The sequence below is a fragment of the Calothrix sp. FACHB-168 genome (assembly GCF_963889195.1).
Taxonomy (GTDB): Bacteria; Cyanobacteriota; Cyanobacteriia; order Cyanobacteriales; family Nostocaceae; genus Aulosira; species Aulosira anomala_A.
This window is the reverse complement of record NZ_CAWPNJ010000038.1, coordinates 1-57,671: the sequence shown is the minus strand read 5'-3', so window position 1 is coordinate 57,671 and position 57,671 is coordinate 1. Positions and strand designations below refer to the sequence as shown.

Sequence of the window (57,671 nt, the reverse complement as noted above, 5' to 3'; positions counted from 1 at the left end):
GTAAATGGCTGATATCTGCGACAACTGGGTGGATTCAGTACCAATTTAATAATAGCCAAGTAGTTCAGGGCTACTCACTCACTTCAGCCAATGATGTACCAACAAGAGATCCCCGAGATTGGAAATTACAGGCATCGAATGATGGAGTCAAATTTACCGATCTAGATTCCCAATCAGGAGTAACTTTTGCTAATCGTGGTGAAACCAAAACATTTCGATTCAATAACACTCAAGCTTATAGTTATTACCGTTTAAATATTACCAGCAATGCTGGTGCAAATGAATTACAACTAGCTGATTTAGATTTTGTAACTTTTACTCAAGGGATTAAAACAGAAATCAAAATTGACGATAGCGGACTATTCAACAATCAAGTTTTTATCCTCGATCAAAATAACCAATTAGTGACTACAAATAATCCCTTAGTAGTCAGAAATGGAAAAGCAGAGTTTAAAGTCAAATTGGGTAGTCAACCCACCGGAGAAGTTACTATCCAATTCAATAATCCCACCTCTGGAACTTTAAATACTAATCAGATTAAACTGTCAGCAGAACAATGGGATAAATGGCAAACAATAACACTCAATGGTGTTAATTCCAACTTGAATCTGACAGCAAGAGTTAGCAGTACAGATGGAAATTATGCTAACTTAGGTATTTCTGTTCCTGTTACTACTCAGATACCTTTCCAAAACCAAGTCACAGAAGGAGCGCAACCTCAAGACTTAGGTACACCTAAATTGAGTTTGTTTGTAGATGGAAGTATTAATGAAAATAGCGATCAACCTGGTCAATTTAGACTACAACTAAGTCATCCTGCCAAAGAAGATTTGACAGTTACCTATACTGTGAGTGGGACTGCAATTTTAGGGAGTGACTATACAGGGAATTTAAGTACACTTAATACCAGATCAGCTAATGGACAAATTTCCGCTTCAATTCTGAATTCTCCAGTAAATGAACAAAAGGAAAAAGCTTTTGATAATGATAGCAATACCAAATGGCTAATTTTTGCTAAATCTGGTTGGATTCAATATCAACTACCAAATAATGCAGCTGTTTTTAATACCTACACCATTACCTCAGCTAACGATCTTGAAAATAGAGATCCACAAAATTGGGAACTATTAGCTTCAAACGATGGTATCACCTTTGAAAAAATAGACCAACAATCAGGGATTAAATTTACTAACCGCTTTGAAACTAAGACTTTTGCAATCAATAACACCAAGGCTTATAAATACTATCGCCTGAACATTACCAGCAATAATGGAGCAAACGAACTACAATTAGCGGAATTTAATCTTTATCACAGAATTATCATTCCCAAAGGTGAAACTGTTGCTATCTTACCTATTTTTCCAATTAGGGACTCTATTAAAGAAGAAAAGGAAAATATTACTATTTCCTTAAATACTGGTAACGGCTACACAATTGATAGCACTAACCAAACCAAAACCCTGGAACTTATTGATAGTAATATTGCTGGATTAAAAATAGCCAATGTTAGCTTTGATTCACAGAACTTAAACGCACAAGGTCAACCTACCCCCATTATTGCCTCTAGCTTCCGTCCTTTGCAAACATCTGAAAACGGAGACGGAGAAAGTTTTGCCATTCGTTTGCAAAGTAAACCCAGTAGCAATGTAACTGTTAGTTTTACAGGTTTAAATGCAGCCGAAGGTGAATTAAAGCTTTATCAAGGTGGAACTATATCTCAAATTGTTTTCACACCTGATAATTGGGATCAATATCAAATAATTACCGTTGTTGGTAAGGCTGATGCTTTAGTTGATAGTAATATCACTTATCAGATCCAAGCAACACCCAGCAGCGTAGATTTTAACTACAACAACACTAACTTACAACAAAATATTACTGTTAGCAATCAAAACATTGACAGTAATACTGGTATTAATTCATCAGATATAACTCGTCCCGATCCAACTTTACCAGTAGCAAAACTCTTAGGAAACAATGCTACCATTGCTGAAGAAGGCGGTTCACAAAAAGTACAAATCATACTCGATAGACCAGCACCTCAAGGTGGTTTGACAGTCTCCTTCTCTGTAGATGGTAGCACTGCAACCTTGAACCAAGATTTCACAGTTAATACTAATATCTTCCAGTCACAAACTGGCGCTGCAAATCCCTTCGATCAGATTGATATTGGCAACTTTAGCACTCCCAGCTTTGCCGACTTGGATAAAGATGGCGATTTGGATCTTGCCTTGGGTAATGCTGATGGTACTGTGAAGTTTTATGAGAATATTGGTTCTCCTGGACTTCCTTCCTTCATTGAACAAACAGGAAGCAAAAACCCCTTCAACAGCATTAATATCGGCAATAACAGCACTCCAACCTTTGCTGATTTGGATACAGATGGGGATTTGGATATCATTATTGGTAATAGTGCAGGTACGATATCCTACTACGAAAATATTACTGATAGTACAGGCATCAAATTTGGATTACGCATCAATACAAATAATCCCTTTAATGGTATTGATGTAGGTGATAATAGCACTCCCAACTTTGCTGATTTAGATAAAGATGGTGACTTAGATGCAGTTATTGGTGCAGCCGATGGCACAATCAAATACTACAAAAACACGGGTACACCAAAACAACCCACTTTCTCAGCCCAAACAGGCACTAGCAACCCCTTCAATAATATTGATATTGGTGACAACAGCACTCCTAATATCATAGATGCCGATAACGATGGCGACCTTGACCTATTTGTAGGACGCAAAGATGGTACTATATCTTTCTATCGCAACACAGGTAATGCCATCACACCTGCTTTTACCTTAGATAATGCCAACTCGCCCAGCAATGGTTGGAAAGTACAAGCTAACAGTGCGCCTGTTTTTGCCGATGTTAATAGTGATGGTGATTTAGATGCGGTAATTGGTGCAGCAAATGGCAAACTACAATATCAAGAACAAGTCATTATCATTCCTGAAGGACAAACCACCGCCGAAATTACCATTAACTCTGTTGGCGATCAAATCAAAGAAAGCAACGAAACTATCAACATCAGATTAAATCAAAGACAAGGTTATCGAGTTGATACCGAGCAACCAGAGAATGTCCAGAAAACTATTACTATTCAAGATAATGAAAAAGCTGGTATTTTGTTTAAAAATGCCCAAGGGCAACCTATCAGCAGTTTACAATTCTCAACCCAGGAAAACAGTAATACTTCTCTTACTTTTAGCGCAGAACTGACCAGCAAACCGACAGATAAGGTTGAATTATACTTTTTTAGCAGTAACCCGCGTGAGGGAATATTAACAACAGAAACCAATAAAACTACCCTCACCGACTCAGAAACAGAAACCAATACAACTACCATCCCCGGCTCAGAAATTGTTCTCACCTTCACACCAGATAACTGGAATAAACCTCAAAGTTTTTCAGTCGTTCCTCAAAATGATAGCGTTGCTGATGGGCAAGTTCGTTATGCAATTACTAATCGTGTCAAAAGCCTAGATCCTACTTACAATGATACCAATGATTATCAAGTTAGTTTAGGAATTACTGACAGATTAATTGAACTAGGGAAAGCGAACAATCAACTTTCTGTTTCCGATCCCAATTCTCCAACAAATGAACAAAAAGAGAAAGCTTTTGACAACAATTCTGCTACTAAATGGTTAATTTTCAACAAGCAAGGTTGGCTGCAAGCTAAATTTTTAGATAGTGCAGCAGTTGTTAATAGTTACTCCCTAACTTCAGCTAACGATTTTCCACAGCGAGATCCCATGAATTGGGAGTTGCTTGGCTCGAACAATGGCGAAAACTTTGAAGTTCTAGATAGGCGGTCTGGGGTTAAATTTAATAATCGTTTTGAAACTAAAAATTTTACCTTTGATAACGGTAAATCCTACAGTTACTATCGGCTAAATATTCTAGATAATGGCGGTGCAAATGAACTTCAATTATCGGAATTTAATCTTTACGTTAAAGATCAACTAGTCATCGCCAACAATGATGATAACGACACAGCAGGATTTACAGTTACGCCACTATCGAGTACAACAGAAGGCGCAGGAGACGCTTTTACTATTAAGCTGAATAGTCAACCTGTAGGTCAAGTTGTAGTCACAATGACTCCTGGTAATGAAGAATTTTACTTCTTAGGTAAAAACCTAGGGGATACTCACAGCATCACCTTCGATCCACAAAACTGGAATACACCACAAACCATTCAAATTACTGCGGTTGACGATAACAAAGTAGAATATCTGCAAAAGAGTGATATCAAATTCCAAGTAAGTGGTGAAGACGCAAAATATAATAATCTCACCATCCAACCCTTAGAAGTTATCATCAAAGATAACGATATTCCCACTGCTAGGATTATTCCTGGTAAAGCCGCAGCCGAAATTTACTCTACACCGGGCTATTTCATCATTGAATTAGATCGCGATCCCAATAACCTGCCTCCAGATAATACAGGTATTGAAGTTAACTATCAGATAGTTGGTGGTACTGCAACCTTAAATGCAGATTACCAATCCATTAATACCACCAATAACACTGGCAAAGTGCGGGTATTTAGTAATCAAGTTCTATTACCAATTGTCCCCATTGATGATAAGAGAATTGAAGACCTCACCTTTAGCATTAACAAAGTTACTACCGGCGCTACTAACGGTGGTAAAACGACCTTAACCTTAGATGTCTCAGCAAGAGCCATAGCAGATTCTGATATTGTCATTACTGCTTCCGATGTCATTGCTCCCAAAGCCATTACTGTTTCCCAAGCGAATTCTCCCATTGGGGAAGAAAAGGAAAAAGCTGCTGATGAAAACTTTAACACGAAATGGTTAATTGCTCAGAATTCTGGTTGGATTCAGTACGAGTTTGCTAATGAATCTACTGTAAATAAATACTTTATTACCTCAGGTAATGACTTTTCGGAGCGAGATCCGCGTAGTTGGGTGTTAAAAGGATCAAATAATGGTACTGACTGGTTTGATCTAGATAAACAATCAAATATTACATTTGCCAATCGCTTGGAACAGCAAGCGTTTAAAATCAGTGAACCAAAGTCATATCGTTATTATCGTCTCGATATTCAAGGTAACAACGGAGGAAAAGAACTTCAGTTAGCTGATTTTACCTTATCAACGTTATCTATTTCTCCCAATGGCGAAGGCAAGGACAATGTTGCTGATAAAAACTCCCAAACCAAATGGTTGATTTTTGCTAATAAAGGTTGGCTTCAGTACGAATTTGTTAATAATCCTACCCTAGTAAGCAAATACTACATTACCTCAGCTAATGATTTCTCGGAGCGAGATCCGCGTGATTGGGTGCTACAAGGGTCAAATGATGGTCGGAATTGGACTTCACTAGATCAACGATCGGGTATTACATTTGCAACTCGGTTTGAACAAAAATCCTTTACCATCAGTAATCCAAAATCCTATAGTTATTATCGTCTCAACATTACAGGAAACAATGGAGGAAAAGAACTTCAGTTAGCTGATTTTAATTTAGATACAGGTGGAGTTGATGTACCAACCAACAGTATTGTTGAATTTGCTGGTCAAAAAACAGGTTTAGTTAAAACCCCAGCCATACTTGAGCAATTTGGACAAGGGTGGTTTAGCTTTGATGGTAATGATGACTATGTTTCTCTACCTAGTCTGACAATGGGTGGTGACTTTACCGTTGAAGCTTGGGTGAGAGTTAATCAACATCCTCAAAGTAACACTGGTAATGTTCGCCCCCGCATTATTGACTTTGGTAATGGCGAAGGTAAAAATAACATCATTTTGAACTTTGACGGTGCTACAGGTAGATTGCGCCTAGAAACTTATACTGATACAAATAAAAGCTTTACATCAGCAACGGTAGAAAATCTGCTACCAACTGGAGAGTGGATTCACGTTGCTGCTGTTAATGATGGTCAGGGCAATGCTTATATCTATACCAACGGTGAGTTAGCAACAAGGCTGATTGAACGACAGGATATAAATGATAAAACGCAGGCCGAACAAGTAGTTGAACTTAGCGTAGATAATCAAGGCAAGATCAGCAAAAAAGTTGTACAAACATTATCTGGTTCGAGTATACCAATTAAGCATAACTCTGCTGACCAGATATCACGAACAAATAATTACATTGCCAAAAGTAATTGGGACAAAGAAAAGTATTTCAACGGCGATATTGCTGAATTAAGGGTTTGGGATACTGCACGTAGTCAACAACAAATCAAGGAAAATATCGAGCGTTTTATTACAGATAAAGAAACTGATTTGAAAGTTTACTTGAGTGCTAATACCAGTAATTCTAACCAACAAGGAACAACAACACAAATTCAGGGTATTAATGGCATTAATGGCACTTTACAGAATGGGGCGAGATGGACAGTTACCACTGTAAATAATCCTATTGACAATAACGTTCTTAATTACAAGGGACAAATTACAGTAGAAGTTGATCAGGCTCTAGCTGCTCAAATAAAAGCTGGTTCTATTGCCCGTTTCCCATCAGAAACTGTTACCGTTAAGTTACTACCTGGTGATGGCTATAAATTAGGTGATTCTAGTTCATCTAGCCTGAATATTATTGACAATGATGTCCCTGGCATTAGAATTGTCACTGGTGGTAATCGTGCAGTAGCCATTGAAGATGATCCCTTTAAAACCAATGACAAAGACGAAATTCGCTATTCCCAGTATGAAGTTTCCTTACTGAGTGAACCTACAGCACCAGTCACCTTAACCTTAACAAGCAACACAATCAAAGGAGAGAAAAAACAGCTAAGGTTTATTGATGCTAGCGATCCTAAAAATCCTAAACCAATTGAGTCCATTACTTTAACGTTCCAACCAAACAACTGGTATCAGCTGCAAACTGTCAATATCCAAGCCATTGATGATGGGATTGTTGAAGATGATACCAATCCCAGTCAGCCCCATGAAGCCAGCATTCAATATCAAATTACCAGTCGTGACCCCAATTACAACAATCTGCCAGTAGTAGATCAAATCGTGGGTTTAGTTGACCGGGTATTAGATAAAACCCAAACCAATGAAGGGATAAAAGCAGGTTTTGATACCCTGCAATCCACAATTAACAATTTGGAATTGCCCATCATCGGCTCATTAGAAGGTCGTTCTCCTACCTTAATGGCAGATTTAGGTAATCTTGTCAGTAAGCAAATAAATCAACTAGAACGAGATCAACTCACTTCCAGGAATCTAGAGAAGATTCTGAGAAATGCTTTAGCAGATTTAGGTGCGACAGGGATAAATGTCACTGCCAAAATGACAGATACTGATGTCTACTTTGCCGTTGACTTGCGTAAAGAGTACAACCTGTTTAAATTGGATTTATCCAGTGATTTAGGTGTGCCAGCATTAGGTATTGGTTTTGATACCCAAGGACAACTCACAGGTGACTTTAAATATGATGTTAGCTTGGGTTTTGGTATCAATAAACTACTGGGTTTTTATCTCGATCCAGAGAAAACAAAATTTAATGCAGATGTTAGCCTCGATTTAGACGATTTCAAAGGTAAGGGTAATCTTGGCTTCTTGCAAGTAGACTTTGCTGATGATCCCAAAAATCCGACTAAATTAGGGATTTCCTTTAACATCAAACTCAAAGATCCACAAGCAGGTAAGAATAACCTCCAAGAAACAAGCCCACCAGTCACAACAATTAATGTAGCTGCATCTCCAGTTGAAACTACTCCCGCCGATCAGATAACAATTCCCCAAACCCAAAGTTTACCCTCTGTACCAACGGAAAAAGAGGCTATCCAAGCTCTGACCGATTCCCAACCTACATTACCTGAAGCACCTAGCGCCACAGTCCCCGGTCAGGATATTAAACAAATTCCTGTAGCTGACAAAACCCTAACAGAAACAGTAGGAGAAAAGACTGTACAGTATAACCAGAATTTACAAACAATTCTAGCCACTGCACCGTTAACTTCTACCTTTAGCAACATCTCTGCACAAACCATCAGAACTTGGTTAGGTAAGCCAGATACAGATGTCTCTGCAATCAATCAACAGCTAATTGCGGTTCTGAAAAATGCTTCCCCAGAAGTGAAAGTTGCATTGCAAACCCTCCTCAAAGATGCAACGCAGATTGACATTGGCTTGAATGATAAACAACTGCAAATTACTTATCTAGGAACAATAGATGTTGCCAAACTGAGAACTGTAGTTCCAGGTGTGAAAGATTTACCACTGGATGAATTGAAATTACCTGTTACTAACCCCAGATTAACAATTACCAATCCTGGTTTAGAAAATGCTGATTATAGCTTTGCTGCTGACAGTTTACCCAAAGCATATTTATCTAATTGGTTAGTAAATAAAGGTAAAACTTTATTACCCACAGAAGTACAAACTGTTCTCAATGAACTGCTAAAATTCGGTCAAAATTTGGATGTGGTCTTAGCTTCAAACCAAATCCAAGTTACCTATCAAGGTAGTTTAGATATAGCTCAGTTAAGAGGAGTAATTCCAGGTATTAAAGATTTACCTTTGAATGGGTTAACTTTACCTGTGGAAAAACCCAGCATTACTATTACCAATCCTGGTAGTAAGAGTGCGAACTATAGCTTTACAGCCGCAAGTTTACCCAAAGCGCAGTTAGTAAGTTGGTTATCTAACCAAGCCAAAACATTGCTACCTACTCAAGTGCAAGATATTTTCAATAAATTCTTGGCACTGACAGAAAATGTTGATTTGGTATTAGGTAAAGAACAAATCCAAATTACTGCTAAAGGCGATTTAGATATTGCTACAGTCATTAAAGAAATTCCCGGTATTAACGAATTACCTTTAGATGATTTGAGCTTACCTGTAAAAAATCCCAGCATTACCATTACCAATCCTCAAAGTAAGAGTGCAAGTTACGCTTTTGTAGCGGAAAGTTTGCCTAAACAACAACTGGCAGATTGGGTAACTAAGCAAGGTACAGACCTATTACCAGGCGTGCAAAATGTTTTAAATAAACTCTTAGCACTGACAGACAAAGTTGATTTGGTATTGGGGGAAAACCAAATTGAGGTTGCTTATCAAGGTAATTTAGATTTAGCAACTATCATCAAAGAAATTCCAGGTATCAACAGTTTACCGTTGACAGGATTAATTTTAAATGTCACCGATCCCCGTTTAACAATTACTAATCCTAAATCTGCCAATCCTGATTATGCCTTTGCTGCGGATAGTTTACCAAAACGTCAAATTCTTGATTGGTTAGGAAATCAGGCGAAATCTTTATTACCGCTAGAAGCTCAAACGATTTTAACTCAGTTGTTGAATTCAGAATTAGATCGGGTGGATTTGGTTCTGGGTAAAAAACAAATGCAAATTACTTATAAAGGTGATTTGCAATTAGATAGCTTTATTAAATTCATTCCTGGTTTGAGTGATTTACCCTTAGATGGGTTGAATTTACCTGTTACCAATCCCAGCTTGACATTGATAAATTTGGATCAAGGTGTGAAAAACCTTGACTATGCCTTCAATGTTGATAGATTACCCAAAGATGAATTAACTAAATGGCTGAAGGAAAAAGCTGTATCACTGCTACCTCAAGAAGTAAGGAACGTTTTAGATGGTTTATTGCAAGTAGCAGCAAATGTTGACTTAAAACTGGGTAAAAATCAAATTCAAGTTGCCTATTTGGGTGATTTAGAATTAGGGGCAATTCTCAAACAGATACCAGGAATTAAAGATTTACCACTGGATAATCTCAAGTTACCAGTTACTAATCCCAAACTGACAATTATTAACCCCAATAGCAATAATGCAGATTTTAGTATTGATGCAGATCAGTTACCTAAGCAACAATTGATCGATTGGTTGGTGCAGCAGTTACCGGATAATGTGAAATCCATCTTAAATACGGTTTCTGATGCGAGTCAACAGGTAGATGTATTATTTAGTGATCGCCAATTACAACTAGGTTATAAAGGCAATATTGATTTAGCTAAAATTGCTAAGGTAATTCCCGGTATTCAAGAATTACCAAACCTAGATAGTTTAGCTTTACCTGTGGCTAATCCCCGCTTGACCTTAAGCAATTTAGGTACTAAGAATCTCAAAAATATTGACTACACATTTAGCAGTGATAGTTTACCCCAAGCTCAATTAGTCAACTGGGTAAAAACTACCCTTCTCCAACAATTACCAGCCGATGTTCAATCATTTGTGCAAAAAGCACTGGATATAGTGCAAAATCTTGACCTGAAATTTGGCAATAACCAAATTCAAATAGGTTATTTGGGTGATTTAAACATCAAAACTATCATCGATCAAATCAGCACTCAACTAGGAGATTTCTTATCACCCCTCAAAGGCTTAAATTTCACTCTCACTAACCCTAGCATTACCATCACCAATCCCAAACAAACACCCAGTTTAAGTTTTGGGGTAGATAATCTCCCTATGAAGGAGGTGAAAACATGGTTAACCGAACAGGTAAAAACCTATGTCTCTGATGCTAGTGTTCAGAATTTCTTAACTGGACTGCTCAATGAAATTGCCCAAATTGATTTAGTAGTAGGAGATGCACAAACCCAAATTACCTATTTGGGAACAGTGGATTTAGCTAAAGCACTAAAAACAATTCCAGGGTTAGAAAGTTTCACCCCCAACAATCTCACATTACCTATTCTCAACCCCAGTTTTACAGTTACACGCACCGGCAAAACTCGCACCTTTAGCTTATCTGCGGAAAGTTTACCCAAACAAGAATTAACTGAATGGTTAGGAACAGAAATTAAAAACCAATTACCTGCGGAAGTACGGAGTATTGTTGATTCACTCCTAGCTGTAGCAGATAAGATGGATGTGCAGTTGGGTAGTAATCAAGTACAGTTCAAATATCAAGGCGCACTGGATTTAGCGACGATTATCAAAGAAATTCCCGGATTAAAAGAACTACCTGTCAATAATCTGCAATTACCGGTTCTTAACCCCAGTTTGGCAATTACTAATCCTGGCAAAAATGCCAGCTACAGTTTCGCCGCAGACGAGTTACCAAAAACACAACTCGTTACTTGGATTAAACAGCAATTACCCACTGATGTACAATCAATTCTCGATACCATCACAGCCCAAGCACAACAATTAGATGTGGTTGTAGGTAATAACCAAATTCAACTTACCTATAATGGTGCTGTTGATTTGGTAAAAGTGCTTGGGTTGATTCCAGGAGTCAAAGAATTACTACCTGGGACTACCCAACCACTGAATATTATTAATCCCAGTCTCACCATTCTTAACCCTGGGAAAAATGCCAGCTTTAGCTTTGCATCTGACAAGTTACCAAAACAGGAATTACTCGATTTAATCAGCAGTCAAATACCGGAACAAGTTAAGTCAGTCTTTAATAATCTGTCAGAAAACCTAGATGTGATCTTTGGTCAGGGTATTATCCAAGTTAACTATCTAGGTGATGTGGATTTAATGAAGATAGCGAGTTTGATCCCAGGAGTGAAAGAATTACCTCTGAATGGATTAAAACTCAATGTTACTAATCCCAGCTTTACTTTGATTAATAAAGGTAAAGCCACAGATGCAACTAAGCCCACATTTGATTATGTATTTGCGGCTGATAAACTACCTACCCAAGATTTAATTAACTGGGCGAAGAATACCGCCGCCGATATCTTACCTGCTGAGGTGAAAGGTGTTCTGGATAAATTGCTGAACATAGCCAAGGATGTCAACTTGACTTTGGGTAATGGACAAATGCAAATTGCCTATAACGGTAATTTGGATATTGCCCAAGTAATTGGTTTAATTCCTGGATTGCAAGATGTTAGTGTCTTCAAAGGATTGAACTTACCTGTCACCAATCCCAGCATTACCATTATTAATCCCAAACCAGGTACAGGACTCAAGACACAGTATCTATTAAAGAGCGATCGCTTACCCAAAGAAGAGTTAGCGAAGTGGGCGCAGGAAAAAGCTACAGAATTACTGCCCGCAGATGTAGCAAAAATTCTCAGTAGCTTAAGTGCGATCGCTCAAGGCATTGACTTAGAAATTGGTACAAATCAAATTCAACTTTCCTTCCAAGGAACAGTGAATTTAAGTAATGTCCTCAAGGAAATTCCTGGAGTTAATGAACTACCAATTCAAAGTTTAGATTTACCAGTTCTTAACCCTAGTCTCACCATCACCAACCCAGGTAAAAATGCCAGCTATAGCTTTGCTGCTGCTCAATTACCCAAAGAACAATTAATTACCTGGTTAAAAGACCAAGCAAAATCTCTCATTCCTAGCGAACTGCTATCGATATTTAACACCTTAGCTAACATCGGACAAAACCTGGATGTGCGCTTTGGTGACAGTCAGTTGCAGATCATGTATCAGGGGAATTTGAACCTGATGGATATTATTAAGGGTATCAGTGGTGACTTAGATAGCTTCAATGTCTCCGGTTTAACCCTAAATGTTCAAAATCCCAGTATCACCATTCTTAATCCTGGTAGAAATGCCGACTTTAGCTTTAAAGCAGATAAGCTACCTGTTGACCAGTTAACAGATTGGTTAACTAAGAAAGTGGTAAATTCCCTACCAGAAGTTGCCACAAAGATCATCGAAGGTATCACTGGTGTACTTGATGATGTGAATGTCTTAATTGATAAAAATGACATTCAAATTTTGTATAACGGCAACCTGGATTTATTAGACATTCTGAACAAGATTCCAGGGGTAAAAGATATTACTTTACCTCCATCTGGCACACTATTAGTTACTAATCCAGCCATCACCCTCACAAAAGTTACAGGACAACCTATAGACTTTAGCTTTACTGCTGAAAAACTGAATAAAGATGGCTTGAAGAAATGGTTAATAGATGCGGCTAAAGATGTCTTACCTACATCCATCAAAGATTTAGTTACTGCCCTGATAGATACTGCGGCTGATTTTGATGTTCTGTTTAAAAACAACAAACTACAAATTAGTTATGCAGGTACATTAGACGCTGCTAAAATCATTCAAAAAATTCCTGGTTTATCTGAATTACAAACCACTGGTTTAGCCCTACCAATTACTAATCCAATCCTTACCATCTATGACTTAGATAAAAAAAATGGAAATATCAATTACACCTTTGCAGCAGATCATTTACCGAAGGAAGAATTAATAAATTGGCTAACCAAACAAGCTACTTCCCAACTGCCTCAAAGTCTCCTCAATGTAGTTGATGATTTACTAGAATTAGCACGACGCATTGACTTGCAACTAGGTAAAAACACAGTTCAAATTACCTATCAAGGGGTTTTAGATTTAGCTGATGTTTTAGAGAAAATACCTGGCATCAATGAGCTATCCTTTAATGGCTTAGACTTACCCATTACTAACCCTACAGTCACCATTACCAAACCAGAAGTAACAGCTAGTGGTACTCCTGGAACTTGGAGAGATGCCAAATTTAGCTTTAAAGCCGATCAATTACCCACCCAACAATTAGCAAATTGGTTAACTAATCAAGCTGGATCAATTCTACCCAGTACCATTTCTCAACCAGTTAAGGATATATTGACTGATTTTGGTCCAGTTAACCTATCCCTAGCCAACGACAAATTACAATTTAGCGCCAATACAATCAAATTGGATCAAGTAATCAAGGCTACAGGACTTAAGGACATCTTTACCACGATTCCTGATTTAACCTTAAATAACACCAGTTTAACTTTAAGTAACTTTGGTAAAGGCACTACTCAATATCAATTTGCTACCAGTGGGGTTAACTTAGGCACATTAGCTACAGCTTTGGGATTACCCAGCGAGATCAGCACATATTTACCGACCGTTAACTTATATGTAGGTAGCGATCGCATCCTGTTTACTGCACCGCAAAGTCTCGATCTGAAAACCATAGTTCCTATCAACAGTCTTGGGTTACCAGAGGTAATTACCAAATATATTCCTGATATCAAACTTGATAACGCCCAACTCAGCATTATCAAGGGTACATCTGGTAAAGAAATTAACCTCTCTGGAACAGTTAGCGGTTTAGGATTAGGTTTAACTTATAGTGGTGGTAAGTGGACATCTAAAGGTATTGATGATGGTGGAAGGTTAAGCGCCTTAGATTTAGTTGATCTGCTGAAAAAAGGTAAAGAAACCAAACAAAGTTTCTTGGATTTAGTGCAATATCAATTAACTGGTGAAGCTAATCTCGGACTCACAGCCAAAACCAGTATTGAAGGTAATCCTGTGTTTCCTTCATTTAGTTTCGATGTAGCAGCTAAATTCCCTCTGTTCAACTATGGGAATCAACAGGAAGCGTCAAAAACTGGGGCAAATATTAAACTGAATAATATCGCTATTGACTTAGGATCATTTATCAGTAACTTAATTGGTCCAGTTATCAAACAAGTCAACGACATCATTCAGCCCCTTAAACCAGTTATCCAACTGCTCAATAGCGACACTAAACTCCTGTCACAACTAGGATTAGGTGGGGTATTTGATGATAACAGAGATGGCAAAGTTACCCTATTAGAAATCGCTAAAGTCTTAGCTCCACCTGAGCAAAGAGCCAAAATAGAAAAATCCCAAAAATTTATCAAAGCAGTTGGCGATATTGTCGAATTGATTGTTGAATTAAGTAAGGTTCCTGCCAATCAACCTATTATTATTGATTTGGGTAGCTATGCCTTAAATGAATTCAAAGCTGCTAGTAAAGATGCTAAAGATGCAGCTAATCAAGTGGAAACAGGTAATGGTAAAAACTCACCATTACAAACAACCAATAGCACCACAGACCCACTCAAACAATCAGAACAAAAGAGTAGCGATAAAGCTGCTAGTGGTTTCCTCAGCAAGTTAAAAAATATTGAGGGTTTACAGTTTCCCATCCTTACCAACCCGATGAAAGCAATTGATTTGCTTTTGGGTAAAACCACAGATTTGGTATTTTATGATGTTCCCGATCTCGACTTTAACTTTGCTATTTCCAAAAATTTCCCTGTCTGGGGTCCAATAGCAGGACAACTCAGTGGTGAGTTTAGTGCTAAAACCAATTTAGCAGTTGGCTTTGATACCTATGGTGTCAATCAATGGAAAGACCAAAACTTTGCTTTGGAGGATATCTATAAAATCTTTGATGGTTTTTATGTAGCTGACAGAAACAGTCAAGGACAAGATATTGATGAGTTAGTTTTAAATGCCACCATTGCTGCTGGTGCTGGTGTAGATATTGGTATCGCTGATGGTTTTGTCAGAGGTGGAATTGAGGGTAAGGTCAGTTTAGACCTGAATGATGTCGGCGAAAATAACGGTACTAGCGACGGCAAGATTCGCGGTTCTGAGATTATTTCTCGCATCAGCAAACCATCAGAATTATTTAACCTTAATGGTAGTATTGATGCTTTTTTGAATGCTGAAGTTCGTGTACTTGCATTAGTTAGTTATAAAACAGTCTGGAAACAAGAATTTGCCCGCTTTAATTTAGCGAAATTCTCTCTGGGTGCAAATGGATTTAGTTTCAGTGGCGCACTGTCCCAAAGCTATATTGCAGGTGCAACAATCTTCCTTGATACCAACTTTAATAACCAGTGGGATGAAGGCGAAGCTAAAACAATTTCCGATGAATACGGTGAATTTAACCTTGATGTTCCCCAAGAAGTAGATGTCAATGGCGATGGTGAGATTGGTGTTAAGGAAGCACAATTAGTAGGATTAGGTGGCTTTGATACTTCTAGTGGTTTGTCTTCTGGTGCTTTGATTGCCTTACCGGGTTCGGCGATCATCACGCCTTTAACTAGCTTAGAAGCACGACTAGTACAATCGGGCTTGAGTCGAGAAGCAGCCGATGACATCATTAAACAGCAATTGGGTTTGGATCTGACATCAAATATCGAAAGTTTCGATCCTCTCAAAGCTGTGGGACAACAAGATCAAGCAGGCTTAAATGTCTATGTAGCACATATTCAAGTACAATCTCTGCTCAATCAAACTCGTGCTTTATTAGATGGTTTACAAGCTGCTCAAGGTGTTATCAATCCTAATAATTTACTAGAAGCGATTAATGCCCTAGCGGTATATCTGCAAACTAGCACCAATTCTCGCTTTGAACTGACTAATACAGAGATTCTGCGATCGTTCTTTGAGTCGGTTGTAAATGGCACTCAATTAACTGTATCGCCTGAACAACTAACTGCTTTAGCTTTAGCAGCAGCAAATGGTAATGCGTATTTAGCGAAAGTGTCCGCAGTGGGTGCATCAAAATCTATATCAGAAGCCCTACCTGTATTAGCTTCGCTCAAACGAGTTACCCAAGGAGATATTCCTGCACTGGTGCAGAAGATGGGTAAGGGAGAACTGACTACAGAGCAATTTTTGAGTGCGATCGCTACGACTTTCGCTCAAAATTATTACCTAATTGATGCTAACGATAATAGCTTCGGTAATCGCTATGTTTCCGTGAGTGTATCTCAAGGGCTGGTGTCTGAGGCTGATGCTGCTAAGGTGCAATTCCGCATAGATTTAACCCAAGAAGCACCAAACCAGGGCTTAAAGATTTTCTACAATCTCTCTGGTACAGCCACTTTAGACGAAGATTATCAGATTGTTAGCCCAACTCCGGGCGAAATCAACATCGCCCCTGGTGAAACTACTGCTGTCATTGAGGTTCAGATTCTCAATGATAACTTGGCAGAAAACTTAGAAAGTATCGCCTTGAACTTGAAATCTGTAGGTGAAGGTTACGCGATCGCACCAAATGCTAAAGTTGCCTTGATCGATATTCAAGATAATGATCAAACAGCAGCAGATCAAGCTACTACGGGAGTAGTTCTCAAGGGTAGTTTGCTAGCTGATACCCTGACAGGTGGTGTCGGTAACGATCAACTCGAAGGTAAAGAAGGTAATGACTATCTTGATGGCGAAGAAGGCAATGATCTCTTACTTGGTGGTGGCAGTAATGATACCCTGATCGGTGGTGTCGGTAACGACCGACTTCAAGGTAACTTTGGTGATGACTTCCTCTCTGGTGGCGAAGGTGATGACAGATTAGAAGGTGGAGATGGTAGCGATCGCCTTTTAGGTGGTGTCGGAAGTGATATTGTTTTAGCTGGTTTAGGCGATGACTCTTTAGAAGGTAATCAAGGTAACGATCAGCTTGAAGGTGGTGGGGGTAATGACACAATTTACGGTAACGAAGATAACGACTGGATAGTTGCTGGCGATAATAATGATGTCATCGTCGGTGGTACGGGAGATGACATCCTCAATGGCGGTGCTGGTGCTGATGTCTTCTTCTTCAACTCTGACAATGACGGCTTTGACACAATTCTCGATTTCAATCCCGAACAGGGAGACAAAATCCAGATTTCGGCTTCAGGTTTTGGTGTCAGTGACATCAGTGGTTTCCGATTTATTAATGGTATCTTAGACTTCCAAGGAAAAAATCTCGCACTGATCCAAAATCAAGGCAAAACCTACGCCTACTTTTCTCACCTTGACCAAATTCTTGAACTTGTTGACCAACCCACCCCAATTCCATCTACTGAAAATCAACAGATACAGCAAAATCTGTCTAGCTTCCATGCTCCCTCAATATTGAGTAGCGAAGCTCAAAGCAGTCAAGGAACTGCGGCTAATCGCTGGAAAGAAATTAAACAACGGGGTTATCTCAAAGCTGGCACAGCTAACCAAGACTCTACTCTAAATTTTGACCGAGAATTTGTTGGTGCATTAGCGGCTGCTATCTTTGGGGATAAGAATCAAGTTGAATTCATTGATACCAGTTTTACTGATGGTTTTACGCAGGTTGCTCATAAAAACCTTGACCTTAATGCCCAACGAGTTACCCAGAATCTCATTAGGGATGGTGGCTTAAATGTCGATTTTGGCCCCGTGTATCTTTACGATCACCAAGGTATCCTCGTCCCTGCTAATAGCTCAATTAAGCAAATCGCTGACCTGAAAGGCTCTACCATTGGTGTTGTTAGTGGTGATACTGCTTTTGGTAATTTAGTCAACTTGCTGACTCCCTTAGGCATTACCTTCACACCACGCTTCTTCAAGGATATAACCGAATTGTTTGCTGCTTATCAAGCCGGGGAGGTGGCTGTTGTTTCTACTGACCAAGGGTTGATTAACAAATATATCAGTAGTCTAGCTGCACCAGAAACACAACGGATTTTGGATGGGGAATTTTCCAAAGAACCAATCGCTTTAGTACTACCAGAAAATGAATCCGCCTGGGCTGATGTGGTACGCTGGGTAACTTACGCCACAATTCAAGCGGAAGAATTTGGCATTACTTCCCAAAATATTGACCAAATCCTAGCAGCAAATAAAGATGATAACCCCGCTAATGATTCTGATCCGGCAATTCGCCGTTTCTTAGGCTTGCAAGAAAAACTGGGGACTGCTTTAGATTTGCGAGATGATTTTGTCGTCCAAGTGATTAAGCAGGTTGGTAACTACGGCGAAATTTATCAGCGTCATTTTCCGAATTTAGAACGCGATCGCAATCTCCTGTGGACTGATGGTGGATTAATGTATGCACCGCCTTTCTCAGGGACTCCGAAGGAACTGAATCTGATTGATAATGATAAACGCAACGTCTTAGACGAAATCAAACAAAGAGGTGTGCTGAAGTTTGGTTTACCTGAACCCTTTAACTTCCCCGGTTTTACAGTCAAGCAAGCAGATGGCACAGTCAAAGGCTTTGATGCAGATTTAGGTAGGGCTTTAGCAGCAGCAGTATTTGGCAATCCCAATCAAGTAGAATTTGTACAACAAGCCTTCGCCGATGGCTTTGGTAATACAGCTAATGGTGTAGTAGATGCTTCTGCTGCGGCTTATACAGAGAACTTAGTCCGTGATGCGAGTTACGGAATCGATTACAGTCCGATTTATCTTTATACCGGACAAGGTATCCTCACCCGCAAAAATAGCGGTATTAATTCCATCCCAACTCTTAATGGTCGTAAAATTGGGTTGCTTAGTGGGATGTCAGGTACAACTGCATTGAGCAATTTGCAAGATGCATTGGTAAAATTTAGCGCCAGTCCTACCCTAGTCACCTTTGAGACTTCTGCTGATATGTACGCCGCTTACGATCGCGGTGAGGTCGAAGCAGTCTTTAATGACGTTACACTCCTAGCAGGCAAAATTCCCACTTTATCTCAGCCACAAGAACACCAAATTCTTCAAGATACTTTTTCTAAAGAACCTTTAGCTTTAATCGTTGATGAAAACCAATCGGATTGGGCTGATGTAGTCAGGTGGACAATGTATACTTTGGTGCAAGCTGAGGAATACGGCATTAATTCCACTAATATTGATGACTTTATTGCTCGCAATACCGATGCTGACCCCAATAATGATTCTACGCCGGCAATTCAGGCATTCTTAGGCATTAAAGGTAATCTTGGTGCCAAGCTGGGACTAGCTAATGATTTTGCAGTTCAGGTAATTAAGGCGGTAGGTAATGCAGGTGAACTATACGCCCGTAATTTTGATACTAATCTGTTACCGCGAGGACTGAATGAACTTTATACCAGTTCTGGCTTACAGTATGCAGCACCCTTTGGCGGTATCGAGCCACAACAGCCCCATATTACCTTGAATACTGACACCAAGGTATTCCAATTAGAAGGCGATACTGACACAATTCATCTCAAGTTTAGTCTGAGCAGTAAGCACCTTAACCGCCAAAACATTCATCAAATTGCGTTGGTTGCTTATGATAACGCCCAAGGGGAAGTTGATGGCTTCAAACCTGGACAAGATGGCTACCTCAATGCTGTACTCAAACGTTCTCAAGTGCTGTTCTCAGTACTCCCCGATGACTTTATTTCTAATCCAACAAAAATTATTCAGAGAGCCAGTCGTGAAAACTTAGGATTGCTGTTTTTCCAAAATACCAGCTTAGATGCGGTTCTCAATGATAGCAGTCTGCTAAATCGCGTGTTTCTTGGTTCTCCTTTTGGCACTAGTTCTACACAAGTCTTGACTGTTGCGTCTCTGGATAATAATCAATTTAGTTTGAGCTTTGAGGATCAATTAGGTGATCTTGACCCTGATTTAGTTGTGAAGTTAGAAATTACTAATGAAGAAATTCCTCTGGGCGCGAAGTTACAAAAACAAGGTACAGAGGAACTAATTGACCTTACAGATTTAGCTGGGTTACAAGTTCAAGTTTCTTTCCCGATTGTCAAAAGTGAAGCGGCTTATAATAACGTTGTCGGTTTCTACCAAATTGAAGACCTTCAAGGTTCAGTGGTTGACTCCCTCACTGGTAAATTGATCCGTGTTGGTGAAGCAGGTTACGCACAAGCAGCAATCCGCAACAGTCAACAGCATGGTATGACCATGAATGACCAAGGGGTATTAACTGGTAGTACTTTTGCAGGTGGGAAATTTTATGCACCATATCTGATTGCTAATGGTACAGTTGACGCTGGGCTGAAAGGCGATGTAGCTGTTTATTTTAGCTTTATTGGGGCAAATTCTGACCATACAGATCATTTCCTCTCTCTTGGCAATAATGCTTGGGGTGTAGAGGACTTAGCAGGCGGTGGCGATCGCGATTTCAATGATATTGTGATTCAAGCCAATTTCAAAATTGTCTAATTGTGATTTGAAAGAAAAAATGAGGTATTGAGCCGAGATACGGGTATCGTATTAGTAGCAAAAAATACTATCAAACATAAATTAAGAGTGCCTGTTGCACAATTCTTTCAATTGAGAAGAGAGAACTACTTTGGCTGGTGCGGGGATTGGCGCAGCAGCAGGAGGTATTATCGGAGCGTTGTAGATAGTAGTGGGCGTTTCACAAGAGTGCTGATGAAAATCGGACTACAACAATACTGGAACTTACTTGTAGACTACCTCAAGCCACAAAAGGGTAGAGTAATTAAGTTTGCGATCGCACTTCTTTTCAGCATCGGCTTACAAATCCTCAAACCCCAGATTTTACGCTATTTCATTGACACAGCTGTAGCTGGAGGCGATCGCCAAAAATTATTCCTAGCAGCTTTTTTATTTATTGCTGTCGCCTTAATTACCCAACTCATGACAATTACCGCAACCTTATACGGTGAAAACGTCGCTTGGACAGCTACTAACGCCTTACGTGCAGATTTAGTAGAGCATTGTTTGACACTAGATTTATCCTTTCATAAATACCGTACACCAGGCGAATTAGTCGAACGTATAGACGGCGATGTGCAGAATTTATCAGAATTTTTCTCGAACTGTGACAATCCTTTGTTAATTGGCGTCATCTGAGATATTTTCTCGTATTTGCTGTTAGCTAGCGATTAAACAGCAATGGACTAACTATTATAGCTATTTGATAATAATTTTCTGATTTTTCTGAAACAAGTACAAAATTAGTTGAAAAAAAATCCTAATAAGGATAAAGTATAATCTTGAAACTTATCGCTCTTATCGCTCACATTAGGCTGCAAAGCTAAATATTATAGGAATGTACCTTGTCTTAATACTTGATAGTTATATAAAAATTCTCAATTAAGATGTTGGAATTGCAAATGTCAAAGAAGACACAGCTAGCTTACTTAAATGAATATAATTATCAATTGATGAAAAGATAATGACAAGAGCAACCACAGCATCCCCAAGGAACTGGAACACACCGAAAATATCTCCATTAGCGGGTCTAATTCTGGGCATACTAATTCTGCTAACTTGCTTGGTGTACAGTGTTACTTTAGGTGCAGCAGAAATATCTATAAAAAAGATTCTAGAATCCTTTATCCTATTTGACGGTTCATACGAACATTTAGTAATTCAGACCGTGAGATTACCGCGATCGCTCATTGCTCTGCTGGTAGGATCAGCCTTAGCAGTCTCCGGCGCATTAATGCAAGGTTTGACGCGCAACCCCTTAGCAGATCCAGGGATTTTGGGTATTGAGTCAGGTGCAGCATTAGCTGTAGTTACCACAATTTTTCTCTTTGGCGGCTCCTCCTTAGGCGTTTTAACCATTGTGGCCTTTGTGGGTGCAGGCGCGACAGCGATGTTAGTCTACTTGCTGGGTTCTTTAGGAAAGGGAGGAGCCACCCCATTAAATCTCACCGTAGCAGGTGCAGCACTCACGGCTTTGATTTCTTCCCTCACCACGGCTATTCTCATCGTCAGTCAACGCACCTTAGAAGAAATTCGCTTTTGGTTGGCTGGTTCCCTAGCTGGCCGGGATATCAACATCTTATTGTCAGCATTACCTTTTGTCGTGATTGGCTTAGTGGTAGCCTTTAGCCTTGGTAGACAAATTACAACCATGAGCCTGGGTGAAGATGTAGCCAAAGGTTTAGGTCAACAGACAGCTTGGGTGAAAATTACCACTGCTATTAGTGTGGTGCTACTAGCAGGAAGTTCCGTATCTCTAGCCGGGCCTATCGGCTTTATTGGCTTAGTCGTTCCCCATATGGTGAGATTTTTTATCAAAGCCGATTACCGTTGGATTTTGCCTTACTCCGCAGTTGTCGGTGCAACTTTACTTTTAGTTGCAGATGTGGCGGCGCGGATATTACTCAAACCCCAGGAATTACCTGTAGGTGTGATGACAGCATTAGTTGGTGCGCCCTTTTTTGTCTACTTGGCTAAATCAAAGGTGAGGAAATGAAATTGGATTGGCTCGTCATCCGTTCCGAGACGATATCTTTGCGGATCGATCGCCGTGTACCACCAATGCTGCTATGTTTGGCAGTGGCGGTTTTGGTAGCAATGGTGATGAATTTAGGCCGGGGAGAATACCCGATTTCCCCCCTAGACATTATCAAAACCGTATTGGGTATTGATACAGGTAATCCCGATCATGCTTTTGTGATTCACAACCTCCGTCTACCCCGTACCCTTGTGGCTTTTATGGTGGGTATAGCACTGGCAATTTCTGGCACTATCTTGCAAGGAATTACACGTAACCCATTAGCCGATCCCGGCATTATTGGCATTAATGCGGGGGCAAGTCTAGCGGCAGTGACAGTAATTGTATTATTACCATCAGCACCTGTTTATACTTTGCCTTTGTCCGCCTTTGCAGGTGCTTTATTAATGGCTGGTTTAATTTACTCCTTGGCTTGGAACAATGGAAGTTCGCCAGTGTTGTTTATTTTAATGGGCGTGGGTTTATCTGCGATCGCCTCTGCTTTCACCAGCTTATTAATTACCTTTGGCGATATTTACAGCGTCAGCGATGCGTTGGTGTGGTTAGCTGGTAGTGTTTACGGACGCACCTGGGAACAAGTTTTTTCTTTTTTACCTTGGTTAATCGTTTTTGTGCCAATGGCGCTGATACTAGCCAGACATTTAGATGCCTTAAATTTGGGAGATGATGTCGCCAAAGGTTTAGGAACTCGTGTGGAATGGCAACGGGGTTTACTCGTACTAGTGGCTGTAGCCTTAGCAGGTGCAGCAGTCGCCACAGCCGGAATGATTGGCTTTGTAGGATTAATTGCACCCCATTTAGGCAGACAGTTAGTAGGTACAAATCATCAAGGTTTAATTCCCAGTTCTGCATTATTAGGAGGAATGTTAGTTGTAGCTGCGGACTTTTTCGGCAGAACTATCTTTGCACCTATCGAAATTCCCTGTGGAGTGGTAACTGCTGCGATTGGCGCACCTTATTTTCTCTATTTATTAATTCGCAATCGCAAAAAATAGTCAACCGTCAACCGTCAACCGTCAACATAATAACAACTATGAAAGGATTATCAACCAAAAGTTTGTCTTTAGCTTACGATGGCGTACCCATTATTCGAGACTTAAATTTGGCAATTCCTCCGGGAAAAATTACGGCTTTAGTAGGTGCAAATGGTTGCGGTAAATCAACTTTATTAAGAGGTTTAGTTAGATTGCTCAAACCTATTGGTGGTACCGTATATCTTGATAGCACTTCAATTTTTAATTTGTCTACTAAAGAAGTAGCACAACAATTGGGGATTTTACCCCAAAGTCCAGTAGCACCCGAAGGATTAACAATCAGAGATTTAGTTGCTCAAGGTCGTTATCCTTATCAAAATTGGTTGCAGCAGTGGTCAGCTAAAGATGAAAAAATTGTGCAACAGGCACTCTTAATTACAGATTTATTAGAGTTAGCAGATAGAGCATTAGATACCTTGTCTGGTGGACAACGCCAACGTGCTTGGATTGCAATGGCACTGGCGCAAGATACAGATATTTTACTATTAGATGAACCGACTACTTTTTTAGATTTAGCACATCAAATAGAAGTTTTAGATTTGTTATATGATTTGAACCAGAATCAGGGAAGAACTATTGTCATGGTGCTGCATGATTTAAATCAAGCTTGTCGTTATGCAGATTATCTAGTTGCTGTGAAACAAGGAAGAATTTTTACGGCAGGAGAACCCAAGCAAGTAATGACAGAGGAGATGGTAAAAGAAGTTTTTGCTTTAGAGTGTCGTGTTATTTCCGATCCAGTTTTGGGAACGCCGATGTGTGTACCCATAGGACGCAAGGGCAAAAGTAACACCATTCATAATTAATAATTTCTAGTTTCTACAAATGTTGAATTCTCGTGAATTAGCAACAGTATTGTCAAGATAGCAATCCTATTTCAGTTGTGAAAAATATCGGTTTTGGCTGTTGACTGTTGATTGTTGTAGGGGCGGGTTCACCGATATCCTCATTTATTATTTCAAGCTACCAGTCAATTATGGAACGTACTCAAACTTTTTGCGTTTCAATCCCGTTGCCAGGATTCGCTAAGTTTCAAGTCTGTGCAGTGCTTGGACTGACATCGGATACACACAAGGTTTCAATCCCGTTGCCGGGATTCGCTAAGTTTCAAGTGCTACCCATGCATTGAATTCTGATAAATCTGGCTCGTTTCAATCCCGTTGCCGGGATTCGCTAAGTTTCAAGCTAATCAGGCGGATTTCAATTCAGGGAAAGCAGTTAAGTTTCAATCCCGTTGCCGGGATTCGCTAAGTTTCAAGTCTGGAAGGATATATTTACCAGTTAAGCTATTATCGAGGTTTCAATCCCGTTGCCGGGATTCGCTAAGTTTCAAGAACTTTGAGGTATGTAGACGATATTTTGTTAGACGTTTCAATCCCGTTGCCGGGATTCGCTAAGTTTCAAGGATTAATAAAGATAGCGGAACACACGCCCCAAAATTAGTTTCAATCCCGTTGCCGGGATTCGCTAAGTTTCAAGACAGTGGCGCTTGCTTCGATGATTTGCGTCATGGGTAGTTTCAATCCCGTTGCCGGGATTCGCTAAGTTTCAAGATGGCGGTTCCTGTTTTAGAGACCCCCTTTCTAAATGTTTCAATCCCGTTGCCGGGATTCGCTAAGTTTCAAGAATCGGGGGCGATGGTTTTTGATGTAGTATCGAGTGTGTTTCAATCCCGTTGCCGGGATTCGCTAAGTTTCAAGTTGGACATTCCTCCAAGTCTTCATTTCTCCAACCATGTATAGTTTCAATCCCGTTGCCGGGATTCGCTAAGTTTCAAGCCAAACAGTTCTAGTTAAGGTTGTATCAAGTAACTGGTTTCAATCCCGTTGCCGGGATTCGCTAAGTTTCAAGGGTAAAACCCAATTTCATCAAAGCCAGCGCTAAAAGTTTCAATCCCGTTGCCGGGATTCGCTAAGTTTCAAGTCGTGCAAAGCTTGTAATCTTGATAAATCTTTATCGTTTCAATCCCGTTGCCGGGATTCGCTAAGTTTCAAGCAGGCAGAGGCCTCTTGTGGTATTTCTCTTTGTGTGTTTCAATCCCGTTGCCGGGATTCGCTAAGTTTCAAGCAGAACAAGGGCGATATATGTCGCCCAGTGGCAGCAAGGTTTCAATCCCGTTGCCGGGATTCGCTAAGTTTCAAGGAGGTATTGACCGTTACAAGCCAAAGGGATAAAATGTGTTTCAATCCCGTTGCCGGGATTCGCTAAGTTTCAAGGGGATCGACCCGGCTATGCGCTTTAGGTTATTTTGTGTTTCAATCCCGTTGCCGGGATTCGCTAAGTTTCAAGCCGCAAAATTAAATAAATCAGCACTGGCTTCTCTGGTTTCAATCCCGTTGCCGGGATTCGCTAAGTTTCAAGCCTCGGTTAGCTGTTCTTCATTCTTAGGATCAACTGTGTTTCAATCCCGTTGCCGGGATTCGCTAAGTTTCAAGTTCATAATTTGACCTCAGTTAATTACCAATTTCTAATTGTTTCAATCCCGTTGCCGGGATTCGCTAAGTTTCAAGCGGGTGTATACCCTAATTTGCTGCCTCAAGGCTTTTTAAGGTTTCAATCCCGTTGCCGGGATTCGCTAAGTTTCAAGAAGGGTAAAGGCTGGCTTGTAGTATCGCCGCAAAATTGTTTCAATCCCGTTGCCGGGATTCGCTAAGTTTCAAGCATGGTGACAAGGTTGTATGGATTTCAATTATCTGTTTCAATCCCGTTGCCGGGATTCGCTAAGTTTCAAGTAATATTTTCAAAGCAATACGCTCCATCCCCAAATAGTTTCAATCCCGTTGCCGGGATTCGCTAAGTTTCAAGCCGGATGTTTTAAAGGCACAAGAAGCAGAAAGTAAGTTTCAATCCCGTTGCCGGGATTCGCTAAGTTTCAAGGAAGGGATTATTGAAGCAAGCGATCCAAATTTATTAACGTTTCAATCCCGTTGCCGGGATTCGCTAAGTTTCAAGATCGCCCAAGATGGGACTGTAGTAACTGATTGTGAAATGTTTCAATCCCGTTGCCGGGATTCGCTAAGGTTGAATTTCCCGTTTACCCAACAAGCCTAAAACTACATTGTCACTCACTAAGGCGCGAAATTCTTCCATCAAATCTAATACCATTGCTGGTTGTCCGTGATGAACTTCATGTAAATAGCCAATATAAGGGTCAAGTCCAGCAAGGTGAACCGCAGATGTGACTTGGGTTTTCAACAAAGCATAGGAAAAACTTAATAATGCATTCACGGGATCGGTAGGTGGGTTACGATTGCGACCGTTGAAAGTCCATTGTTTACCCACCATTCTTTGCCAACAAGCAAAATACTCTCGTGCGGCTAATCCTTCAATTCCCCGCACCTGGTCTATAGTTTTTTGGCTTTTAACCATAGTTTTGCGTTGTTTGAGCGGATTATCCCGTTCGTTATGGCGATATAGTACGTTGTATTGATTGTGAATTTTGGTAGTAACTATTGCTTGGACTAATTCCAAACGTCGTGCAGGATCGTTGTAAACTGCATATTGAGCTAACCTAAGTTGACCATTACGAGAGTATCCGGGCAACGCCGAGCCTAAGTATTTTCCGAAAAAGGAAAGATAATGTACGGGCATTCCTAATTCTAAAGCATAGACAAGAGCGTCTCCGGTAACTTGCGGATTACCCATGAGAACTACTTGTTCTACAGTTTGCGCAGGTATATTTTTTTTCTTCCATGTACCATCTTCCTGCTTTAAAGAGACGGTGAAGGCTTCGTAGACTTTACTTAAAACGGCTTCGGCTTGAGTAACGTAGAGAACTGACATATTAATTTTAGATTTTAGATTTTAGATTTTGGATTTTGGATTTTCAAACAAATTGGTTTGATTTAGTGAGGCGTAGGTTGGGTTGAGGAACGAAACCCAACATTTTCGGCGCTTTGTTGGGAGATAAGGCTTCCTTATATCTGAACTTTTCAAAACGGATTTTGGATTTTCAAACAAATTGGTTTGATTTAGAAGTAGTGCAGAATCGTCTCTAAATTTCTGCACGGAGTGCTTTGACTTCAAAAGGTAAGCAAATTCGTTGCAAACTGCATGAGGAGCATTTTTTGTTATTGTTAATGGGGGCTGGCATTTGCTGATTAGCAGCAACTTGAGCCAGTGCGATCGCATTTTCTGTAGCTTGTCGTAATTGTGGGGTAAATGCTACGGTTTGTCTTCTGCGGTTGGCGTGGTAAAAAATTTCGCCATAGGCAATATTGCGTCCGGTGCGTTCTTCTAAACATAAAGCTGCACCGCAGAGTTGAAAATGGTCGTTGAGATGTTGTGCCATTTTCCCTTTTTTGTATTCTACTGGGATAAGTTGACCGTTGCACTCTTCTACCGCATCAATAATACCAGCAATTTTCAGGCGATCGCTCCATACCCATTGTTGTTGACGAATCACTGTATCGCCTTCGGTGATTACTAGTTCTTCGTTAATGTTGCGGTGTAAATGGCGACCTAAAATAATATGTTCGTTGTCTTCCATTTCCCCCAGCACATATTCAAGGTAAAATCGCCGTGGGCAATATTCCCAAGCATTCAGATACGCCAGGGGTAAGTAATTTTCATTCATATTGGTCAATGGTCATTTGTCATTAGTCATTTGTCCCCCTCATCTCTCTTGTCCCCCTTGTCTCCCTTGTCCTCCTTGTCTCCCTTGTCCCCCTCATCCCCCCTTAACTTGTCCCATTCCCATTGCAGTTTTTCGACCAATGCCGGCAAAGTTGGCAAAGTGAGCTAAAATTGTGGCGATTCTGGCTTGCTCGCTGTCTGCGAATCTATATCTAACTAATCCTTCTGCACCTATCTCTGCACCACCTTCCATTTTCATGGCGTAGGTTTTGAGTTCGTAAGCTGAAACTACTGCATTCCATTCGATGCTAGGAAATCTGAGTGCTTCTGGTGCAAATAAATTCCAACGTCGTAACAGTCCATTAAAAACTAATTCGGGTAGGGGAAAAGGTTGAATATTTTTACCCTGTTTGAAACTGGTAGGGGTAAGAAATTGGAATTCGATGAAATTCTGAGTTGGTAGTTGTACAAGTTTCTCATAGCTGGTTGCTTGAGTAATATCAATCCAACCACCCAAACGACAGGGTATTCCTGCTAATGTAATCTCGTTACCCAAGTCTGCATTCATTCCCCACAGTAAGGGTGCGAGTAATTCTTTTTGTAATAAGCTGATTTTCAACAGGTTTTTTTTGGGAGAACAATATTCCAAGCCGATTGTCATTGGTAAATTATCCTGTTGGTGTAACCTGTCGGCTAATTCGGGATTTGCATTAGCAAACCAGCGAAAACACAATGCATGGATAGCACGTCCTAGTGTGGGGGGAAGAGCTTTGACGGCGGAAATGGTAATTTGGATTGTATGTAGGGAATGGGAATTGACCTCAACACCACCGATTTCGTAGGCTTTCTCTCGCCATTCTACCAAGTTATTTTCAGCGATTTGTAAACAGAGCGATCGCATTAAATTTTCATATAAAATCGATTCTGGTAGTACTGGCATGATTTTCGTCACCCCATATATTTTACGTAGAGGTATCCAAATGGGTGCGGTATCAACCTCAACTAGCCAGTCGCTTAAAGCGATCGCTGTAGATAATGTTTCAGCTTGGTGTAAAATAACACTTAACCCAGCGAAGCGGTTTTCTGTTTTTCTGCTATTTTGTAATGAATTTGCAGCATTATTACTCTCAGTATCTTTGGTAGAAGTCATAACGGGCACTAGTAGAACGAAGTCGTAATGGTAAAAATCCTGGTTCTATTATCCGGTCTTTGTCAATTTGGGCTTTATCATTGGAAAATGGATTAATGCGGTTAAAGGTAGTTTTTTTACCTAAATCATCCATTGGTTGCACGGTGAAACTAGTGCTGGGGTCTGGTGTAAAGGTGGGTGCATCGGTTTGTTGGGTTGCGTCGGGAAGAAATTGGAAGAAGCAGCCTTTTTTGCCAAAATAATTGATTTGAGCGAATAATTGGGTTAATTGTGCTAGGTTGTCACATTCTCCCGCACAAATTTTTAATTCTCCCTGTAAATGTATCCATTCGCGAAATACAAACCCATCTTGCATAGGTATTGTCGAGCGATTTTTGTCGGCTTTATCTGCGGTTTGGTCATAATACCTGAGTTTGTAACCGTTGCGATTGACTACCAACTGTTCTGGTGGAAGCAGGTATATCTGCAAATCGCGAATCCAGGAAAATTCTTTTTTGATCCAAATATCAAAGTCGTCTTGGTGGCGTTTCCCTTGGCTTTCTAATAATGCTTTTAATAACGCCATTTTGATAGCATAGGGTGTAGGTACCAAATTGGAACGTGCAGCCATGCTAGTAGCGTCAGAACGTTTCAGGGTAAACAAACTTACCGGTTGATAGCTAACGGTGAGCCACCTCTCCCCTAACCCCTCTCCTGCAAGGAGAGGAGAACTGGAATTGTGAGAATTATTCGCTGGCTTCGGCATTGTCGCTCTCCCAAGGTTGCCCTTGTGTAATAATTGTTTGGATGTGTTCGGCGAATTCTGCCATTGAATTAAATTCAAAGCAGTGAATTGTCCCTGCTCCGTTGAGATGATTTAAAGTGTTAGCCAAACTATTAATTTGACGGTTATAGCTTTCTTCTAATGGACTCAACATCGGTGCGGGACAGCGACGGGTGCTGATGGTGATTACTCCTTCAAAATGGTCGGGGTGGGGTAAATTGGTATTTCGCTTGGCTCCGTTGGGTTGCAGATAGGTGTAGAGTACGCTTTTGAGTAATGCGTCTAAACGTTGTTTGCGTTCGGTAATATCAATGCTGTAGCTGAAGTTATGGGGATTGTAACCAATGCGGAAGGCTTCAATATTTAAGACAGTTGCGTATAAACCAGAACTGACTTGTACATTGTAGGGTGTAGGATTTTCCACACCATATTTGGCGTGAAAATAGCTTTGGGTTTTAACGAATGTGGGTAAACCAACAACTGCGCCAAATTCAATTACAGACTCACGTTTTAGGGTTTGTCCACCTTTAACTGTCACCATGAATCCTTCTAAATCGCTGATGGTACAAAGTTGTAAGGCTTTGGCTGTTTTGGCGGCTAAATCTGTGTCTTTGTCGCTAAAAATCGGGAGGTTTTTGTCAATATCATAGCCAATGCGATCGGGGTTAAATTGTTTACCACCTGCGGATAAATGCAAGTTAGATTCTAAGGCGATGCGGTGTAAATGTTCGGCTTGAATATGTTTGAGCATATCACCAGAAATGCCATTAACATATTCGGGTTCATTCATGCCTTTTTGAATGATATAAAATCGCCGAGTTAAGGATTGATTTCCTTCGTTACCTTCGTTATTTAAGGCATGAAGTTGCCAAGAAAGCAAGCCGCTAATGGAGAGGGAATAAATGGGGAATTTTGGGGTTGACATGGGGTGAGATTCCTAATTATTTTTTAACGCGGAGGTTTACAAAGTACGCGCAGAGGTTCGCAAAGGGAAGAGAAGAGGATTATGCGGCTTCTGTTTCGTTGTCGATATTTTCGGTTGTATCGATTTCATCGGGTTCTTGTTCTGTAGTATTTGGTTCTTGGCTTTTACCCCATCCTTTAGCATATCCGTAGGCTATTAACAGGTTGGCGACTAGGCTGGAACCGTGTTTATCAACGAGGTGAATTAGGCTATCTAAGTCAGATTTTGTTGTCCAGATGCGGCGAGGTTTCTTTTGTTTTCTTAATTCGTCGTCTATGCGTAGGTTTTCATTTTCATAACTTGCTAAAAATGAACTAATTTCAATGATAAAATCTTTTTTGGAACCTGATTGAGCAGTTAAACGCTGTGCTAATCCATAAATTCTTTCCCAGCCTGTCTCTTTGGCTTTTCCCTCTTTGTCGCGGATGGTTCCAGCATAGACGGTGGCGCTATTTATGGCTTTAGCAATATTTAAAAATCCGGGGTTTTCGGTGATTTCTGTTAATTGCCAATCTTGGTCATTTTGACGGAGTTTTGTCTGCAAATTTTTGACCATTATATCGATTCCCTGTTTGGAAAATAAGACAATTCTAGAATTAACATCGGCTAGTTTTTTTGTCACATAATCCGCATAGCTGACTTGGAAGCGGAAAAATTGGTACAAATCATTACTAGTAATAAAATCTCGATAAGCTGTGAGTAATTCGCTGTTGCCTTCATCAAGGGAAAGCGATCGCACTATTTTGAGATGTTCTGCTAAAATGCTCTGGAAGCTGTACAATTCCTCACTGTTGTGGGGATGTATCCAAGTTGGTAGTCCCAAGCTAAAGAGTTCTTTGACTCCGTAAACTTGTCCCTTGGAACCGAAATGAGTCCCCGCAAAGTTGCTGACAAAGTAGTTTACAGGTTTATTCCAAATATCAAAATCATCTTCTGATGCTGCGGTTTCCCGATTTCCTAAAGCTTGGTGATGATTGAGCAATTCTTGACAAAAGCGTAATACCAATTCGGCATCAAATCGGGCGATACCATGACCGCCACTGGGGGGATTATATACTAATAGCCGCTTGAGTATATCCTGATATTTACTGAATGATATATCTTGAGGCTGTAACGCTACAACTCGCCAATCGAAGACGCGATCGCTAATTTTAACTCGTTCGGCGATCGCAAAATGAAATAATCCCGTCGCAATTAACCACAAACTCAACCAATCGGCTTTTTGTGAATCTACTTTGTTGCTGTCTGCTTTGACTCGGTTGACTCCTTGAACTGAGGTAGGTAAATAAACCTTGACAGCACTCGCCATACTGGGTAACTTACAACCCGTTGCTTTGTGAAATAATGAGGTAATTTGTTGAATTGTGGTATTTTCTTGGCTAAAACCTTGAAATAATGCGGCTAGTAAAGCACCGTAATTATCTCGCAGTTCCCAACTACCCAACCACAAATCATTATGATTGCGATCGCACCGCATTTGTGTGAGAATCACACCATTCTGGGTTCTGGAATCTGGTGGTTTCGGTGTTTCTTCAAGATTTTCGCTTTTTCCTCGGTTGTGAAACAGAAAATCTCGATAAACCTTGCGCGTCTGGGTATGTTCAACTGTGTCAAACAGTTTAACTTCTGCGGGAATTTTACTGGTATCAGTTTTTTGTCCTTTGACTGGGAAAAATGGATCTGAGTAATTAAGTTTAGCGATCGCTTCTAAGTTGATTGGCTGTTTAAATTGGATGATGTAAGCTGTACCCTTATCAATCAGTTGTATTGCGCTTTTTTGCTTAGTTGCTTGCAAAGCATATTCGGCAAGATACGCTAAACCCAACACCAAAAATATATCAACATAATTACTGTATGTCTTGGTAATGAATAGTTGCTTTATCATGTGGCGTGAAGCCATGTGTTATGTGCTGAATTATTTATAGCATAGGGTTGGAAGAGGGGTATTCCAATATTGGTTTATCGGGAGCATCCCAATTTTGACGCAATACCCTAGAAGGGTATTGCTATACCAACAAAGCCTGCCTTCGCAGGCTATCAAACTTTTAGCCTGCGTTCGTCGAAGACGTTCCCGAAGGGTAGGCAGGCTTCGCATTTCTAGCCCCACCCTTATAGGGTGAGGGCGTTTTTGCACATTTGGGATGCTCCCGGTTTATCGCAAAAAGCTAGGTTCAAATCAACTATCATTAGAACGCTATCAAATTAAGCGCATTGTCTACGATCCAATCGACGAGGTGATTACTCAATGGATAAATTAGATCAATATAGAGTAGCAATTAAAAAAATTTTGACTGAGTATGCTAGCGTTCCGATTGCTAATGGCGAAGTTGATTGCCAACTTATATTTGATACAGAACGCGATCGCTATCAAATTATGAGTGTCGGTTGGGTTGGACATCGCCGCGTACATGGCTGTGTTTTACATCTAGACATAATCGATGGCAAAATTTGGGTGCAACACAATAGTACCGAAATACAAATCGCTCAGGAATTGGTTGCAATGGGAATTCCTAAACAAGAGATTATTCTTGGTTTCCAAGCTCCCTATATGCGTCAATACACAAGCTTTGGCGTTGCTTAATATTTGGTTTCAATCCCGTTGCTGGGATTCGCTGCATTTCAAGTCTGATAAATCGGATGTTTGAGTTTTTTCTGCTGCGAGTTTCAATCCCGTTGCCGGGATTCGCTGCATTTCAAGGAGAATAACCTCCGATTAAGTGCTAAACTTCTGTTTTGTTTCAATCCCGTTGCCGGGATTCGCTGCATTTCAAGTGAGTTAGAACAGGACAAGAAAAAATTCTTAGAGGAGTTTCAATCCCGTTGCCGGGATTCGCTGCATTTCAAGTTGGCTAGTTCCAGTGAAATATCTTTCCGCTTCATGTTTCAATCCCGTTGCCGGGATTCGCTGCATTTCAAGAGTGGTAATGTCTCGGTTGATGCCCGAATCCTTTGACGTTTCAATCCCGTTGCCGGGATTCGCTGCATTTCAAGCCAATGCAGAAGAAAGAGCGAAGCGCGATAAAAACTGTTTCAATCCCGTTGCCGGGATTCGCTGCATTTCAAGCGAATCAGATCGCTGCCGTCGTAATCAGGTAAAGTGTTTCAATCCCGTTGCCGGGATTCGCTGCATTTCAAGTACGTACCCGCTCTAAACCGTCTTAGCCGTTTAGCGTTTCAATCCCGTTGCCGGGATTCGCTGCATTTCAAGTCGCAGTGGTCGCGCCAACTTCACTGCCGATTGGTTGTTTCAATCCCGTTGCCGGGATTCGCTGCATTTCAAGCACAAGGGCTATCAAAACATATCGCTCAAGATAGAAAGTTTCAATCCCGTTGCCGGGATTCGCTGCATTTCAAGTTATTCCATAATCTAGTAGTGTTAGGAAATCTACTCAGTTTCAATCCCGTTGCCGGGATTCGCTGCATTTCAAGCGATCGCTTTTTGTTTGCCCTCTATGTCTACTAGTATCGTTTCAATCCCGTTGCCGGGATTCGCTGCATTTCAAGTTCCATGAATCTGCCACAACTAGTGGAATCATTAGGTTTCAATCCCGTTGCCGGGATTCGCTGCATTTCAAGGTTAAACTTTGAAACTTTTTCTGAATGTGTGCAGTCGTTTCAATCCCGTTGCCGGGATTCGCTGCATTTCAAGAGTCGCTTGGTCTTTAATCTGTTGTGATAATGGCGTAAGTTTCAATCCCGTTGCCGGGATTCGCTGCATTTCAAGTTCAAGCATTTTAGTAGTTTTTGAAAATTGTAGTCGTTTCAATCCCGTTGCCGGGATTCGCTGCATTTCAAGTGTAAAATTTTCTGGTGCATTAACGCGATCGCGGAGTTTCAATCCCGTTGCCGGGATTCGCTGCATTTCAAGCCCCAGAAGGATAAGGATTAGGACAATTAAAAATAGGTTTCAATCCCGTTGCCGGGATTCGCTGCATTTCAAGACTGGGAAGCCCAGTACTCCTTAGATCTGGATGAAGGTTTCAATCCCGTTGCCGGGATTCGCTGCATTTCAAGCTAGCGCCTGCGAAATGTATGACGTTGTCGCTAATGTTTCAATCCCGTTGCCGGGATTCGCTGCATTTCAAGCCAGTCCTGTGTTGCCGCAAAATTAAATAAATCAGGTTTCAATCCCGTTGCCGGGATTCGCTGCATTTCAAGTTCGGGGCGCAAAAATTCAACCACTTAAATATGAAACAAGGTTTCAATCCCGTTGCCGGGATTCGCTGCATTTCAAGTTTGAGTTGGTCTTCGGCTGCGCCAATTTGTCTTTGCAAGTTTCAATCCCGTTGCCGGGATTCGCTGCATTTCAAGAAGCGGCGGCGGCGGCGGCTTTCAATTTATTCAATGTTTCAATCCCGTTGCCGGGATTCGCTGCATTTCAAGATTCTTGAGCAAAAATACCTGAATTAATAACGCTGGTTTCAATCCCGTTGCCGGGATTCGCTGCATTTCAAGCTTGTTCTACACCAGTGCTTGTCATTCCCTCACGAAGTTTCAATCCCGTTGCCGGGATTCGCTGCATTTCAAGGCTAGTGGATGATATACAAACATAAAGCATATCATCGTTTCAATCCCGTTGCCGGGATTCGCTGCATTTCAAGGAATTGCCAGCCTTGACCCAATCACAATGCCAGAAATGTTTCAATCCCGTTGCCGGGATTCGCTGCATTTCAAGTTAATTGGGATGCCCGTAGATGACTATATGCGGGCTAGTTTCAATCCCGTTGCCGGGATTCGCTGCATTTCAAGACCGCCGCCTGAAACCCTTACAGAGCAAGGATTCCACAAGCAAATTTGGCAGACCTCAAAAATGACCTCATTTCAGCCTCGCTTATTGCAACAAATTCCTATTTGTCGCAATTCTCCAAACGCTGTAACTATTAACTTGTCAAGGTTCTGGCGATTTTGGCAGAACCCCCCAGGTTTTAGCCCCCGCTTCGGTTTGCCAAACATCAATTTAATAGCATCATCATACGGGTATTCTCCAACAATGTCCAGACCTTTGGAGAAAATACAGCGAATTGCAAGTTAGTAGGGGCATTGGCACCGCCATGCCCAATGCCCAATGCCCAATGCCCCATGCCCAATGCCTAATGCCCAATGCCCAATGCCCAATGCCCCATGCCCCTCACCTAAAATTGTACAGACCTTTGGTCACACAACCGCAAAGCACGTACAACCAAAGAATAAAGCTGTAAAAATTCCACCTCATCAATAGTAAAAAACTCATTCAAATCCAACTCTTTAAGCTGGTAAACATTACGACTCAAATTTCCCTCCGATAAAGGCAAAAATTCAGGTAAAAATTTTGTCATACATCGCCAGCTATCTGCAATTGCCTGCTGTGATTTTGGAGATAATTCAATCTGCTTTAACTTAGCCACATCATTACTTTCAAAACCCCTCGCCCAAGCAGAATGATGACGACCAGCAGCCATAATTACCACACAACCAAAGTATTTAATTTGCTCAGTATCTTCTGTAAAATGCTCCTGAAGTAGAGGAATTAAAGATTTATGTAGAATCTCTCGTGCTAAAAAAGCACTTTCAACCGCATGATTAGGACGCTGATTTTTCTTTTCAAACGCCTTCAAAGCAGCTTTTTGTACTTCATCTTCAGGATTGTAATCGGTATGTGCTAGCAAATATTGGCGAGGATTTTTACCTCCAAAATTCTTGGCAATTTTCTGCCATTCTCTCATTACCTGCTGCCATTTTACTTGTAATTTCCCTAAATCATGGGTAAATATTGCTAAAAATACTAAAATCTCAAACAAAGCTTCAGCTTCATTGACTTCTGCTTGGGGTAAAATTTTGGCTTTGATAAACTTACCACCAGCAACTAATAACTCATCGCGAACGCTGCGATAATTAATATCTATAACTTCACCATTTTTGAGAATTTTTGTAGAAAAATTATCTCGCCAACATTTCCACATTAAAACCAAATGACCTACATAATTATCCATCCGATAGCGGTATTGACTGGCAATAATTTTCTCTTTTTTGAGTGGAGAGTTAAACCTATTTCCTGGGATATTCACTCCTATTTGTAAGCCAATTTCCTCATCATAGTAAATATAGCGGTTATTTACCAAAATCCGATAACACCCAATCAAAAAGTCACGGGAAGTTATAGAACTCAGCACAGGCTGACTGTAAGTTTGTGATTTATTTTTTGGGGTTTCAATCCGTTTAAAAATCCAATCATCCCCAAAAGCTAAACTTTCTTGAAACTCTCGCCAAGCTTTACAAAGGGTAGAAATTGGCACAGAAAAAGGCAGTAATTTTTGTATATCAATTTCTTGCCCATCATCGCAATCAATTAAACCTGATTCACTCCAAGTAAAAATATTGCGATTATCTACCTTGCGAATCAAATCACTCGCCGCAGATTCATCACCTCTAAAAATAGCATCAGCAAATCTACTTTCAAACTCCATTTGACTGTTATTTCTGCGTTTGAGAAACAACGAATCTTCCTCAGCATGAACTAAATTAATCCATTCTTCTTCAATTCTAAAACCAACGTGATGATTTACATTTTCCGATTCTGTATGTGCTTGCAAAACTTGCCAAGTCAATTCACATATTTCTTTTTTATAGGGTAAAAAGCTTTCCTTGGGCTTAGTGATCTCAATCTTTTCAGATTCTAACTTTTCAACATCAGCATCTTCCCAATCAAATAAATCAGTATTAGCTAATACCTGATTCTTTTGATTAATTTCCACATTTCTATAGACAAAAACCTCGCCACTTTCCCCTGAAAACCTCGCACAACGTCCAGCACGTTGTAACAGAGAATTCATCGGACAAAGTTGTGTATGCAAAACTTCACAAGTAATATTAATTCCCGCTTCAATTACCTGAGTAGAAATCAAAACTTGACAAGTATTATCGTTGTTATTTTGCCAATTTTCTGCAAATATATTTGTTAAATAATTTTCTTTATTAGCGCGATGTTCAGGTAAAAATCTGGCGTGCAGTAGGGTAATATTTAACTCCCAATCGTGATTTAAACTTGACAGATCGCGATAAATTCCTTGTGCTTGAGAGACAGTGTTACAAATAATCATAACTCGCTGCCGTTGCTTGGCATAAATATCATCCCAAATAACTTGCGCGTTCAGAGGTAGCGACATAGCACGAAAAACTCGACAGCGATTAGCCTCAATTACTTTTAAATCAGAGTCTTCAACGCGAACAATTTCCATGATGTGAGGATAAATTTTATATTTACTCGGCAATTATTTTTTGAATTTGACTTGCAAGCTCATCTGTTAAAGTTGCAGTCATTAATAAACAAGGTGAAATTCCTTTAACTTGTTGCAACACCTTTAAAACAGTAGTAAAAGAGCGTTCTGGGTCGAGTAAATGTAATTCATCAAACACCAAATAAGATGCAAATACTACTCCAGCATTCACATTTGCAGAACCACGACCAACAGAATAAGGAATATTTAAAAAGCTGCTCAATAACTGGTCAATTGTACAGAAAATAATGTCACCCTCAAACCGTGGATCTTCGGGGTTTTCCCCTGTTTGTAAAGTCACCACCAAGTTACCAGATGAGGGATAAAGCCTTTTCCAGTTTGTAACTAATCCCTCTACTCGCTGACGCAGACTATTAGCCAAGGTACGCAGAGGTACAACATAAATCAGCTTATTGGGAAAATCGCGATTCAAAGTTTTGGCAAATAAAAAAGGTGCGATCGCGGTTTCAGTTTTCCCCGAACCCGTAGGTGCGCGCAGGATGGTATCATCATGGTTGAGGATGCGTGCGATCGCTTGGATTTGGAAGTTGTAGGGATGATGGGTAGTGAGGGTATGGAACAGATGTGCGATCGCAATTTGAGTGTCGTTACTCATGATATTTGACATTTTTGATACTACCGTCATCCTTTAAAGCAGTAATTCTGACTTTGACATCCTGTCCTTCTTCCAAAAAAGCCGCTTTTTTATGCTCTTTTGTAGTTTTTTTTATTCCATCTACTAATTGATAGGTAACTTCAATTCCCTTGATATGAGAAACTTTTGCATCTAAAATTTGACCTTCTACAAATTTATGAGATAATTTCGCTGGATTTTCTTTTTTTGGTTTTGGTAAATCTCTATTAGTAATATTCCGAACCCTTCGTTTATCTTGTTCTGGAACACCCATGACTTGAAATGGAGTTGGTAGTACTGGACGATTTACATATTCTTTAGTATCAATAGTCATGTAACGAGTATCATTTGCTGATGGTGGTTTATCACAGCGCAACATCAACAAAAGCATCTGAATTCGAGGTATCTCATCTAACTTGATGGCATTGTATCCTTCTGGATGGTCATCTGGATGAATATTATCAGTAATGTATTTCTCAAAAGCATTAATACAAGCTTCAGATTTTGATGCAGTATTGCTCTGATTTGTTTCTCCAGTTAACCACTGATTACCATTAAATAACCCTGAGTAACGCTCTGAACGAGTATTTAACAAAACCTGATGTTCAATTTTAACAGCACCCATACCTAAAGGCTTACCCATACCCAAAGATAGACAATATTTATTGTCTGCTGCTATTTTCAATATCCATAATATTGCACCTAATTCAATGTTGCTGAGATTTTCAAAATGGATATTAAACTTAAATATAACACCTGGTTTAATAGGTTTAATTTGAGTATACTGTGAATTGGCTTTTTTGATTTTATCTGTATCAGCTTCTTCTATATCTTCTTGTTTTACATTTGGTTTATGCCAATATAGTTTATGACCACGAATAATTGTTTCTCCAGGCTCGCTTTCTTGTGGTGCTTTGCTAGCGTAATGCTTAAGCTGAATTTTTTCGGAACTCGTTTGAACTAAGTAATGTTGAAATGTTGTTGGCTTAGGATTAGAGAGAATTTTTGGGGTTATTGGATTCTCAACATCACCAGTTAACCAAATATCCTCATTAACTGTCTGTTTACAAATTCCATTTTCTATAAAAATCCTTCCAGCTAAAGCTTTTAATTTTTCTGAATTTTTTGCATCATAATTTTCCTGTAAATCTTTATCTTGATGCCGAATAAATCCAAATATAGAATCAGCTAAATCAAATTTTTCGGATTTCCTAATACTTTGAGGAATAAAGTCAAAAGCTGAAGCTGCTTTTCCATCTCTCAAAGGAGAATAAGGAATGCGAAAGTTTGGACAATGACCAAATAAAGTTACTTCTGTCTGTCCATTTTGAGGTTCGCAATAAAAAATTGGTCGTCCTGCTTCCAAAACCCCAAAATCTTGATCAAAAGGTTCTTGTTTCTGAAAGTCAGTTAACGCACTCCTATAGTGCTGGATTGCATCATCATTAATTTTAATATTATCTACATCATTATTGATTTCTGGAACAATGCAATGGTTGCGGCGATAAAGATTTTCGGAACTATCAGAAGACTCCAGCATATTACCACTGGTAACAATAACTCCTAAATTAGGATATAAATTCTTGTTAGCGCTTACTTGTTTGGTAAATCTTCTCGGACTTTTCAAGAACGTATCGCCAAAACTTACATTTATATATTGTGGACGATATTCTCGTTGATTCATTTTAATTAAAGTCTGAATTTTTGACAAATCCCGTTCGTTCACCCAAATGAATGAAGATTTATCAATAGTTTTAGCTGGTTGAACATACCAATTACTTCCTTTACGAACTAAATAACCAGCCTTAACATTTTTTACCAGTTTTCTATATTCATTTCCTAATGGATCATCTTTTTTTGCAGCAACCGCACGAAAGAAAAAATGTTGTTGATCTGATACAGCTTCTATTTTACTGAAGGTAGTAATTTCGATTAAATTTCTGAGCATTCCCCGCAAGCTACTACCAGGGATAACTGGTTTTTTAGCTTTAGAAGCTATCTCTGTATAGAAAAAATCAGGTAAATCTTTTGATTCTGTACCACATGCAAATTCTTCTTTAGTTAATCCACAACGAATATATAAAGGTGATTCAGTTGTCAGTGTACATTGAATCCGACCTGTATATCGATTCTCTGATTCAGGATAATAAACATTATGCTGAGGTAGAGATTCAGCTTTTACCTCAATAATATCATCTGGTAACTCTACAAAATTATAAGGTGCTATTGCTTTTCTATTCTCTGGTACATTATTTAGATGTCTGGGAAGCATTCGCTAACTCCTTTTCAGTAGTAAGATTAACTAAGCGACTTAAATCAATACGAGCTAAACCAGTTTCTTTGTCATCATTAATATAGTGACGAACACATAAACGCAATGGACGATATAATTTTTGATTGGCATCAAAATTAATATCAACTAAAGGTACAGCATGGCACAAACCTTGCGAACCATCCGATACTAAAGTAAAACCATCGCTAATTTTTTCTGCTTGTGTACCCCAAAGAATCTGATTTTCAGGAATAAATTCTGTATTTTCTTCATCTTGAATAAGACGCGCTTTAAAACCCTCATCAGTTTTCCAAAGCATCACTTCAGAATTTTCACCAAAAATTCGACATTGCTGTAATGTTAATTTCCGTAATCTGGCAAATTGAGAAAATACACTATCTGCTATATCTGCTGTTATCAAATTTCCATCTTGAAATTTACCCCAAATTACTCCATCTTCAGCATGTGCTAATAAAAAATTTAATTTGTATTGACTCGCTTGTGCTTCCAACCATGTTTTGATATCAAAATTAGCTGGAATGTCTAAAGGTTCACATTTTGGCTTATTCAAGCAGTTACCTCCTGATGTAAAGCTGCAACAAATGTTTCTAAATCTTCAGCATTATCTATAATCAAAGGTTCATTGACTGACTTTTGTTCAATTACCCAGTTTCTCTCACCAAACTCAATAGTTGCACGTTTTCCCTGTAACCTTCCTCGTCCAATACTACTGGTTCCACCTACAGGTAAATCGCCAGTCCATAAATCTTTGAGCAATAAAAGTAGTAACCCAATTTCATAATGCTTTGGTTGACGCAATTCCAGTTTGATAACTAAACTTGTTTCATCATTTCCAAAAATAGGTTGCTCGTTGAACAACGCACCATGCAAAGCTCCACCTGTAAATCTATCGATTGCAATCCGATTTTGGACTAAATCTGTAGTGTTATTAATTTCAACTTCATCAACAATTAAACGGCTAGCTTTTGCTTTTTTGGTATTTTCACCAACGAAGCCAAATATATCGCTAACAATATTTATATTTACACCAATAGTATTAACTATCCTTTTCGCACGATGTCGCAACACACCCGCTAAACTTGTACCGGATAATATTGATTTCAAATTACCATTGCGTCGTGACTTGAGATGGACAACATCCGGTGCTTTATCCGTCGATGCTTGTCCCGAGCGAATTAATAAAGGACTTGCGAGGGTAAATATAGCTGTGATGGTAATGTGCTGTCTTTTATCTTCCCAATCTAGCGATACACCCAAAGCCTCAGCGATATTGTTATGAGTATCATTTAAAAAACCTGATTCCCAATGTGGGAAATTTAGCCATTGTATACGTTGTTCGTAGTCTCTTAAATCAAATTGCCATACTTGCCATTTTTCCACATGACAGCAACCAAAACCCCGATATTTTTTAATTCCTAGACGCATTTTACTGCTTATGGAGTTTTCTTTTGCTTCCAATCCATTTAATGCTATTGCTAATGCTTTTATTAATTTATCTTCTTCAGTATTTTGTTCTATAAGTAGCTCAAAATTTAAATTAAACTCAGTTCCAGCTTCTAATAATTCCAAATCATACTTCGCTTTATTTGCTGCTGTATTAGTTATGCTATCAATTTTAACTCCATCACGAATTTCCGCTTGAATAGCAGTTGTACTTACAGCATCATCAATAATTAAAAGGCTTTGGTTGTCTTTTTCTCTAAGTTGTATCTTTTCATTTTCTGATAATTGTTCTTCATTCTTATAAGCAAATAAATCTCCAAATAATTTAGTTGCGATATCATTACGGTTGTCCTTGAAATTATAACCTCTGTCGTATTCACGCAAATAGTTTCTTAATGCTCCTGCGATAGATGAACCTGTTAACAAAGCATGATTACTAGTGCTATCTCTTAGTAAAGCCAAATCAAGTGGACTATCTGCATCCCCACTACCTAAACAAGTGGGTGTATTTAAAATTAATTTGCCACGTATAATTATTCGCTTAATAATATTGCGATTGGAAATATGGCGCACTTCAATCATTATTTTTATCCTTTATACTCTTTTTAGTAATTGCGATAATTAAACGAAATGTATATTCTAATGCAAGGTAATCATCAAGACTTTTTGGCACATTAGCAATTTTGATGTATGGCTTATTATTCTCAACCATATTTTCAGTTTGTTGATCGCTACACCAATCACGTTCTATCCAGCCTTTTGGTGATTTGAGCCATTCACGTATTTGCTCATCCAACCGTTCACCGGTATTTAAACGAGTACGTTCAAATTGGCTACGAGCATTAGAAGGTAAATTATTTAGTAAGCTACTTATAGATTCTGATAATTCTAATAAGGTCTTACGCTGAGATTCAGGTTTAGTTCGTTCTAGTTCAAGTTGAGATAACGCCTGTCTGGTAATAATCATCAATCTTGAAATTTGGCTATTAGAAATATTTTCTTTCTTTATTTCTGTACTACCAACTCTTTTCGTTATTAAAATATCAAGATTCTTTTTGATAATCCTTATGGCAATATTTTCTACTATTTTGAGCGAATCTGGGCTGAGTAATTCTGATTTATTATTATCTTGCTTGTTTTCAGCTTCTGGTGTACTTAACTTAACTTCATATTTAGTTATATCTTCATCTAACCAGTTAACGACAAGGCGTCCAAAGCCTTCGACTCTACGTTCGCCAATTCCCTGTTCTTCAAGTTTTTGTAATTGCTTTAAATCTATACCAGTTTTTTTAAAAACAAATACACTTCCAGCAGCTAAAGCAGGTGTTTGTGGTAAAGGTAGACCCCATTTGTGGTTAAATCCTCCGACAATGATGCTACTAGCATAAATAGCATTTTCTAGAAATTCAAGTTCTGTATCTAACTTTAAAGCTTTTGAAATGCTTTGACGCAATATATCTGGAACTGCCGAATATTGCCCATGATTATCAATTAAAATTGTGTCACTAAGAAGTGTAATTGTAATAAATTTTTTATTTGGAAGACGGGTATCTAAATTTATTGCAACTTCCGACCAATTACTATCATTTGAAATTAATTCAATTCTTGTATGTCCGTAACCTGCACTTTGAGAACCACCTAACCAAATATCCTGTGATTTTAGTAAAGATTCAATAATAAGTTTGTCTTCTTCTGAGTCACAAAGTATAACTCCTTGAAAAGTTTGCCTTGCATCTATAGCATCATAGCTGAATACTGCACCATTACCATCAGTACCTTTTCCACGTTTGCGATCGCGTTGGTTATGTATGTTGATTCTCCGCTTAACTCGATGAACAATTATCTCTTCATCATCCAGATTACAGAAATTTTCATTTAGTAACTTAGCAGAAAAATCATCTGGTAAATATTCCTCCTTTTCATCAACCGAAATCTTACTAAAATCATAAACATCTGTAGAATCTTCTGTTGATAATTCATCACCTTTATTTATATATATAGAAAGCGGTACCGGTAAAGCACGTTGCTGATTATTTGCAACAGGGTAAGCATTTAAGTATCGTGTTTTAGAAGCATCAAAAAATAATCGCTTGATTTGAGGAAACCGCTCATAATCTAAAATATCATCAGTTTCTCTAATGTTATTCTGTGGTGATTTTAAATATCGCCTAATCAAAGCTCCACGAATCATGCTACCCAAAATATAATCATAAGAAACATCGCTATTAGGGTCACCTTGAAGTGATGTTGCGAGAATGGGTTGCTGTGTATGTAGTAAAAAAGTAATTGCTTTCATATTCCTCTTCCGAAACGTTGAATATAACTAATTTCTCTAGTAATTTCATGCTGCATATTCCATAAAGTACACTGCACATGACCTCGACCACGATTTCGTCCGCTTCCAACCCTTCTTAACGCCAGTATACCTACTATTAAAAGTGTCAAAATATCTTGATATTCTTCTATTTCTGTGTTGAATTCTTTTTCAAATATAAGCGTTGACTCAAAAGATAACTCACGCAAAACTACACGCGCTGATCGCAAACTACGTTCAGCAGAAGAACCTGTTTCTGGGTCAATTGCAGTTTGACGACGGACGGTAGTCAAGGATTCTAATATGTCAATATTGGTCAACTTTGGTTTATATGCAGATCTTTTACGTTTTTTTTCAGATTCCTCATCAATTTGTAATGCGATCGCAGTTCGTAAATCACTCGCTAAACATGCATCACCTACATGCATAATCCCTTGATTATCAAGCGTACTACCCGGATTACCAAACAATTGATCGGAAATTTTTTGCCAATTTTCGCGCTGATTATCATTTAGTATTGCAGCAACTAAGTTATCGCATTCCTCACTTAGTAACCCTTTTAAGGTACGTCCTCGTAAATAAGGAAATCCGTAGCTATCATGTTCTACCTCTTGATCAACTAACCCCGCAACTCCATCACCACGACCAAATGTTGTATCACTCAGCAACTTTATTTTTAGGGTGTAGCTACTCATCACTTGAATCTCCTAAAGGTATGTAAAATTCCATTGCTTCAATTGCATCGAAGTAAGCACAAACACCATTCCACCAACCTTCCTCTCCCACTTGAGTATTAGCTTGTGGAAATTTTGGTAAGCTTTTAAGACTGTGTAGGTGTCGAAACTGTTTTGTTGCTTCATGTCCTTGACGCAGTACATCACGCAATCGCATTACTTTATTACGCTTATCTTTCCAATCTTTGTGTGTATTAAATTCATTAACTACTTCGGCAAAATTAGACCATGTACGCCATTCATTTTCGTATGAACCTGAATGCATCGGTCGCATTACTAAAGAAGCTACCTTATCCCATTCGGGAAGTTTTACTTCATACTCTCGTTTACGAATCTCATTAATTAATCCAATTAGTCCACTAGCTGCAATATGCCAATCTAAAGCAGAAAATATTGGTTTTTTAAAGTCATTAGTTTGTTTTTTCACCCACTTTTTAGCCTGACTACATAGTGCTTCACTTAATGCATAAGCCTTAGCAAAAGGATAATGAGTTTTCACAATTGCAATACCTGCACAAGCAGTTGCTTTATCTTTATTGTCTGGTAAATTACTAGTAAATTCCTCAAATTTATCTAATAATTTTGCAGCGAGAGATAATCCCAAACGTCCATCGCATACAAAAGTAATATCATCACCTCCATATACTAGAGGACGAAAAGGTAAATAAGTTTTTTCATCTCTTTTTTGCAGAATTATCTTATTGATAATTTCTCCTGACTTTGTATCTATGTAATTAATTACTGCTCGTTCGTCTTCAATTGTAATTAAATTTAACAAAATTTCAGCGATCGCGCGTAAAGCATTTTTTCCTGCATTATTTACAGCTTGAGAAAATTTTCGCATTTTGATAATGCAATCTTCATTATCAGATGCAGTTTTTAAATAATCCTGAAAGCGACTCCCTAATCTGTTCCCATCAGCATGAACAATCGCAATATAGCTGCTATCACCTTCCGAACGTCCTAAATCATCAACGTCATATGGTATTTGGTAATCACCCAAATTTAAATCTTTGAAAATACTTTCTTTAAGTTCTAAATTGGCAAGCTCATCATGCTTTTTATCAACTGTTTTAAGTTTAGCAACTGTCTCTCTAGAAACCAAGTAACTATCATTCGCTGGGATACCATAGCGTTTACTATGGTCTACAGCAACTAATCCAGTTGAATTACAAGTAGCTGTAACAGCTAAACCTAATATTGGCATTGATGGTTTTGGTTTGCGCTTTTGGTTTTCCAATTTTTCTTGGATTAATTTTCGCTCGATTACTTCTTGAAGAGAGTCATTATCCCAATCAAAAACCTCATGGGCTATAACAATATTTAATCCTGGTGCCTCATGTAGTATTTTCTTGGTTAATTGTTTAGTAAAATTTTTCGCATATTCTTCTGTTCTGAAAAGTAATACTGTACTACCACCACCTGCATAGACGAACTCACCTATGATTTCTATATTTGTAGCAATATGTGCTTCAAAATCTTCCGTTTCATCATCGGGAATATAAACTTGACCTAGTTTTTGCAATTCCCTCAAGCATTCTTTAACCCATTTATTTGTCGCTACTTGAACCAAATATGAACCGCCAATATTTTCACGCAAGCGATTGCTAGCAAAAATGTATTTTTGTATTCCAGTAGTATCAATTACTGTGGCAACTAAATTATTCATTATGCATCTACCTTTTGAATCCACGTCTTGAGTTTTTCGCACAAGTCCAAAATATCTTCACTACCAAAAACCTGAACTTTAGGATCATTAACTTGACTCATGAAGCGCTTTTTTATATCATTTGGTTTAGGGTAACAGCAAACTAAGGCAACTCGTGCTTCATCTCCCCCCATTTGACGGGCTCGATAATAAGCTTCAAATAGTTTAGATTTACATAAACCACTATCATCACTACTCGTACAGGATATAGCAAAAAGTTGATATCCTCGCAAACATGCAACGTCAAATTCAAATTCTACATTATTCGATTTTGGGAAATCAAATGACATTCCAATATCATCAATATCAACTAGGCATTCTATTTGAATTTGCTTTAATTGTTGCAATACATAATCTTCCAGCCAGCCTCCCTCAAGCCATTTACATATGTCGCAAGGATATTCTCTTTTTTCTTTAGGTTTAGGAATTCTATATTTATCTTCTATTTGTTGTTGTGCTTCTTCTATTTTTTGAACCGATAAGTGACCTTTATTATCCAAAAAATTATTTTTATCAAAAACAGATATTATTTCTTCTGGTAATTCTTGAATAGGTAATGATAAAGACCTTAATTCAGTTGCGTTTTGCCATTTACCAGAATTGAAATATAATTCCGTCTCGACAATATTTGGGATATTAGATGTTTCTTGTATTTCTGGTATTTCAACTTGTCTTTTAACTCGTTTAACTTCATCTTTTTTCCTTCCTTCAAGACTAATTTGAGCTTGACACCATTTCTGCCATACTAAATGATTTTCCATTATAACTTTGACAACCTCTGGAAGAGTCACATAAATTTTAGGTGGCTTACTTAGAGATAAGCCATGTAACTTAAAAACTTTTTCTAACGATAATTCTAGTGACTTTTTTGGTATCCTTAAAGGGATAGGATTACCTCTGTGATCAACTAACATTTTTAAACTACTAGAGTCCAAGTAGCTGAAAATAGGAGGAGGATTAAGTTGAATTTTAGAGTCGTTATCATCAGGGGTAAGTAACGCTTGATAGGCATGAACAGCCATTGCTTTTGTACCACCTGTATAATTCAATCCAAACTGGTTTTTATCTGGATATTTAGATATAATTTCCCGTTGAATTTCCTTAATTTTTTCTCTAATTCTCTTCTTTATTTCATAAGCATTAGCTTCATTATTATTCAACGGAACCATTTCGTTGTCGCTTAAACCTAGTTCCTCCTTAAGACGTTCCGCAGGTTTTTCTGTCCGTTCGCTAAAAACTAGGTAAGGTTTACCATGTTCCTTCAATAGCATTTTTGCTGCAACATAGTTAGGTAAAGGATTCTCACCAATCAGCAAAAACAAATGGTCTACTTTATACCCATCAAACTCTGGTGTACTCATACGGTAGATGTATCACAAAATTGTCATGCCCATTATGGCACAGCATCGGAAATACCCTCTTCCAAATAGCTGCTAATCTATAAACAATCGCTCAAATGCCTAAAACTACTGTGAATACCCTATTTAAAAAAGCTCCAGATTGTAAACTTTTGCAAAAACTAGCAAATGGCTCCCTTGACCAAAGTCAAAATCTTACCCGTGCTATCCGCTTATGGGCATTGCTACGGTGGTTATATAGTGAAAATGGTTACATAAGCCTCGCAGATACCTTTACTTATATAGATTGGCGTAAAGCTTTTTTTACCGAAACCCACAAGGATGAAAAGCAAGCAGACATTCTTAAGCATCAAGATTCTAACTGTGCTTGCAGCAAAACAACCAAACAATGGTTATTAGAATTGGAAGTACCCACTGACGAATGGCAAAATTCTCTACAAGCGCAAATACCCATAGCTGACTCGGAACTAGAAAAGCTTTTAGAGGAAAGATTATTTGGTCAAGTTCGTAAATCTCTGCAAAGCGACTTCGACTTATTAGTCAGTCGTAATTATCTGCAAAGAATAAATCAGAATGCTGGTAGAAGCAAATATTATCGTCGAGTCGAAAAGTTACCAAATTTTAAAGAAACCGAAAAGACTCCTCTGACTCAAACAAATTTAAGCAGGAAGAAACAAGCCTATTTAGCTGGTACTTTAGGTTTATTTAGTTTTCTTGACCCTAATTTACCAGTACTAGCCGAAGAGTTTTCAGAGCAAGAAATAGAGGAAGATAATCATCGAATATTTCTCTATGTTGACTATGTAGTACCAGAATCGAGTTCAACACAAGATGCCGTAGATGAAATTCAGAACCAATTACAAGAAATTTGGGATGGTGGGCAAATTATGCCTTTACTGTTGACGTATTATAGCGCCCATCAAAATCAAATAAAAGAGTGTGTCATTTATCCAGTTTGTATTTATTTCATGGAACGAGCTAAATATCTATGTGCTTATGGAACTACTCCTAAAGGTGATATTAATTGGTACAAATATCGTCTTGATCGTATTCTTTCACAACATATAGAAATGCTAGATTGGAAGGATGTTCGAGTTCCACAAATATTAAGAGAAATTAATGACAATAATCAACTGCCAACTCCCAAGACTATCAATACAAAGTTAAAAGAAGCTTGGGGATGTGATTTTTACAAAGAAAAATCATTGATGATATTACGGTTTGAGGAGGATTTCCATCAATGTTATATAGATGGGATCAGCATTCACGATACTTTTACTAAAATTACTTACGAGTCAACCTTCGAGTTAATTCAAAAATATGTTATTGATAAAAAACATCAAGCAGAAATTTTAAATATTGTAAAATCTCGTCCTTGTACGGATGCATACTACCGAGTAAATTATCGAACGACGGATTATTATGTTATTAGATGGTTGCGGGCTTTAGGTTCCAAAGTTGAAGTTTTATTACCTTGGGGATTGCGTCAGGAAATGACTTGTGAAATTCAAAAAGTTCTTAATTTGTATGGGCATATTTGCTAATAGCAACTTTAAATAATGCTATTTACAGCAGTTTTCACCTATTTGAACCACATCTATCGTAGGGGCACGGCATCAGTAAAATTATTGTATGTACCAAAAGATTGTCGGTGCCGTGCCCCTACAGCGTGGTCTATTTACCTGAAAATAGCTGTAATTCTGGAACTTCAACAGCAGGAACATCGATGGTTACTAAATCCTGATTGTCCTGGGGAGAGCTATTTTGTGGGTTAACTGTTGATTGTAAGTCACTGGATGTAGAGGTGGCTTTTTTGCGCTTACGGGGTGGGGTGTTCACGAGACTACCTCTCTCAGTAGAACACTATTTCCTTACCATTAATTTTATTGCACTCATGGTTGCACTCCAAACTCAACACCCAAAACCTGCTCAATTCTTCTCAGGGTAGCGATTGGCAGTACTTTAATACGCTCTTGCTCAATTGCATACCAGTTAGCAACAGAAATATCAGCTTCAGCCGCCAGTTGAGTAATAGTACGACCTGACTCATGTCTTGCATCCCGGATGCGTTGCCCCAACTCAGGAACCTCTATTTCCCAGCCTACTTTCATTAACAGTTGATTTTGTTTCATAGAACGTCTCCTTTATACAATGCTTTAGAGCAATATTATTCTTATAATATTACACATATATTGCTATACCTATAATGTTATTATAGGATTGTCGATATAAAGAAAGCACCCGGACTGCGAATCTTGAGTGCTTCCTATTCCAGAAGGAATCTCTTAATCATGACATATACAACTTATAGCCATCAACAGCTACGCCTGAAATCCATAGCTCGGCTCAAGCAAATCTATTGTGAAGTCGGCTGCACAGTTGAGGTACTTGACAAGCGGTGCAAGGATGCTTGGATGAATGCGATCGCCGATTATCAAGCCAGTCAAGTTCAAACAGCCGTTAATGCTGCCCCCGACGAACAAACACTCGCTCAAGCCGAACTTGACCAGTACATTGCAGACCAAGCCGAAGCCATAGCTCCACAACTGACCACAGTAGAAATCAACTGCTACCACTACGAAGTGTACGCGCTCAAGCAACTGGTCGCTTACATTGCCTACGACTATGACGAGTTTGTCACCCAACCGTGGGTAGTCATGATAAATGGTGAAGAACAATTCCGCCACCAAACCCAAGCTCAATGCTACCGTTACATCCAATGGCACCATCAAGACGGCACGCTCAATCCGCAAATTGAAACTGAAATACCAGAAGCCCCAACAATTTTAGAAATCTCGTTTTATGACCAAGAGGCATTTGTTGGTGACTTACTCGTAGCCAGCATTAGCTACGACCACGGCAATTACCAGAATTTATACTGGCGGGTAATGATTAATGGACAAGAGATTTTTCGAGACATCAGTCCTGCTAGATGCCACAGCTACATCAAACAGCAGTACCAGCAAGGCCTACTTCCATTGCAAGAGCAGTTAGAAGAGGAAGAACCTTGGGCTACTGGAAACGAAATTATGGCTGAGATTTTTACTGCGTGCGAGAACTATGGGTTTGAAATGCTCAACGATGGCATTTACCACAACGACATAAAACTTGGCGAAGTCGGATGCACTGATGGTCGTTGGTGGGTAGTACGTGCAGCACAGGAAAATCAACGTATTCCATGTAACTCGGCATCAGAGGCAATGCAGTTGTTGTCCGAGAGCGCAGCTGATGAATATTTGGGATACAGGCTTCTTGAACACCTCAGCCCTAGAGAATGGCGATCGCTTCTTTCTGGCGCAGCCCAAGGTCAAAAATTGGTAACAGCTTAAAGCCAACTGTGGGCAGCAATTTCCACTGCTGCTCACTCAAATTAACAAATTTAGATAGCGGTGCGATATGGATACAATGCCGCTCCTTTACCCTGCGTCAAAAATTGGGAGACAGTATGGACGCAATTATAAAGTACGAAAGTAACAGCAGCCCATTTGACCAAATTAAACAGGTTGATACCGATGGTCAGGAGTATTGGTTAGCAACTGAATTGTTAACACTACTGGGTTATCAGACTTGGAAAAGAATCAAAGACACAGTTGAAAGAGCAAAAATCAGTGCCAGGAATTCCGGGTTAAATGAATCCTACCATCTGGTCGATGTCGTCCAAATGGCGCAAATTGGGGCTTCTCAGGCATTTCGAGAAGTGCTGAAAGATTACAAGCTATCACGACACGCCTGCTATTTGGTGGCAATGAACGGTGATCCGCGTAAACCAGAGATAGCTGCTGCACAAAGTTACTTTGCAGTAAAAACTCGTGAAGCAGAGTTAGCCCCGCAAAATTCAGAACTACTTGCTCAACTATTGGAGAAATTTGAACAGCAGAACCAGGTAATCGAGGAACAAGGAAAGGCGATCGCTAACCTGCAATCCCAAATCCAAAATATCCTGCCACCATCAGCTGACTTTACACCCCCAGGGTGGAATGAGGAAGTATGGCAAAAGCTTCCCCCACAGGACAAACGCCATTTCCGCTATATCTTCCGCCGCCGTGGCTTTCGCCCTTCTGGTCAAGGCACAAATGAGCAACTGGCATTACCTCCTGTGACTACTGAGCAACTGAAGCAACGACAACGGGCGGAATTTGAGCAGCTCGTCGGTGAGCAATCAGCCCAGGAGAAAGAAAAGTTAGAAGCAGCGAAACAAGAAGCACTGAAGCAACTATGGTTACAAGGAGAATAAGTAGAGAGCAGAGGAGCGGAGGGGCAGAGGAGCAGAGGGGAAATCTCACAGTAAGTTCTCTCCTCTGCCCCCTTGCCCCCCTGCTCCCCTGCTTGCCTTCACCAACCAATTTCTTATCCCAACAGTTATGAAACAGATGTCCCTTTTTAACGAACCAACCCCAGCTTTACCAGTCAGTTACTATCCAGAGTTCCTCAGCAAACAAGAAGCGAACGAACTATATCAGCACTGCCTTGGACTGCAATGGCAGCAGAATCAAATCAAAATGGTGGGTAAAACTTTACTTGTGCCCCGGCTGGAATGTATCTACGGTGACGAAGGCTGTGAGTATTTGTATTCCAAAAGCGTGCTATTGAAACCATTGCCTTGGACTTCATCACTGGCCCAGTTGAGGGACAGGATTACTGCACTGAGTGGCTACAAATTCAACATAGTTATTGGCAACCAGTATAGAAGTGGACAAGACAGCATAGGGTGGCACGCAGATAATGAATCGTCGATGGGCCTAAATCCTGCGATCGCATCTGTAAGTTTGGGTGCGGAACGGAAGTTTCAGATAAAACCCATCGGGGGCAAACCGACTGATTTCTGGCTGGAGCATGGGAGTTTGCTGATTATGCACCCTGGTTGCCAGTCCACGCACTTACATCAAGTTCCCAAGACCAAGAAATTGGTTGGCACGAGAATTAACTTAACTTTTCGTCCACACATAGGAGGTAGAAAATGAATAGCTTCACCTCCGCAGTACTCGGAGAAATACACACTCCCGTCAATATTCTCTCTGAATTTCTGGCGACTTTTAACCGTCGCCAGAAGTGCAAAGCCGCAATACTATCATGGCTGGATGGTAAGCACTACTATGGGCATGAATGGGTAAGAATCACATTTGAGAAGTTGGCTGATATTTTGGGTTACTGTCGGGAAACTATCAGCCGTCATATGAAGGAGTTAGTTTTTGATGACTTAATCAAAGAACAGGCCGCTCAAAAATTTCCCAAGGATACAGCTTGTGAGTATCAATTGAATCGGGAAAAACTCACACAATTACTTAATTCTCAACGATGCGAAAAAATTGACACAGATGTGCCAGATATTTCGACAAGATGTGCGAATAATCCGCCAACATTTGAAACTACTTTAAACCTTTTAAAAAACAACAACACTGCTGTTGGGGAAGTAAAGGATGAAGGGGTAGAACAGAGCTTATATGAGCCATCTCACCAAACAAGAGAACCAGAGCCACCCCAGATTACTTGCTTTGTTGATGAACAAGAACTAGATAACTCGACGGGGGAGATAGACCCTCATGATGACGAATCTTCCCAGCCGGAAGTTGAAGTCATTTCAAGTACGTATAAGCCTAGCAAGCACGAAATTGCTGAAGTTTGTACAGAGTTGCGGCGTTTACGAATAAACCCAGAGCCATGTTTGGGGGTAATCAAGAAATACTGGAGCAATGTCTCCGGAGCGATCGCACGAGTCAAAGAAGGAATTCACGAGGGGTGGTGCGATAATCCGACGGGTTTGTTTATCAACAGCTGCAAGAGTGGGGCTAAGAGCAAGAATGTGGTGACATCGGATGTGAGTGCTTGGTTTGAGTGGGCAAGGAAGCAGCGGATTGTGATTGCGATGTCTGGTAGTGTCGTTTTTACACCGGATGGGGATGCGGTGGAAGTACAGGAGATGATGCGGCAGAAACCGCATCAGCTAAGAGAGTAAGCATTAAGCCAACGCTTTCAACTAGTTGCATAATTGAGAACTCTTTCCCAAGAACCACACTCAACTATCTCCAAACAGTTTATTCTCCAGAACTTAATCCTATAGAGCGAGTTTGGAAGTATCTTAAGCAAGATTTGAAATGGGAACTGTTCGATAACTTAGAGGATTTACGCGCTCAAGTTGCTCAACTTCTTGCCCAACTGACTCCAGCTATTGCTGCTTGGTGTGACTGGCTATGATTTCCGGAGTGGATGCCCTATCTGTCGCAAACATTTTTTGCATTGGTATAAATAGATATTTTAGCAATACCTACGGCACAATACGTGAACGCTCGTTTTTTATCCGACTTCAAAAAATCGCGTTGCTCCCAGCAAAAGTCAGAAGAACTACTTGATTGAAGCCCCACCCGCAAGTGGCGTGGTTTTTCTCCTCTGCTCCCCTGCTTTTTCACGCCTGGTTGGCTGTCTCTAGGTCGATGGATTGTGCAGCTTGACGAAACGATGCTATCGACGTAAGGCGATTGGAGGGACAATCCCACAGAATGTATTTGAAGCAATCAGGAATATCTACCATTCGCAGCCTTTTTGCATTCCTAAGCAGGTGAATATTTTGATTGTGGCAAGCTTGGAGGTTGTAATTGGGGATTCTGTCACAAAGATGATGAATGTTATGGTAGCCGATATCGGCGGAAAACCACTTTAAAACTGTGGGTAAATCCAGATAACTGCTGCCCTTAATTGCCCCTTCGAGATAGTCCCACCCTTCAGTTTTGTGGGCGTAAGAGCCATCAAAGTTGTGCTGAACAAAGAAGACGCAGATGAGGATTGCCCCAGCACAAGTTAGCGTGATTGAGTAAACGCTCACGAAAAAACCAAATCCAAGTAAATACCCCAGAAAAATCCAGCTGCCGACTACACAAATATTGTTGAACAACAGATGCCAAAACTCAGCCGCAGTGTACCAATTTCTAGACTTATGAGAGGAGATGATTCGAGGTAAATCCATAGAAGGATCTTGCTGCAAGCAAGTCAGTAGATGAGTGATAAAATCATATGTTCCTGCAATCAGGGCGAGTCTTGGCTTAATCGCGACATAGAAAAAACCTCCAGGAAAGATCATCAATGGATGCCTCAGTAGTTCATAACGCCTTTGGGCAGATGGGCTCAGACGAGCAAACTCCTCAGTAGAAAGTAATGCACTAGGACCGCGATAGCGTTGCCAATCACCGTTGGTTTTGTGGTGATAGGCATGTCCTCTTGACCACTGATATTGAGGGATCGCGTTGATTACCCCCAGAATAAAACCGATAATTTGATTAACCCTTTTTGAACGAAACAGTGAATAGTGTCCGCAATCATGCATTAAAGAAAAACATCGCGCTGAAAACAGCGTCATCAAGACTATAGTAGGCACAAGCAACCAAAAACAAATAGCAGCTGCTTTATGTGCTAAAAACCATAAAACTACATAAGGCACAACCGTATTCAGGATTTGATAAGTTGCCCGCAAGTCGCTGCTGTTCATGTAAGGAGTCAGGACAAAATCTGACTTTTTCACTGCGGTTTCCATTAAATAAAACTTTCTCCTAGCGGCTAGTGCAAAACTGAACATTACAGATTCAATGCAGAACAATATCACAGATCCCATCCTGAAGCTTCAAAGCCACAATAACACTCTGCTGTTGAGCCTCCTAAAACTGAGGGCTTGAAAAACGAGATTTTAGATTTTCTAAGATGCAGACAGATGAGATTGTTGCTTTGTGATTGTGGATTGTTAATTTTCATCTAATGCTGAATTTTTATTTCTGTCCTCCCTTTCCTAACAAAGGTAATGATGCTAAATTTCCTTTATTTGCAATGCTCCCAGATAATTTATGAATAAAAGTGAATTAGTAGATGTTGTAGCAGCCAAGGCTAACATAACAAAAAAGCAAGCTGATGAAATCCTTTGTGCTTTTTTATCAGTGGTAACCGAAGCTGTCGCTAATGGCGATAAACTGAGGCTCATAGGATTTGGATCATTCGAGCGACGCGAGCGCTCAGAGTTTTCCCCAACATTCCTAAGGTTCTCGAAAATTGGTATCGTTGTCTCAAATCCGGTGGATTTATCGCATTTACCTGCTCGTCTGAAGATTCATATTTAGCATTGTCGATTCTAGAAGCTTGTACAAAACATGGAATCACACTTCCCAATCTGCATGAACCATTAGGAACACCAGAGCGAATTCAACAATTATTAACTCAAGCCAATTTTACTCAAATCGAAATTCATCCTCAACAACTGGGAACTTATCTGAGCCTAGAAACAGCCCAAAGCAGATGGAATGGTCAATTCTGGCTACATATCGATAATCCGCTACGGCAATTAAAACCGGAAACAATTAGCCAAATTAAAGCGAGTTATGATGATGATATCGCTGCCCTAGAAACCGAGCAAGGCGTATGGCATAAGGAATTAATTTACTACGTTGTTGCTCGTAAAGAGTAAGCAGTAAGCCAACGCTTTCAACTAGTTGCATAATTGAGAACTCGTTCCCATTCCCAGCGCCAAGCAGTCTCTACCCTTATTTCTTTACCATTGGTGAATTTGTATAATTGCTACAGCAATTCTGTTTCTGAACTTACTGACTGTGTTGGCTCTATCGGGGAAAGACAGTAGGCAGTCTCACAGCGAAGCGATCGCACTCGTTATTGATTTTGTCGATTGCCAAATTATTTTCTCATCCCTGAACAAGGATAGATTTAATATAAAACCCTTTCTTTTAGTAGAAGTTATCAACAGTAATGACAGTTATCTTGAAAGAAATACTCGCTGATCACAAATGAAGCTTAATTCATTGCCC

General features: G+C 39.7%; 31 protein-coding genes, 1 pseudogene and 2 CRISPR repeat arrays (1 of these 34 running past the window's edge). Of the genes and pseudogenes, 14 read left to right on the top strand and 18 right to left on the bottom strand.

The features are described 5' to 3' along the window. From AACW45_RS22515 to AACW45_RS22495, 5 genes are all read left to right on the top strand, one after another. Positions 1-20,597, top strand: partial view of a DUF4347 domain-containing protein gene (locus AACW45_RS22515; protein WP_190634945.1) — the 3' portion only. 3,187 nt of this gene lie to the left of the window's left edge; the window shows 20,597 of its 23,784 coding nt (coding positions 3,188-23,784); its start codon lies off the left edge, out of view; its stop codon occupies positions 20,595-20,597. 213 nt (positions 20,598-20,810) lie between these two features. Continuing rightward, the gene (locus tag AACW45_RS22510; protein ID WP_242045691.1) at positions 20,811-21,254 is read left to right on the top strand and encodes an ABC transporter transmembrane domain-containing protein; all 444 of its coding nucleotides are present in this window, start codon (positions 20,811-20,813) and stop codon (positions 21,252-21,254) included. A gap of 325 nt (positions 21,255-21,579) precedes the next feature. Continuing rightward, positions 21,580-22,611 carry a FecCD family ABC transporter permease gene (locus tag AACW45_RS22505; protein WP_190634943.1) on the top strand — a complete coding sequence of 344 codons (1,032 nt, stop codon included), beginning with the start codon at positions 21,580-21,582 and terminating at the stop codon, positions 22,609-22,611. Then, positions 22,608-23,648: a FecCD family ABC transporter permease gene (locus AACW45_RS22500; protein ID WP_190634941.1), complete on the top strand. Its 1,041-nt coding sequence runs from the start codon at positions 22,608-22,610 to the stop codon at positions 23,646-23,648. The genes AACW45_RS22505 and AACW45_RS22500 overlap by 4 nt, the downstream gene beginning before the upstream one ends. A 38-nt stretch (positions 23,649-23,686) precedes the next feature. Beyond that, entirely contained in the window at positions 23,687-24,493 is an 807-nt protein-coding gene (locus tag AACW45_RS22495; protein ID WP_190634939.1) for an ABC transporter ATP-binding protein, read from the top strand. 194 nt (positions 24,494-24,687) lie between these two features. Continuing rightward, positions 24,688-26,714: direct repeats of the CRISPR family, unit length 37 nt; unit sequence GTTTCAATCCCGTTGCCGGGATTCGCTAAGTTTCAAG. A gap of 54 nt (positions 26,715-26,768) precedes the next feature. Here the strand turns inward: AACW45_RS22495 and cas1 are convergent. The 6 genes and pseudogenes from cas1 to AACW45_RS22470 all read right to left on the bottom strand — a co-directional run. Then, positions 26,769-27,470: pseudogene (cas1, locus tag AACW45_RS38450) on the bottom strand (CRISPR-associated endonuclease Cas1); the annotation flags it as partial. A 211-nt stretch (positions 27,471-27,681) separates the two neighbouring features. Beyond that, positions 27,682-28,263 carry a CRISPR-associated protein Cas4 gene (cas4, locus tag AACW45_RS22490; RefSeq protein ID WP_190634987.1) on the bottom strand — a complete coding sequence of 194 codons (582 nt, stop codon included), beginning with the start codon at positions 28,261-28,263 and terminating at the stop codon, positions 27,682-27,684. A gap of 93 nt (positions 28,264-28,356) precedes the next feature. Further along, positions 28,357-29,412: a CRISPR system precrRNA processing endoribonuclease RAMP protein Cas6 gene (gene cas6 / locus AACW45_RS22485; protein ID WP_190634937.1), complete on the bottom strand. Its 1,056-nt coding sequence runs from the start codon at positions 29,410-29,412 to the stop codon at positions 28,357-28,359. After that, the gene (locus tag AACW45_RS22480; protein WP_242045690.1) at positions 29,390-30,157 is read right to left on the bottom strand and encodes a hypothetical protein; all 768 of its coding nucleotides are present in this window, start codon (positions 30,155-30,157) and stop codon (positions 29,390-29,392) included. Before AACW45_RS22480 ends, cas6 begins: the two co-directional genes overlap by 23 nt. After that, entirely contained in the window at positions 30,138-31,100 is a 963-nt protein-coding gene (locus tag AACW45_RS22475; protein ID WP_190634936.1) for a DevR family CRISPR-associated autoregulator, read from the bottom strand. Before AACW45_RS22475 ends, AACW45_RS22480 begins: the two co-directional genes overlap by 20 nt. 79 nt (positions 31,101-31,179) lie before the next feature. Then, positions 31,180-33,039, bottom strand: coding sequence for a hypothetical protein (locus AACW45_RS22470; protein WP_190634933.1), 1,860 nt, complete (start codon positions 33,037-33,039; stop codon positions 31,180-31,182). Positions 33,040-33,384: 345 nt separating this feature from the next. Here AACW45_RS22470 and AACW45_RS22465 point away from each other — a divergent pair, with 345 nt between their 5' ends. After that, positions 33,385-33,720, top strand: a complete 336-nt coding sequence (locus AACW45_RS22465) for a XisI protein (protein ID WP_190634931.1) — start codon at positions 33,385-33,387, stop codon at positions 33,718-33,720. Between the two features lie 6 nt (positions 33,721-33,726). After that, positions 33,727-35,888: a CRISPR direct-repeat array (repeat unit 37 nt; unit sequence GTTTCAATCCCGTTGCCGGGATTCGCTGCATTTCAAG). 383 nt (positions 35,889-36,271) lie between these two features. Here the strand turns inward: AACW45_RS22465 and cas3 are convergent. The 9 genes from cas3 to AACW45_RS22420 are packed head-to-tail and all read right to left on the bottom strand — an operon-like array spanning position 36,272 to position 48,879. Further along, on the bottom strand, positions 36,272-38,386 hold the full coding sequence (cas3, locus tag AACW45_RS22460) for a CRISPR-associated helicase Cas3' (RefSeq protein ID WP_339385084.1): 2,115 nt from the start codon (positions 38,384-38,386) through the stop codon (positions 36,272-36,274). Beyond that, on the bottom strand, positions 38,376-39,008 hold the full coding sequence (locus AACW45_RS22455; protein ID WP_190634928.1) for a DEAD/DEAH box helicase family protein: 633 nt from the start codon (positions 39,006-39,008) through the stop codon (positions 38,376-38,378). Before AACW45_RS22455 ends, cas3 begins: the two co-directional genes overlap by 11 nt. Further along, positions 39,001-41,298 carry a TIGR03986 family type III CRISPR-associated RAMP protein gene (locus tag AACW45_RS22450; RefSeq protein WP_190634926.1) on the bottom strand — a complete coding sequence of 766 codons (2,298 nt, stop codon included), beginning with the start codon at positions 41,296-41,298 and terminating at the stop codon, positions 39,001-39,003. The genes AACW45_RS22455 and AACW45_RS22450 overlap by 8 nt, the downstream gene beginning before the upstream one ends. Next, positions 41,276-41,869: a type III-D CRISPR-associated protein Csx19 gene (gene csx19 / locus AACW45_RS22445; RefSeq protein ID WP_190634924.1), complete on the bottom strand. Its 594-nt coding sequence runs from the start codon at positions 41,867-41,869 to the stop codon at positions 41,276-41,278. The genes AACW45_RS22450 and csx19 overlap by 23 nt, the downstream gene beginning before the upstream one ends. Further along, positions 41,866-43,344, bottom strand: a complete 1,479-nt coding sequence (locus AACW45_RS22440; protein ID WP_190634922.1) for an RAMP superfamily CRISPR-associated protein — start codon at positions 43,342-43,344, stop codon at positions 41,866-41,868. The genes csx19 and AACW45_RS22440 overlap by 4 nt, the downstream gene beginning before the upstream one ends. Then, a complete protein-coding gene (locus AACW45_RS22435) occupies positions 43,337-45,058 on the bottom strand; it encodes an RAMP superfamily CRISPR-associated protein (RefSeq protein WP_190634920.1) in 1,722 nt (573 codons plus the stop codon). Before AACW45_RS22435 ends, AACW45_RS22440 begins: the two co-directional genes overlap by 8 nt. Continuing rightward, positions 45,055-45,771: an RAMP superfamily CRISPR-associated protein gene (locus AACW45_RS22430; protein ID WP_190634918.1), complete on the bottom strand. Its 717-nt coding sequence runs from the start codon at positions 45,769-45,771 to the stop codon at positions 45,055-45,057. The genes AACW45_RS22435 and AACW45_RS22430 overlap by 4 nt, the downstream gene beginning before the upstream one ends. After that, the gene (locus tag AACW45_RS22425; RefSeq protein WP_313933798.1) at positions 45,764-47,521 is read right to left on the bottom strand and encodes a Cas10/Cmr2 second palm domain-containing protein; all 1,758 of its coding nucleotides are present in this window, start codon (positions 47,519-47,521) and stop codon (positions 45,764-45,766) included. Before AACW45_RS22425 ends, AACW45_RS22430 begins: the two co-directional genes overlap by 8 nt. Then, positions 47,479-48,879 carry a Card1-like endonuclease domain-containing protein gene (locus AACW45_RS22420; RefSeq protein WP_190634915.1) on the bottom strand — a complete coding sequence of 467 codons (1,401 nt, stop codon included), beginning with the start codon at positions 48,877-48,879 and terminating at the stop codon, positions 47,479-47,481. The genes AACW45_RS22425 and AACW45_RS22420 overlap by 43 nt, the downstream gene beginning before the upstream one ends. Before the next feature lie 95 nt (positions 48,880-48,974). Here AACW45_RS22420 and AACW45_RS22415 point away from each other — a divergent pair, with 95 nt between their 5' ends. Continuing rightward, entirely contained in the window at positions 48,975-50,420 is a 1,446-nt protein-coding gene (locus AACW45_RS22415) for a TIGR03985 family CRISPR-associated protein (RefSeq protein ID WP_190634914.1), read from the top strand. A gap of 130 nt (positions 50,421-50,550) precedes the next feature. On the opposite strand, the gene AACW45_RS22410 is transcribed toward AACW45_RS22415, so the two are convergent. After that, positions 50,551-50,715 carry a hypothetical protein gene (locus AACW45_RS22410; protein ID WP_190634911.1) on the bottom strand — a complete coding sequence of 55 codons (165 nt, stop codon included), beginning with the start codon at positions 50,713-50,715 and terminating at the stop codon, positions 50,551-50,553. Positions 50,716-50,768: 53 nt separating this feature from the next. After that, complete coding sequence (locus tag AACW45_RS22405; protein WP_242038014.1) at positions 50,769-51,008, bottom strand: helix-turn-helix domain-containing protein; 240 nt, start codon at positions 51,006-51,008, stop codon at positions 50,769-50,771. 159 nt (positions 51,009-51,167) lie between these two features. Between AACW45_RS22405 and AACW45_RS22400 the strand changes: the two genes are divergently transcribed. The 5 genes from AACW45_RS22400 (at position 51,168) to AACW45_RS22380 (ending at position 55,068) form a co-directional block, all read left to right on the top strand. Then, entirely contained in the window at positions 51,168-52,205 is a 1,038-nt protein-coding gene (locus AACW45_RS22400) for a hypothetical protein (RefSeq protein ID WP_190634910.1), read from the top strand. A 116-nt stretch (positions 52,206-52,321) separates the two neighbouring features. Then, a complete protein-coding gene (locus tag AACW45_RS22395; RefSeq protein WP_190634908.1) occupies positions 52,322-53,110 on the top strand; it encodes a BRO family protein in 789 nt (262 codons plus the stop codon). 127 nt (positions 53,111-53,237) lie between these two features. After that, on the top strand, positions 53,238-53,837 hold the full coding sequence (locus AACW45_RS22390; protein WP_190634906.1) for an alpha-ketoglutarate-dependent dioxygenase AlkB family protein: 600 nt from the start codon (positions 53,238-53,240) through the stop codon (positions 53,835-53,837). After that, on the top strand, positions 53,834-54,829 hold the full coding sequence (locus AACW45_RS22385) for a hypothetical protein (RefSeq protein WP_190634993.1): 996 nt from the start codon (positions 53,834-53,836) through the stop codon (positions 54,827-54,829). Before AACW45_RS22390 ends, AACW45_RS22385 begins: the two co-directional genes overlap by 4 nt. Before the next feature lie 2 nt (positions 54,830-54,831). Next, positions 54,832-55,068, top strand: a complete 237-nt coding sequence (locus AACW45_RS22380) for a transposase (RefSeq protein ID WP_190634979.1) — start codon at positions 54,832-54,834, stop codon at positions 55,066-55,068. A 208-nt stretch (positions 55,069-55,276) separates the two neighbouring features. Here the strand turns inward: AACW45_RS22380 and AACW45_RS22375 are convergent, their stop codons facing one another. Further along, positions 55,277-56,398: a fatty acid desaturase gene (locus tag AACW45_RS22375; protein WP_190634904.1), complete on the bottom strand. Its 1,122-nt coding sequence runs from the start codon at positions 56,396-56,398 to the stop codon at positions 55,277-55,279. A 304-nt stretch (positions 56,399-56,702) separates the two neighbouring features. Here AACW45_RS22375 and AACW45_RS22370 point away from each other — a divergent pair, with 304 nt between their 5' ends. Beyond that, positions 56,703-56,972 (top strand): HU family DNA-binding protein, encoded by a 270-nt coding sequence (locus AACW45_RS22370; RefSeq protein WP_190634902.1) that lies wholly within the window; start codon positions 56,703-56,705, stop codon positions 56,970-56,972. Between the two features lie 2 nt (positions 56,973-56,974). Beyond that, positions 56,975-57,316, top strand: coding sequence for a hypothetical protein (locus AACW45_RS22365; protein WP_190634900.1), 342 nt, complete (start codon positions 56,975-56,977; stop codon positions 57,314-57,316). Positions 57,317-57,671 lie beyond the last annotated feature (355 nt).

Bases quoted from the DNA above. Each gene is read 5' to 3' on its own strand.
- AACW45_RS22510 (WP_242045691.1), top strand. From the start codon at position 20,811: ATGAAAATCGGACTACAACAATACTGGAACTTACTTGTAGACTACCTC.
- AACW45_RS22505 (WP_190634943.1), top strand. From the start codon at position 21,580: ATGACAAGAGCAACCACAGCATCCCCAAGGAACTGGAACACACCGAAA.
- AACW45_RS22500 (WP_190634941.1), top strand. From the start codon at position 22,608: ATGAAATTGGATTGGCTCGTCATCCGTTCCGAGACGATATCTTTGCGG.
- AACW45_RS22495 (WP_190634939.1), top strand. From the start codon at position 23,687: ATGAAAGGATTATCAACCAAAAGTTTGTCTTTAGCTTACGATGGCGTA.
- cas4 (WP_190634987.1), bottom strand. From the start codon at position 28,263: ATGAATGAAAATTACTTACCCCTGGCGTATCTGAATGCTTGGGAATAT.
- cas6 (WP_190634937.1), bottom strand. From the start codon at position 29,412: ATGACTTCTACCAAAGATACTGAGAGTAATAATGCTGCAAATTCATTA.
- AACW45_RS22480 (WP_242045690.1), bottom strand. From the start codon at position 30,157: ATGCCGAAGCCAGCGAATAATTCTCACAATTCCAGTTCTCCTCTCCTT.
- AACW45_RS22475 (WP_190634936.1), bottom strand. From the start codon at position 31,100: ATGTCAACCCCAAAATTCCCCATTTATTCCCTCTCCATTAGCGGCTTG.
- AACW45_RS22470 (WP_190634933.1), bottom strand. From the start codon at position 33,039: ATGGCTTCACGCCACATGATAAAGCAACTATTCATTACCAAGACATAC.
- AACW45_RS22465 (WP_190634931.1), top strand. From the start codon at position 33,385: ATGGATAAATTAGATCAATATAGAGTAGCAATTAAAAAAATTTTGACT.
- AACW45_RS22455 (WP_190634928.1), bottom strand. From the start codon at position 39,008: ATGAGTAACGACACTCAAATTGCGATCGCACATCTGTTCCATACCCTC.
- AACW45_RS22450 (WP_190634926.1), bottom strand. From the start codon at position 41,298: ATGCTTCCCAGACATCTAAATAATGTACCAGAGAATAGAAAAGCAATA.
- AACW45_RS22440 (WP_190634922.1), bottom strand. From the start codon at position 43,344: ATGATTGAAGTGCGCCATATTTCCAATCGCAATATTATTAAGCGAATA.
- AACW45_RS22435 (WP_190634920.1), bottom strand. From the start codon at position 45,058: ATGAAAGCAATTACTTTTTTACTACATACACAGCAACCCATTCTCGCA.
- AACW45_RS22430 (WP_190634918.1), bottom strand. From the start codon at position 45,771: ATGAGTAGCTACACCCTAAAAATAAAGTTGCTGAGTGATACAACATTT.
- AACW45_RS22420 (WP_190634915.1), bottom strand. From the start codon at position 48,879: ATGAGTACACCAGAGTTTGATGGGTATAAAGTAGACCATTTGTTTTTG.
- AACW45_RS22415 (WP_190634914.1), top strand. From the start codon at position 48,975: ATGCCTAAAACTACTGTGAATACCCTATTTAAAAAAGCTCCAGATTGT.
- AACW45_RS22405 (WP_242038014.1), bottom strand. From the start codon at position 51,008: ATGAAACAAAATCAACTGTTAATGAAAGTAGGCTGGGAAATAGAGGTT.
- AACW45_RS22400 (WP_190634910.1), top strand. From the start codon at position 51,168: ATGACATATACAACTTATAGCCATCAACAGCTACGCCTGAAATCCATA.
- AACW45_RS22395 (WP_190634908.1), top strand. From the start codon at position 52,322: ATGGACGCAATTATAAAGTACGAAAGTAACAGCAGCCCATTTGACCAA.
- AACW45_RS22390 (WP_190634906.1), top strand. From the start codon at position 53,238: ATGAAACAGATGTCCCTTTTTAACGAACCAACCCCAGCTTTACCAGTC.
- AACW45_RS22385 (WP_190634993.1), top strand. From the start codon at position 53,834: ATGAATAGCTTCACCTCCGCAGTACTCGGAGAAATACACACTCCCGTC.
- AACW45_RS22375 (WP_190634904.1), bottom strand. From the start codon at position 56,398: ATGGAAACCGCAGTGAAAAAGTCAGATTTTGTCCTGACTCCTTACATG.
- AACW45_RS22370 (WP_190634902.1), top strand. From the start codon at position 56,703: ATGAATAAAAGTGAATTAGTAGATGTTGTAGCAGCCAAGGCTAACATA.